The sequence below is a fragment of the Rhizobium sp. 01L419 genome, assembly GCF_056400025.1.
The window spans coordinates 1-56329 of sequence record NZ_JBFTSM010000017.1 but is presented as its reverse complement, the minus strand read 5'-3'; the positions used below and the strand labels follow the sequence as shown (position 1 = coordinate 56329).

Annotated in this window: 54 protein-coding genes, 1 tRNA gene and 1 pseudogene (1 of these 56 cut by a window edge); 34 read left to right on the top strand and 22 right to left on the bottom strand. The window is 60.9% G+C overall.

Annotated features, from left to right (window positions below; translation table 11 throughout):
- Window positions 1-229, bottom strand: the beginning of a protein-coding gene (locus AC1DUP_RS27845; RefSeq protein WP_115035045.1) for a PilZ domain-containing protein. 383 nt of this gene lie to the left of the window's left edge; only the first 229 of its 612 coding nucleotides appear in the window; it begins with the start codon at window positions 227-229; its stop codon lies off the left edge, out of view.
- Window positions 230-352: 123 nt separating this feature from the next.
- Window positions 353-970 (bottom strand): PAS domain-containing protein, encoded by a 618-nt coding sequence (locus tag AC1DUP_RS27840; protein ID WP_113295479.1) that lies wholly within the window; start codon window positions 968-970, stop codon window positions 353-355.
- A gap of 391 nt (window positions 971-1361) precedes the next feature.
- Between AC1DUP_RS27840 and AC1DUP_RS27835 the strand changes: the two genes are divergently transcribed.
- Both AC1DUP_RS27835 and AC1DUP_RS27830 read left to right on the top strand, forming a co-directional pair.
- Window positions 1362-2141: a rhomboid family intramembrane serine protease gene (locus AC1DUP_RS27835; protein WP_113309118.1), complete on the top strand. Its 780-nt coding sequence runs from the start codon at window positions 1362-1364 to the stop codon at window positions 2139-2141.
- A 99-nt stretch (window positions 2142-2240) separates the two neighbouring features.
- Window positions 2241-2675: a CBS domain-containing protein gene (locus AC1DUP_RS27830; RefSeq protein ID WP_113295480.1), complete on the top strand. Its 435-nt coding sequence runs from the start codon at window positions 2241-2243 to the stop codon at window positions 2673-2675.
- Window positions 2676-2750: 75 nt separating this feature from the next.
- Here AC1DUP_RS27830 and AC1DUP_RS27825 read toward each other — a convergent pair whose 3' ends face one another.
- From AC1DUP_RS27825 to folE, 3 genes are all read right to left on the bottom strand, one after another.
- On the bottom strand, window positions 2751-3719 hold the full coding sequence (locus tag AC1DUP_RS27825; RefSeq protein ID WP_113295481.1) for a patatin-like phospholipase family protein: 969 nt from the start codon (window positions 3717-3719) through the stop codon (window positions 2751-2753).
- Between the two features lie 116 nt (window positions 3720-3835).
- A complete protein-coding gene (gene hisI / locus AC1DUP_RS27820) occupies window positions 3836-4288 on the bottom strand; it encodes a phosphoribosyl-AMP cyclohydrolase (RefSeq protein WP_115035046.1) in 453 nt (150 codons plus the stop codon).
- A gap of 25 nt (window positions 4289-4313) precedes the next feature.
- On the bottom strand, window positions 4314-4928 hold the full coding sequence (folE, locus tag AC1DUP_RS27815) for a GTP cyclohydrolase I FolE (protein WP_113309114.1): 615 nt from the start codon (window positions 4926-4928) through the stop codon (window positions 4314-4316).
- 307 nt (window positions 4929-5235) lie between these two features.
- Here folE and AC1DUP_RS27810 point away from each other — a divergent pair, with 307 nt between their 5' ends.
- The 5 genes from AC1DUP_RS27810 (at window position 5236) to AC1DUP_RS27790 (ending at window position 9708) form a co-directional block, all read left to right on the top strand.
- A complete protein-coding gene (locus tag AC1DUP_RS27810; protein ID WP_113295484.1) occupies window positions 5236-5682 on the top strand; it encodes an iron-sulfur cluster assembly scaffold protein in 447 nt (148 codons plus the stop codon).
- A gap of 3 nt (window positions 5683-5685) precedes the next feature.
- Complete coding sequence (gene yidD / locus AC1DUP_RS27805) at window positions 5686-6087, top strand: membrane protein insertion efficiency factor YidD (RefSeq protein ID WP_477835936.1); 402 nt, start codon at window positions 5686-5688, stop codon at window positions 6085-6087.
- Window position 6088: 1 nt separating this feature from the next.
- Complete coding sequence (locus AC1DUP_RS27800) at window positions 6089-6616, top strand: DUF1697 domain-containing protein (protein WP_477835934.1); 528 nt, start codon at window positions 6089-6091, stop codon at window positions 6614-6616.
- Between the two features lie 122 nt (window positions 6617-6738).
- Window positions 6739-8745: a threonine--tRNA ligase gene (gene thrS / locus AC1DUP_RS27795; RefSeq protein WP_477835932.1), complete on the top strand. Its 2007-nt coding sequence runs from the start codon at window positions 6739-6741 to the stop codon at window positions 8743-8745.
- A 123-nt stretch (window positions 8746-8868) separates the two neighbouring features.
- A complete protein-coding gene (locus AC1DUP_RS27790) occupies window positions 8869-9708 on the top strand; it encodes a lysophospholipid acyltransferase family protein (RefSeq protein WP_113295488.1) in 840 nt (279 codons plus the stop codon).
- 33 nt (window positions 9709-9741) lie between these two features.
- Here the strand turns inward: AC1DUP_RS27790 and AC1DUP_RS27785 are convergent, their stop codons facing one another.
- Entirely contained in the window at window positions 9742-10848 is a 1107-nt protein-coding gene (locus AC1DUP_RS27785) for a hypothetical protein (RefSeq protein WP_115035049.1), read from the bottom strand.
- A gap of 113 nt (window positions 10849-10961) precedes the next feature.
- On the opposite strand from AC1DUP_RS27785, the gene AC1DUP_RS27780 reads away from it, so the two are divergent.
- From AC1DUP_RS27780 to AC1DUP_RS27770, 3 genes are all read left to right on the top strand, one after another.
- Window positions 10962-11546 (top strand): nitroreductase family protein, encoded by a 585-nt coding sequence (locus tag AC1DUP_RS27780; protein ID WP_115035050.1) that lies wholly within the window; start codon window positions 10962-10964, stop codon window positions 11544-11546.
- Window positions 11546-12148, top strand: coding sequence for a flavin reductase family protein (locus AC1DUP_RS27775; protein WP_477835929.1), 603 nt, complete (start codon window positions 11546-11548; stop codon window positions 12146-12148). The genes AC1DUP_RS27780 and AC1DUP_RS27775 overlap by 1 nt, the downstream gene beginning before the upstream one ends.
- A 124-nt stretch (window positions 12149-12272) precedes the next feature.
- Window positions 12273-13403 (top strand): DUF2336 domain-containing protein, encoded by a 1131-nt coding sequence (locus tag AC1DUP_RS27770; RefSeq protein WP_113509302.1) that lies wholly within the window; start codon window positions 12273-12275, stop codon window positions 13401-13403.
- Here the strand turns inward: AC1DUP_RS27770 and AC1DUP_RS27765 are convergent.
- Window positions 13400-13807: a hypothetical protein gene (locus AC1DUP_RS27765; RefSeq protein ID WP_477835927.1), complete on the bottom strand. Its 408-nt coding sequence runs from the start codon at window positions 13805-13807 to the stop codon at window positions 13400-13402. The two genes, AC1DUP_RS27770 and AC1DUP_RS27765, sit on opposite strands and share 4 nt — an antisense overlap.
- A gap of 129 nt (window positions 13808-13936) precedes the next feature.
- Here AC1DUP_RS27765 and AC1DUP_RS27760 point away from each other — a divergent pair, with 129 nt between their 5' ends.
- A complete protein-coding gene (locus AC1DUP_RS27760; RefSeq protein WP_477835925.1) occupies window positions 13937-14395 on the top strand; it encodes a GNAT family N-acetyltransferase in 459 nt (152 codons plus the stop codon).
- Window position 14396: 1 nt separating this feature from the next.
- Here the strand turns inward: AC1DUP_RS27760 and AC1DUP_RS27755 are convergent, their stop codons facing one another.
- From AC1DUP_RS27755 to parE, 3 genes are all read right to left on the bottom strand, one after another.
- Window positions 14397-15581 carry an AI-2E family transporter gene (locus AC1DUP_RS27755; protein WP_477835923.1) on the bottom strand — a complete coding sequence of 395 codons (1185 nt, stop codon included), beginning with the start codon at window positions 15579-15581 and terminating at the stop codon, window positions 14397-14399.
- Between the two features lie 116 nt (window positions 15582-15697).
- Window positions 15698-16834: an esterase-like activity of phytase family protein gene (locus AC1DUP_RS27750; RefSeq protein WP_477835921.1), complete on the bottom strand. Its 1137-nt coding sequence runs from the start codon at window positions 16832-16834 to the stop codon at window positions 15698-15700.
- A gap of 143 nt (window positions 16835-16977) precedes the next feature.
- A complete protein-coding gene (gene parE, locus AC1DUP_RS27745) occupies window positions 16978-19047 on the bottom strand; it encodes a DNA topoisomerase IV subunit B (RefSeq protein ID WP_113309104.1) in 2070 nt (689 codons plus the stop codon).
- A gap of 205 nt (window positions 19048-19252) precedes the next feature.
- Between parE and AC1DUP_RS27740 the strand changes: the two genes are divergently transcribed.
- From AC1DUP_RS27740 to AC1DUP_RS27725, 4 genes are all read left to right on the top strand, one after another.
- On the top strand, window positions 19253-20137 hold the full coding sequence (locus tag AC1DUP_RS27740) for an alpha/beta hydrolase (protein WP_477835918.1): 885 nt from the start codon (window positions 19253-19255) through the stop codon (window positions 20135-20137).
- Window positions 20138-20263: 126 nt separating this feature from the next.
- On the top strand, window positions 20264-21034 hold the full coding sequence (gene tpiA, locus AC1DUP_RS27735) for a triose-phosphate isomerase (protein ID WP_477835916.1): 771 nt from the start codon (window positions 20264-20266) through the stop codon (window positions 21032-21034).
- A 107-nt stretch (window positions 21035-21141) separates the two neighbouring features.
- On the top strand, window positions 21142-21684 hold the full coding sequence (secG, locus tag AC1DUP_RS27730; protein WP_477835914.1) for a preprotein translocase subunit SecG: 543 nt from the start codon (window positions 21142-21144) through the stop codon (window positions 21682-21684).
- A gap of 142 nt (window positions 21685-21826) precedes the next feature.
- Window positions 21827-23455: a CTP synthase gene (locus AC1DUP_RS27725; RefSeq protein ID WP_113309100.1), complete on the top strand. Its 1629-nt coding sequence runs from the start codon at window positions 21827-21829 to the stop codon at window positions 23453-23455.
- A 44-nt stretch (window positions 23456-23499) separates the two neighbouring features.
- Here AC1DUP_RS27725 and AC1DUP_RS27720 read toward each other — a convergent pair whose 3' ends face one another.
- Window positions 23500-24588, bottom strand: coding sequence for a citrate synthase/methylcitrate synthase (locus tag AC1DUP_RS27720; RefSeq protein WP_477835912.1), 1089 nt, complete (start codon window positions 24586-24588; stop codon window positions 23500-23502).
- 84 nt (window positions 24589-24672) lie between these two features.
- On the opposite strand from AC1DUP_RS27720, the gene AC1DUP_RS27715 reads away from it, so the two are divergent.
- The 4 genes from AC1DUP_RS27715 to AC1DUP_RS27700 all read left to right on the top strand — a co-directional run bounded on the left by AC1DUP_RS27715 (window position 24673) and on the right by AC1DUP_RS27700 (window position 30316).
- The gene (locus tag AC1DUP_RS27715) at window positions 24673-25812 is read left to right on the top strand and encodes a citrate synthase (protein WP_477835910.1); all 1140 of its coding nucleotides are present in this window, start codon (window positions 24673-24675) and stop codon (window positions 25810-25812) included.
- Window positions 25813-25950: 138 nt separating this feature from the next.
- Window positions 25951-26469 (top strand): FecR domain-containing protein, encoded by a 519-nt coding sequence (locus AC1DUP_RS27710; protein ID WP_477836042.1) that lies wholly within the window; start codon window positions 25951-25953, stop codon window positions 26467-26469.
- Window positions 26470-26477: 8 nt separating this feature from the next.
- On the top strand, window positions 26478-28334 hold the full coding sequence (locus AC1DUP_RS27705; protein ID WP_477835908.1) for a CHASE2 domain-containing protein: 1857 nt from the start codon (window positions 26478-26480) through the stop codon (window positions 28332-28334).
- 98 nt (window positions 28335-28432) lie between these two features.
- Entirely contained in the window at window positions 28433-30316 is a 1884-nt protein-coding gene (locus AC1DUP_RS27700; protein ID WP_477835906.1) for a DEAD/DEAH box helicase, read from the top strand.
- A gap of 53 nt (window positions 30317-30369) precedes the next feature.
- Here AC1DUP_RS27700 and AC1DUP_RS27695 read toward each other — a convergent pair whose 3' ends face one another.
- Entirely contained in the window at window positions 30370-31152 is a 783-nt protein-coding gene (locus AC1DUP_RS27695; RefSeq protein WP_113309096.1) for an alpha/beta hydrolase, read from the bottom strand.
- 166 nt (window positions 31153-31318) lie between these two features.
- On the opposite strand from AC1DUP_RS27695, the gene AC1DUP_RS27690 reads away from it, so the two are divergent.
- The 3 genes from AC1DUP_RS27690 to AC1DUP_RS27680 all read left to right on the top strand — a co-directional run bounded on the left by AC1DUP_RS27690 (window position 31319) and on the right by AC1DUP_RS27680 (window position 33760).
- Window positions 31319-31981 (top strand): class I SAM-dependent methyltransferase, encoded by a 663-nt coding sequence (locus AC1DUP_RS27690; RefSeq protein ID WP_477835903.1) that lies wholly within the window; start codon window positions 31319-31321, stop codon window positions 31979-31981.
- 88 nt (window positions 31982-32069) lie between these two features.
- Window positions 32070-32522: a MarR family winged helix-turn-helix transcriptional regulator gene (locus AC1DUP_RS27685; protein WP_477835901.1), complete on the top strand. Its 453-nt coding sequence runs from the start codon at window positions 32070-32072 to the stop codon at window positions 32520-32522.
- Window positions 32519-33760: a multidrug effflux MFS transporter gene (locus tag AC1DUP_RS27680; protein ID WP_477835899.1), complete on the top strand. Its 1242-nt coding sequence runs from the start codon at window positions 32519-32521 to the stop codon at window positions 33758-33760. The genes AC1DUP_RS27685 and AC1DUP_RS27680 overlap by 4 nt, the downstream gene beginning before the upstream one ends.
- Here the strand turns inward: AC1DUP_RS27680 and AC1DUP_RS27675 are convergent.
- From AC1DUP_RS27675 to AC1DUP_RS27655, 5 genes are read right to left on the bottom strand one after another with little or no spacing between them, the layout of a single operon-like run.
- A complete protein-coding gene (locus tag AC1DUP_RS27675) occupies window positions 33729-34952 on the bottom strand; it encodes a molybdopterin molybdotransferase MoeA (RefSeq protein ID WP_477835897.1) in 1224 nt (407 codons plus the stop codon). The genes AC1DUP_RS27680 and AC1DUP_RS27675 overlap by 32 nt on opposite strands.
- Window positions 34949-35446: a cyclic pyranopterin monophosphate synthase MoaC gene (moaC, locus tag AC1DUP_RS27670; protein WP_477835895.1), complete on the bottom strand. Its 498-nt coding sequence runs from the start codon at window positions 35444-35446 to the stop codon at window positions 34949-34951. Before moaC ends, AC1DUP_RS27675 begins: the two co-directional genes overlap by 4 nt.
- 1 nt (window position 35447) lies before the next feature.
- On the bottom strand, window positions 35448-36260 hold the full coding sequence (gene trpC, locus AC1DUP_RS27665; RefSeq protein ID WP_113309091.1) for an indole-3-glycerol phosphate synthase TrpC: 813 nt from the start codon (window positions 36258-36260) through the stop codon (window positions 35448-35450).
- A 9-nt stretch (window positions 36261-36269) separates the two neighbouring features.
- Complete coding sequence (trpD, locus tag AC1DUP_RS27660; RefSeq protein ID WP_477835892.1) at window positions 36270-37286, bottom strand: anthranilate phosphoribosyltransferase; 1017 nt, start codon at window positions 37284-37286, stop codon at window positions 36270-36272.
- A gap of 13 nt (window positions 37287-37299) precedes the next feature.
- The gene (locus tag AC1DUP_RS27655; protein WP_113295514.1) at window positions 37300-39192 is read right to left on the bottom strand and encodes a SurA N-terminal domain-containing protein; all 1893 of its coding nucleotides are present in this window, start codon (window positions 39190-39192) and stop codon (window positions 37300-37302) included.
- Between the two features lie 321 nt (window positions 39193-39513).
- Between AC1DUP_RS27655 and AC1DUP_RS27650 the strand changes: the two genes are divergently transcribed.
- On the top strand, window positions 39514-39795 hold the full coding sequence (locus AC1DUP_RS27650) for a hypothetical protein (protein ID WP_113309088.1): 282 nt from the start codon (window positions 39514-39516) through the stop codon (window positions 39793-39795).
- A gap of 65 nt (window positions 39796-39860) precedes the next feature.
- On the opposite strand, the gene AC1DUP_RS27645 is transcribed toward AC1DUP_RS27650, so the two are convergent.
- Complete coding sequence (locus tag AC1DUP_RS27645) at window positions 39861-40115, bottom strand: GlsB/YeaQ/YmgE family stress response membrane protein (protein ID WP_113309087.1); 255 nt, start codon at window positions 40113-40115, stop codon at window positions 39861-39863.
- A gap of 702 nt (window positions 40116-40817) precedes the next feature.
- Here AC1DUP_RS27645 and AC1DUP_RS27640 point away from each other — a divergent pair.
- On the top strand, window positions 40818-42503 hold the full coding sequence (locus AC1DUP_RS27640; protein ID WP_113309086.1) for a flagellin N-terminal helical domain-containing protein: 1686 nt from the start codon (window positions 40818-40820) through the stop codon (window positions 42501-42503).
- A 156-nt stretch (window positions 42504-42659) separates the two neighbouring features.
- Window positions 42660-43559 (top strand): DMT family transporter, encoded by a 900-nt coding sequence (locus AC1DUP_RS27635; protein WP_477835889.1) that lies wholly within the window; start codon window positions 42660-42662, stop codon window positions 43557-43559.
- 25 nt (window positions 43560-43584) lie between these two features.
- On the opposite strand, the gene AC1DUP_RS27630 is transcribed toward AC1DUP_RS27635, so the two are convergent.
- Both AC1DUP_RS27630 and AC1DUP_RS27625 read right to left on the bottom strand, forming a co-directional pair.
- On the bottom strand, window positions 43585-44721 hold the full coding sequence (locus tag AC1DUP_RS27630) for an NAD(P)/FAD-dependent oxidoreductase (RefSeq protein WP_113295519.1): 1137 nt from the start codon (window positions 44719-44721) through the stop codon (window positions 43585-43587).
- 227 nt (window positions 44722-44948) lie between these two features.
- Window positions 44949-45038: transfer RNA gene (locus AC1DUP_RS27625), tRNA-Ser, on the bottom strand.
- A gap of 508 nt (window positions 45039-45546) precedes the next feature.
- Here AC1DUP_RS27625 and AC1DUP_RS27620 point away from each other — a divergent pair.
- The 4 genes from AC1DUP_RS27620 (at window position 45547) to AC1DUP_RS27605 (ending at window position 49833) form a co-directional block, all read left to right on the top strand.
- On the top strand, window positions 45547-46725 hold the full coding sequence (locus AC1DUP_RS27620; protein ID WP_477835887.1) for a septal ring lytic transglycosylase RlpA family protein: 1179 nt from the start codon (window positions 45547-45549) through the stop codon (window positions 46723-46725).
- Between the two features lie 83 nt (window positions 46726-46808).
- The gene (locus AC1DUP_RS27615; protein WP_477835885.1) at window positions 46809-48002 is read left to right on the top strand and encodes a D-alanyl-D-alanine carboxypeptidase family protein; all 1194 of its coding nucleotides are present in this window, start codon (window positions 46809-46811) and stop codon (window positions 48000-48002) included.
- 135 nt (window positions 48003-48137) lie between these two features.
- Window positions 48138-48815: a dTMP kinase gene (gene tmk / locus AC1DUP_RS27610; RefSeq protein WP_113309083.1), complete on the top strand. Its 678-nt coding sequence runs from the start codon at window positions 48138-48140 to the stop codon at window positions 48813-48815.
- A complete protein-coding gene (locus AC1DUP_RS27605) occupies window positions 48808-49833 on the top strand; it encodes a DNA polymerase III subunit delta' (RefSeq protein WP_477835882.1) in 1026 nt (341 codons plus the stop codon). Before tmk ends, AC1DUP_RS27605 begins: the two co-directional genes overlap by 8 nt.
- Before the next feature lie 103 nt (window positions 49834-49936).
- Here the strand turns inward: AC1DUP_RS27605 and AC1DUP_RS27600 are convergent, their stop codons facing one another.
- Entirely contained in the window at window positions 49937-50725 is a 789-nt protein-coding gene (locus AC1DUP_RS27600) for a sulfite exporter TauE/SafE family protein (protein ID WP_477835880.1), read from the bottom strand.
- A gap of 225 nt (window positions 50726-50950) precedes the next feature.
- Between AC1DUP_RS27600 and metG the strand changes: the two genes are divergently transcribed.
- The 3 genes from metG to AC1DUP_RS27585 are packed head-to-tail and all read left to right on the top strand — an operon-like array spanning window position 50951 to window position 54114.
- Entirely contained in the window at window positions 50951-52510 is a 1560-nt protein-coding gene (gene metG / locus AC1DUP_RS27595) for a methionine--tRNA ligase (RefSeq protein WP_477835878.1), read from the top strand.
- A 4-nt stretch (window positions 52511-52514) separates the two neighbouring features.
- A complete protein-coding gene (locus AC1DUP_RS27590) occupies window positions 52515-53297 on the top strand; it encodes a TatD family hydrolase (RefSeq protein ID WP_113510629.1) in 783 nt (260 codons plus the stop codon).
- A gap of 4 nt (window positions 53298-53301) precedes the next feature.
- A complete protein-coding gene (locus AC1DUP_RS27585; RefSeq protein ID WP_477835875.1) occupies window positions 53302-54114 on the top strand; it encodes an MBL fold metallo-hydrolase in 813 nt (270 codons plus the stop codon).
- Here the strand turns inward: AC1DUP_RS27585 and AC1DUP_RS27580 are convergent.
- Window positions 54111-54722: a TerC family protein gene (locus tag AC1DUP_RS27580; RefSeq protein ID WP_113295528.1), complete on the bottom strand. Its 612-nt coding sequence runs from the start codon at window positions 54720-54722 to the stop codon at window positions 54111-54113. The two genes, AC1DUP_RS27585 and AC1DUP_RS27580, sit on opposite strands and share 4 nt — an antisense overlap.
- Window positions 54723-54931: 209 nt before the next feature.
- On the opposite strand from AC1DUP_RS27580, the pseudogene AC1DUP_RS27575 reads away from it, so the two are divergent.
- Window positions 54932-55483: pseudogene (locus AC1DUP_RS27575) on the top strand (DUF2161 domain-containing phosphodiesterase); the annotation flags it as partial.
- Between the two features lie 71 nt (window positions 55484-55554).
- Window positions 55555-56329, top strand: a 775-nt coding sequence (locus tag AC1DUP_RS27570; RefSeq protein WP_477835873.1) for an IS30 family transposase, incomplete at its 3' end; no start/stop codon positions are given.

The window sequence follows — 56329 nt, the reverse complement described above, 5'->3', positions numbered from 1 at the left end:
CGACGCGGCCGAGATGATCGATATAGGCAACGACACGCTCATTGGCCCGCGGGCGACCGGCACAGGTGACATACATGTCGCCGGGCGACATATCGATCACCGTGCACTCGAATTCTTCGTAATTCGCAAGCATCAGGCGGCCCTGCATATTGATGGGGACGCGCTGGAACACTCCCTGTTCAGGGCGCGGCGCAGGTCTGTGCGTCTGAGCGGACTGGAACGAGTGCATCAAAGGGCTTCTTCATGAAATTGCTAGGCCCAATCCTTACCCCCAATCCATTAACAGAAGGTTGTAGGAACTAGCTGCCATATAACCCTAAAGTACTATGGGCGGCGACCCAAAATGGGGCAGTCAGCGGGCGGTTGCCCCGTGCAGGAAATGCGACATGGCGCGCAGCATGGCCCGGCCGAAAGTGGGTTGTTTTTCGGTCGTGACTTCGACGGGGCGACGGGGCTCCATTTGTACCGCGCGGCCGAACTTGCCGTGCAGCAGACGGCTGCGGTCGAGGGCGAGAAGCTCCAGCGGCACGATTTCCAGCCAGCTTGCAACAACGGCAGGTGCGATGGCGCCCAGCAGCCGGTCGCAGCCGCCTTGCGGCGAACGTAGCGGCATCATGATGATCTCGAAGGCAGCATGGTGGCCGGCGGTGCTGTAGCCCGTTGCGTTGAAAAGTGTCGGGATGGCGTGATCCATGACGCCTTTGGCCGTCCTTTCGATATCCTCGTGCTGGCCGTTGGCCCAGAGGGCGGAGAAACGCTCGCCGCGAAGATCGCGGCCGAAAAGATCGCAGATCTTGGTGCCGGCCAGGCGGAAACGAATATGCCGGTCCGCTTCTGTCTCCAGAATGAAGAGCCTCGACAGGAGGTGAGGGATCGCGCCGGGCTCGATCTGCGATTTCAGCGGAGCATCCTCTCCAACACGCAGAGCATTCCAGTAGTCGAAGATGTCGATCGTGGTTTGAAGGCGCATGACGCTGTCTCATTTCGGTTCATTGGCGGGCGATTTTCGCCCCTTCACCTTCTACCTTGCGGATTTCATGCCAAATCCGGGGAGTTAAGGTTAAGAAAGGGTTTCGCTTGAGCGCGGAGGCCTGTCATGAGACCGTCTCTCCATCACTTCAAACAGTGAAGTTCTGCACAAGACTGCCAGGGCAGGGGTCATCCATAGAGCGTCGCTCGCCCATTCGGGCGAACAAAGGACGCTCTACTCTTTGAGTACGCATCAGGCTTTCCTAAAATCGATTTCGATTTTCGGGCCGATGGTTGGGAATGCTCAGGCAAGCCGTCCGGCCATACCGGACGGCTTTTTTTTTGAAGCCGGCTCCTGTATGGCTGAGGCCTCAAAACGAGGCGACAAAAGCATGAATGAACAGACGTCCGGGCCCGACCAGGCATTCCAGCCTTCACAGCCCGAACCGCCGGCCCGCCCGCCGCGTCAGCCGGTTTTCAATCTTCCGCCGGCATTGCTCGCCACGCTGCTGCTTCTGATCCTGATCTATGCCGTGCAATCACTTCTGCCGGTCGATTGGTTCAACTGGTTTCTGTTCAGCTTCGGCTTCATTCCGCTGCGTTATGCCGTTTCACTCGCAGAGCAGGGGCCGCAGCTCTATTGGACGCCCGTCACCTATTCGCTGCTGCATGGAAGCGTCGAGCATATCGTCTTCAACGGGCTATGGCTGATGGCCTTCGGCGCGCCGGTCGTACGCCGCATCGGCACGGCCCGATACATCATCTTCTGGATTCTTTCTTCTGTCGCCTCGGCTGCGCTGCACACGGCGCTGAACTGGGGCAGCGAAGCGCTGCTTATCGGCGCATCCGGCGTTGTCTCCGGTCTGATGGGCGCTGCCTGTCGCTTTGCCTTCCCCTCCGGGCGGCAGATGTTCGGCCCGGCGCATCTCAATCCGCGCCTGTCTATAGTGCAGGCGGTTCGGAGCCGCACCGTGGTCATGTTCATGCTTTTCTGGCTGGTCGGCAACGCGCTGATCGCAGTCGGCATTCCGCTTGTCGGCGACGGCAGCCAGGAAATCGCCTGGGATGCGCATATCGGCGGTTTCGTCTTCGGCTTTTTCCTCTTTGCTCTGTTCGACCGAAAACTGCCGCAGGAACCCGTGCCGACCCCTGACGACGAGTTGCAATCCTGAGCCAAGCAGTGCACCATTGACCAATCCGCGATGGGAGGAGAGACCACCGCGGAGCCTGTGTTCCCGACAAGTGTTTCACTTTCGCCATAGGAGGTCCAAATGGCCAGTTCCGTCAAAGCAATACTCGATCTGAAGGGTCGGGACGTCGTCACAACCGGGCCGAATACCACGGTTTCGGAAGCGGCTCAGATTCTCAGCAAGAAGAAGATCGGCGCGATCGTCGTCGTCGGCATGGAGAACAAGATTTCCGGCATGTTCACCGAGCGCGATCTCGTGCATGTCATCGCAAAGGCCGGCAAGGACGGGCTCGACCAGACGCTTTCTTCCGTCATGACCTCGAAGGTCTTCCGCTGCAACGAGCAGACCTCGGTTAACGAGCTCATGGAGTTGATGACCAGCAAGCGCTTCCGCCATATTCCAGTCGAGGCTAACGGCAAGCTCGCCGGCATCATCTCGATCGGTGACGTCGTGAAGTCGCGCATCGCCGAGGTCGAGCGCGAGGCAGAAGAGATCAAGGCCTATATTGCAAGCTAGGCTCTTTTTTCGAGCAATTCCCGACGCAAAACCGCGGCATACTTTTGCTGGAATTTCTTCGGGTAACGCTCTGCATCACGGGTGCCTGGCGTAGAGTTCCTGCATCCGCTGCAACTCGGGTAGCCTTACCCGGGCTTCCTCATAGCCACGTTCGATGGCTTCCCCTGCACGATGGAACTCCGACAGACCGATGTCCGACAGGCGCGGCTGTAGCGAAATGTCAGGCGGATCGCCGGCAAGGCGGGCGCGGGCGATGCGATCCTGAATGATGTTGAAAGCCTGCACCATGACGCCGGTCATGCCCATCCTTGCGGCGTAGGGCGCATTCCTCTGCTGCTGCACTTCGGCAGGCGAGAGGCTGGCATTGTGGCGGACGACGGCGGAGCGGCCGTAGAGATCGTAATTGAGGTTGACGGCGACGACGAGCGGCTGTTCGTAGCTGCGGCAGACGGAAACCGGCACGGGATTGACAAGCGCGCCATCGACCAATGTGCGGTTATTGCTGCGCACCGGCTCGAAAATGCCGGGTAGGGCATAGGAGGCGCGGATCGCCGTGATCAGCGAGCCATTGGCGATCCAGACTTCGTGGCCGGTATTGACCTCGGCTGCGACTGCGACAAAGGGCCGGTCGAGATCCTCGATCGTCAGGCCTTCCAGATGCTCCTGCATGCGCTTGGTCAGCCGCATACCGCCGAAGAGACCGGAGCCGCCGATCGTCAGATCGAGCAGGCTTGCAATGCGGCGCATGGTGAGCGAACGAGCGAAGTTCTCCAGTTCGTCTAGCTTCCCGGCGAGATAGCAGCCGCCGACGAGCGCGCCGATCGATGTGCCGGCGATCATGCCGATCTCGATGCCGGCCTCGTCGAGCGCACGGAGCACGCCGATATGCGCCCAGCCACGGGCGGCACCGCCGCCAAGCGCCAAAGCGAGCTTTGCTTTCTTTTCGGATAAGGATTGAACTGGGGGAATTGTCGTATCCTGAAGCGCTACCGTGCCGGAACTTCCGCCCTCGGCGCTTTGACGATGCATATTCCAGCCCAGCATGGCGTCCCTCCCTCCAGGCAGAACACTCGGGTTTCTATTAGCCGCCCCGAACCCTTTCCAAATTGTATATAGAGGCGACTTGCGTCGCAATAAGGGGCAGGTGGCCGGGATCTAGCCTATTTTGCGTAAACATCCTTCGGATCGAAATGCAGATCGTCATCGACGATGGTCAGAACAGGCTTTCCATCTTCCAGGGTGACGGTGCGGTAGAAACAGGAGCGGCGGCCGGTATGGCAAGTGGCGTCGTGGCCGGCGACCTCGACCTTCAGCCAGATGGCGTCCTGATCGCAGTCTGTGCGGATTTCCTTGACGGTTTGCAGATTGCCCGAGGTCTCGCCCTTCTTCCAGAGTTTGCCGCGCGAGCGGCTGAAATAGTGGGCGAAGCCGGTCTGGATGGTCAGCGCCAGGGCCTGCGCATTCATATGGGCGACCATCAGGAGTTCACCGTCACCGGCATCGGTGACGATGGCCGTGATCAGGCCGCGATCGTCGAAGCGTGGCGTGAAATCGCCAGCATCCTCCAGCTCGGATTTGTCTTCCGACGGCTGATTGAAAATCAGTTCACTCATCGCGGCCCTCCTGAGGGAGCCGGTATCAGCGGCCCCGCACCATTGTCATGAATCGAACCTGATCGGCCGGTTCAGTCTTGAACGTTCCTGTAAAGGTTGTCGTCAATGTGGTCGAGCCCTGCTTCTGAACGCCGCGCATGGCCATGCACATATGTTCGGCCTCGATCATGACGGCGACACCGCGCGGACGCAGCGTTTCGTCGATGGCCTTGGCGATCTGTGAGGTCATCGTTTCCTGCGTCTGCAGGCGGCGACCATAGATTTCAACGACACGGGCAATCTTGGAGAGGCCCAGAACCCGTCCGTCCGGCATATAGGCGACATGCGCCTTGCCGATGATCGGCACCATGTGGTGTTCGCAGTGAGAGAAGAAGGGAATGTCCTTCACCAGCACCATGTCGTCATAACCTGCGACCTCCTCGAAGGTACGGCCGAGCACGTCTTCCGGGCTCATCTCGTAACCCGCGAAGAGCTCGCGATAGGACTTGGCGACGCGGGCAGGCGTATCCAGCAGGCCCTCACGTGCCGGATCGTCACCAGCCCAGCGCAACAGGACACGAACGGCGTCCTCGGCCTCCTGCTGGGAGGGGCGATCGGATTCACGGGTGGTATGCGGAAAATTCTTGACGATGGCGTCCATATTCAATGGTCTCCTGGTCCGCAACGCGGACCGCAATCGGACTAGCCACTGGTATCCCAAGCGGGAATTCTTGCACCTTTGGCAGGCTCCGGGGCTTTCCAGGCTCGCTTTCTCGAACCCTTCCGGCACGGTTTCCCAATCAAACTCATTCGAGGCCATTGCATTTCGATGGCCCTCGAACGACATACATATAGTAAGACGACCCGGCTATGTAAGTACGTTGTCGTTTGACTGTGTGTTTTTTGTTTACACGACAATCACATAGGAATTAGCGTCGATTTTAGGCGTTTTTGGAGCCAAATCCGTCATGGACGACATCTATAACAGCAAAATCCTCGAATTTGCCGGCAATATTTCCCTGACCGGTATGCTTGACGATGCGGATGCGAGCGCCCAGGCGCATTCCAGGCTCTGCGGTTCGAAAGTGCGCATCTGGCTGAAAATGGACGGCGATACGATCAGCGCCTTTTCGCATGACGTCAAGGCCTGCGCGCTCGGCCAGGCTTCCTCCTCGATCATGGCCCGTCACGTCATCGGCGCGACATCAGGCGAAGTACGCAAGGCGCGCGAGGACATGCTCGCCATGCTGAAGGCGGATGGCGAGGGGCCGGATGGACGATTTGCCGACATGCGCTATCTTCTCCCCGTGAGAGAATACAAAGCGCGCCACGCCTCCACCATGCTGACCTTCGATGCCGTCGTCGACGCGATCGGCCAGGTCGAGGCCAAGCGCGCTGAAGTCGTCGAGGCCTAAGTTATGTGCGAATTCTGCCTGCTGCGCGAGGAGGAAGACGATGGCGGTGCCGCTGCGCCGCAGCCTCGCGCTCAGCAAGAGCAGAAATTTTCGCGCAATTACCGGGGGCCGTTCCGCAAGACGCCAGACCGACTTCTCGGCATGGGGCTGATCCGCCTCTATCAGCTGACACTGTCAGGCTTCGTCGGCAATGCCTGCCGGCACATTCCGACCTGTTCCGAATATGGTTATGAGGCCGTCGCCCGCCACGGGCTTTGGGCCGGCGGGTGGATGACGCTTTTCCGCGTCGGCCGATGCGGTCCGGGCGGCACGAGCGGACTCGACCTCGTGCCTGACAACCTCGAATCCCGTTTCCGCTGGTTTACGCCCTGGCGCTATTTCGTGCTTGGACGAAAGGAGGCATAAGGTGTGTACCTTCATCGCACTGCTGCATAGCATCGTCCTGACCTCCGAGCGGCGCGTGATCATGGAGGATCTGCGAAAGCTTGCTGAAGAGCTGGGTTATCGTGAACCGCGCACGCTGGTTTCCACCGGCAACCTCGTCTTCGAGGCGGACGGGATGCGGCCGCATGAAGTCGAAGAGCAGCTGGAAGAGGCCTTTGAAGAAAAGTTCGGCAAGCATGTCGATATCATCGTGCGCAGCGACTGCACCTGGATGGCGCTCTGCAGCGCCAATCCCTTCAAGGACGGCATAGGCGATCAGGTGATCGTGCGCGTCAGCCGCTTGCCGATCGATCCGGAAAAGGTGGAGGCACTGAAGTCGCTTCTTTCCGAGGGGCAGCGAATGAAGCTGGTTGGCTGCGATCTCTGGATCGATTTTCACGGTAAGCCGAGCGAGTCGAAACTGCTCTCGGCGCTTACGACCAAACGCATGGGCGTGGGAACGATGCGCAATTGGAACACCGTGCGCGGCCTCTTCGAAATGGTCGCCTAAGCAGGCTTTTCCTTTACTACCACCGTAAATATCATTATCAGGCGGCAGCGCATCCGCGGCCGGATGACGCTTCCGTTTCAACCACCCGCATTCGTTGGCGGGACTGGACAAGGAGAATTTCGATGTCCCAATCTATTTCCCTGACATTTCCCGATGGTTCGGTGCGCAGTTTCCCGGCTGGCGCAACCGGCAAGGATGTCGCCGAATCCATTTCCAAGTCGCTTGCCAAGAGCGCCGTCGCCATTGCGATCGACGGTACCGTGCAAGACCTTTCCGACACTGTCACCGATGGCAAGATCGAGATCGTCACGCGCAAGGACCCGCGCGCGCTGGAGCTTATCCGGCATGACGCCGCGCACGTGATGGCAGAAGCCGTGCAGGAACTGTGGCCCGGCACCCAGGTGACCATCGGTCCCGTGATCGAGAACGGTTTCTACTACGACTTCGCCAAGAACGAGCCCTTCACGCCCGACGATCTGCCGAAGATCGAAAAGAAGATGAAGGAGATCATTGCCCGCAATGCGCCCTTCACAAAGCAGATCTGGTCGCGAGAAAAGGCCAAGGAAGTGTTTGCCGCCAAGGGCGAACAGTACAAGGTCGAGCTCGTCGACGCGATCCCTGAAGGACAGGATCTGAAGATCTACAATCAGGGCGAATGGTTCGACCTTTGCCGCGGCCCACACATGGCCTCCACCGGCCAGATCGGCACCGCCTTCAAGCTGATGAAGGTTGCCGGTGCCTATTGGCGCGGTGACAGCAATAACGCCATGCTGTCGCGCATCTACGGCACGGCATGGGCCGATCAGGCCGATCTCGACAACTACCTGCACATGCTGGCAGAAGCCGAAAAGCGCGACCACCGCAAGCTCGGCCGCGAAATGGACCTGTTCCACTTCCAGGAAGAAGGCCCTGGTGTCGTCTTCTGGCATGGCAAGGGCTGGCGCATCTTCCAGTCGCTCGTCTCCTACATGCGCCGCCGGCTTGCCGTCGATTATGAAGAAGTCAATGCGCCGCAGGTGCTCGACACCTCGCTCTGGGAAACCTCGGGTCACTGGGGCTGGTATCAGGAAAACATGTTCGCCGTGAAATCGGCGCATGCGATGACGCATCCGGAAGACAAGGAAGCGGACAACCGCGTCTTTGCGTTGAAGCCGATGAATTGCCCCGGCCACGTGCAGATCTTCAAGCACGGCCTCAAATCCTATCGCGAACTGCCGATCCGTTTCGCCGAATTCGGTCTCGTGCATCGCTACGAGCCTTCGGGCGCGCTGCACGGACTGATGCGCGTGCGCGGCTTCACGCAGGACGACGCGCACATCTTCTGCACAGACGAGCAGATGGCGGCCGAATGCCTGAAGATCAACGACCTGATCCTCTCGGTCTACGAAGATTTCGGCTTCAAGGAAATCGTCGTCAAGCTTTCGACCCGTCCGGACAAGCGTGTCGGCTCCGATGCGCTCTGGGATCGTGCGGAAGCCGTCATGACCGATGTGCTGAAGACGATCGAGGCGCAGTCCGAGGGACGCATCAAGACCGACATCCTGCCGGGCGAGGGCGCTTTCTACGGGCCGAAGTTCGAATATACGCTGAAGGACGCCATCGGCCGCGAATGGCAGTGCGGCACGACGCAGGTCGACTTCAACCTGCCGGAACGCTTCGGCGCCTTCTACATCGACAGCAATTCGGAAAAGACGCAGCCGGTGATGATCCATCGCGCCATCTGCGGCTCGATGGAGCGCTTCCTCGGCATCCTGATCGAGAACTTCGCCGGCCATCTGCCGCTGTGGGTCTCGCCGCTGCAGGTCGTCGTTGCGACGATCACCTCGGAAGCCGATGGCTACGGCCAGGAAGTGGCTGACGCGCTGCGCGACGCCGGGCTGCATGTCCAGACCGACTTCCGTAACGAGAAGATTAATTACAAGATCCGCGAACATTCCGTTACGAAAGTTCCCGTCATCATCGTCTGCGGCAAGAAGGAAGCGGAAGAGCGCACGGTTAATATCCGCCGCCTCGGCAGCCAGGAACAGACGTCGATGTCGCTGGATTCGGCGATCGAAAGCCTTGCCCTGGAGGCGACTGCGCCCGATATCCGTCGTAAGATCGAGGCAAAGAAGGCTAAAGCCGCCTGAAATTGCCTATTGGATGATGGCAGCGCCCGGCATTGATCTGCTCGGCGCTGTCAGAAATCTGACATGCAACAGTAATATAGCCGCCATAAAACAGGGGACGGGTTCATCCCGCCAGGCATTCCAGTGCGCTTCAAAGAGCTTTCCTACGCGAACGAAAGAGATCCGCGTTTCAAGCGCTGGCTCATCCGCTCCATCGAGGGGCTTTCGGGCCGCGATCGCTATGTGCGGCTCTATGACATGTGGCGCAGCGATATCGTCGGCAAGAGCGAGCGCGTCTTCGGCAAGATGCTCGATCTCATCGATGTCGAGATCAATGTGAAGGGCAGCTGGCCGCTTGCGCCGGTGCCGGACGAGCCGATCGTCATCGTCGCCAACCATCCCTTCGGCATCGGCGACGGCATTGCGGTGCTGGCGCTTGCTGAACAGCTCGGCCGTCCGTTCCGGGTGCTGATCCACAACGATCTCCTGAAGGTGCCGGAAATGGCGCCCTATTCGCTGCCGATCTCCTTCGAGGAGACCAAGGAAGCAATGGCGATGAACATGAAGAGCCGTCACGAGGCGGTTCGCCTGCTGAAGGAAGGCACGACGATCGTGATTTTCCCGGCCGGCGGCGTGGCCACCGCCAAGAAGGGCTTCGGCCGCGCAGAAGACCTGCCGTGGAAGATGTTCCCGGCAAAGCTCATCCAGGCGACTCGCGCCAGCGTATTGCCGATCTATTTCGAGGGCCAGAATGGCCGGCTCTTCCATCTCGCCAGTAGGGTTTCGATGACGCTGCGCCTGTCGCTGCTCATCCGCGAGTTCCGCCGTCTTTCAGGCAGCACGATCACCGCGCATGTTGGCAGGGTGCTGTCCTTCGAAGAATTGAGCAGCGGCAGCGACCGCAAGGATTTGCTCGCCCGTCTCTTTGACGCCGTCTTCTCTATGGCGCCGAAGAAGAAGGCCTTCCTCAAGCGCGCAAGTTGAAAACTCAAAACTCCTGATAGTCAGGATGCAGCGTCAGTCGAGGCTGGCGCCGCCGTCGCTTTGAAGATCTTCATAGGACGGCAAAGGCGGCTGCGGTGGGATCTCACCGCCCGGCTGGGGCACGCCCTTCGGTCCGGCCGCGGTCTGTCCAGGCGGCACGGCCGTGGCAGCCGGGGCAATCGGCTGCTGGGCCTGCTGGTCCTTCATGAGCACTTCGACATCGGTATTGACGCCGGCAGCGACGGTGAAGTCGCGCTGGTAGATCTTGTCCTTGTTGCGGGCAACGGCGGTGTATTCACCTTCAGACAGGACCATGGCCGGGAAGGCGCTCACACTTTCACCGACACTGTCGCCGGCCGCCGTCAGGATCGACCATGCGGTATCGGCGATCGCTTCGCCGCCGGTATCCGAGACCAGCTTGAAATTGATCTGCGCTGCCCTGTGCTGGATCGTTGCTTCGGTCAGTTTGCCAGCTTCCACCTGGATGTCGGCGCGGATCGTGGCGTTGACACTGCCATACTCGGAAACGACGTGATAGGTGCCGGCATTAAGGCGCACGACCGTATTCGGCGGCACATCGGCCATCACGAGGCCGCGCTCGCCATCGTCGCGGATCTCAGCGGAATAGATCGAGAAGCTCAGCTGGTTGGGACGGATGCGGACATCGGAGCCGGAGACGGCATTGAGAAGCAGGCCGCCGGCATCGAGCACCATCACCTGTTTGTCGACCTTGCCTTCATCCGTCACCGTCAGCTTCTTGGTGACGCCGGCGCGACCGAAGGAGACGTTGACGAAATAATCGCCAGCGGCGAGCTGGAAGGCAGCGGTGCCGCCCCGGGAGCTGGCGATAAGCGGCAGCTTGCCATCGCTTCCGGCGACCGGGCTGAATACATACCAGGAAAGCCCGTCTTCGACAGGCGCGCCATCAGCCGTGAGTTTGGCCTCCAGAGAGACGTCGCGCAGATGCGCGCCCCCCTGTGCCGTGCCTGGCGCGATAAACGCGTTGAGCTTCGGCATTTTCGGCGTCGATTCGAGTTGCTTGAATTCCTTGAAGGCGTCCTGGGCGGCAGCGCCAAATGGCGTCAGCATCATCAGGGCAATAGCAAGGCCGATCCGTGCAAAAGGCAAAATGCCAAACATCCTGTTCGTGAACCGATTGACTTCTGAAATGGCAGAGTCCACTTCAAGACCAATGCCATGGCAAATTCAAGACCTCTGGCCATCCTCTGCATACAAATGAGAGTTTCTTCCGTATGAAATCCGACATCAAGCTGATCGATTACCTCTCCGTGCGCCGTTCCATCCCCGCATTCCAGATGTGCGAGCCGGGACCGGAAAAGCCTGAGATCGAGGAAATCCTGCGCCTTGCATCGCGCGTTCCCGATCATGGAAAGATCGCGCCCTGGCGCTTCATCGTCTATCGCGGCGAGGAACGCGTGCGGCTGGGCGAAGAATTGCTGAAGCTCGCGCTCGAAGCAAAACCCGACCTCTCGGAGGAAATGATCCAGGTGGAGCGCACGCGCTTTACCCGAGCACCCGTCGTCGTCGGGATCGTCAGCAAGGCCGGCCCGCATTTCAAGATCCCGGAATGGGAACAGATCATGTCGGCGGGCGCGCTGTGCCTCAACGTCATCCTGGCTGCCAATGCGCATGGCTATGTCGCTAACTGGCTGACGGAATGGTTCGCCTTTGACGAGCGTGCCTATCCGCTGCTCGGCGTCCAGCCGGGCGAGAAGGTCGCCGGCTTCATCCATATCGGCTCCACTACCTTCCCGCCCGTCGAGCGTCCGCGCCCCGAACTGACCGAGACGGTCACGTGGGTCGGCGGGGAAGGCTGATGTTCTATACGACGGATACCAACCGGCACGGTCTGGCGCACGATCCCTTCAAGGCGATCGTCTCACCACGCCCGATCGGCTGGATCGGCAGCAAGGGCAGGGATGGGTCGCTCAATCTCGCACCCTATTCCTTCTTCAACGCGGTTGCCGACACGCCAAAGCTGGTGATGTTTTCGTCGAGCGGACACAAGCATAGCCAGCAAAACGCCAGGGAGACTGGTGTTTTCACCTGCAATTTCGTCAGCCGCAATCTGGCTGACAAAATGAACCTTACCTCCGCTGCCTTGCCCTACGGCACGAGCGAATTCGAATTCGCAGGATTGACGCCGAGGCGGGCCGAGCTGATCGATGCGCCCTGTGTGGCCGAGGCTTTTGCCGTGCTCGAATGCAAGGTGACCGAGATCATCGAGCCGAAGACGCTGTCCGGTGAACCGACCGAGAATGTCTTCGTTTTCGGACAGGTCGTCGGCATCCATATCGATGAGGCTGTTGTCAGCAACGGGCGGCTCGACATGGCGCTGGCGCGGCCGGTCGCACGCATGGGCTATATGGATTATTGCGAGGGCAGCGACGTCTTCGAAATGTTCAGGCCGAAGGTCTGACAGTCGCCGCGCGGGTTCGGCCAGACCCTAATAAACATGGTGAACCAATCATAAACTTTTTCCGGCTACCGTCCTCGTATTGAATGAGGCGCGAAGGAATCGCGTTCAGTGCTGGGGCGTGGTCGTGATCATTGAGGCATTTCTTCGTTGGGCCGAAACGGCCAAGGCCGCTGACAGGGCGGCCGCTGCAAGTGCTCTGGGACGCGTCTATCTCAAATCCGAAATGTCGGACGAGCGGCGCGACGCCGCTGAAAAGGCGATGACCTATCTGCTCGACGATCCGTCACCACGTGTGCGTCTTGCACTGGCCGAAGCGATCGCCTGGTCACCACATGCGCCGCGCAATATCATTCTTTTGCTCGCCGAGGACCAGCCGGAAATCGCCTGTCATGCAGTGACCTGCTCGCCGATCCTGACCGATGCCGATCTCGTCGACCTCGCCGCGCGCGGCAGCGGCGCAACGCGGATGCTGATTGCAGCACGCGCCCATGTGACGCGTCCCGTTTCGGCGGCACTCGCCGAAGTCGGCGACGAGGACGAAGTACTCTGCCTGCTCGAAAATGACGGTGCGTCGATTTCCGCCCAGTCCCTGAAACGGATTGCGGAACGGCTCGGTGATATCAGCGACGTCAGAAACCTGCTTCTCGACCGCATCGACCTGCCGGCCGATGCCCGCCAGCTCCTGACCCAGCATGTCAGCAATGCGCTTGTCGGCCTGCCTCTGGCCCAGGCGGCAATCGGCCTGCAAAGGCTGCAACGCATCAGTCGCGAGGCGACGGAAGCGGCGATCGTTTCCATCGCCGGCGATATCGCGCCGATCGAAGTGCCCGACCTCGTCGAGCATCTTCGCCTGAACGAACGGCTGACGCCGTCCTTTCTCATGCATGCCCTCTGCTGCGGCAAGGTGGAATTCTTCGCCTGCGCCATTGTCAATCTGTCGGGCTGCAGCGACCGGCGCGTGCGGGCAATCCTTGCTACCGGACGGATGCATGCCGTGCGCGCGCTTTATGAATCGGCCGGTCTGCCGCGCGACATCAGCATCATTTTCGTGGAAGCGACCTTTCTCTGGCGCGAGGCTTCCCGCAAGACGTCAGGCTCGTTGCTCGGCAGCATTTGCGGACGCCTGCTTCAGAAATTCCATAGCCGGATAGGGCAGCATGACGCCGTCGGCGAGTTGCTCGACATGGTCGAGAAACTGCACGTGGCCGACCAGCGCCGGTCGGCCCGCGTATATGCTTCGCTTGCAGCTGCCTAGTCGGTAAACCGGGCCGCAGCCCAGGAATAGCTCGAAGAGACGAAATGCAACGGCTTCGCCAGGGTGTTTTTCACGTCCTGGCCGGAAGGCAGATTGGAACGCACACGCCCGGCAATCGTATCCACAAAACCACCAACGCCATCCCGTTCTTCGGCTACCTCGGCCACTGCCGGAGCAGCAGGCGCCGGCTTGGCCGGTTCGGCCGCGGCAAGCGCCTTCGGCGCCTCGCAGACAGCAATGACAGTCGGATAGCTGGCATTGGCATAAATCCTCAACCGTTGTTCGGCCTCGGCATCGCAGGCGACGACGGTTTCCCAGCGTTTATCTACCGTGGCGACGTAATTGCACTGGCTGACGGAATCGTCGCAACCGAGGATCGTCATGGCGATGAGGACGGCTTGCATATTCTGCTTCCATGGCTATTGAGCATGTCACCATCTTCGAAAGCGCAATTCCAACGGAATGAAGGCAGCGACATTAACTTTTCGTCATATCGGCGAAAAATCGCGCCCATTACCGCAAAAGGAGTGAGAATGTCCGTCACCATTGCCCTGGAGCCGCCGCGTCAGGATGGCGTGATCCGCCTTCTTAATCTTTCGGATGCCTATGCGCAGTCACTCTATCCGCCAGAGAGCAACCACCTCGTCGATATTTCGACGCTGGAAAAGCCGTCCGTCAGTTTCCTCGTGGCGCGCAACGACAGCGAGATTGTCGGCTGCTGTGCGCTGGTCGAGGCGGGCGACGGGACGGCCGAGATCAAACGCATGTTCGTCGATCCGCAGGCGCGCGGCTTGAGGGTCRCGAGCCGGCTCCTGGACCGGCTGGAGGAGATCGGAAGGGAGAAGGGTCTTCATGTAATCCGTCTGGAGACCGGCATTTACCAGCCGGAGGCGATCGGCCTTTACAGGAAATATGGATACGGGGATATCGAGCCGTTCGGCTCCTATCTGCCGGATCCGCTCAGCCTTTTCATGGAAAAGCGGTTTATCTGACTTAACCCTCGGCAGCGCGCGGCACGGGCGGCGCGTGCTCGTCGAGAATGATCTGCGGACCCACATCGGCGGTGCGGACTTCGTGTATCCATTCGCGCCAGATTGCGACCAGCAGAGCCATCAGTACCGGACCGATGAAAAGGCCGAGAAAACCCATCGTCTTCACGCCGCCGACGAGGCCGAAGAAGGTGGGCAGGAAAGGCAGCTTGATCGGTCCGCCGACAAGTTTCGGCCGCAGCGTCTTGTCGACGATGAAGAGTTCGACAGTACCCCAGACGAACAGGCCGATGCCCGCGACATGCGAGCCGCTGGCCAGCAGATAGACGGATACCAGCGTGAAGGAGAGCGGCGCCCCGCCGGGGATCAGTGCCATGACACCGGTCAGCACGCCAAGCGTGACGGGCGAGGGAACGCCGGCGATCCAATAGGCCACACCGAGCACGATGCCTTCGCCGATCGCGATCAGCGTCATGCCCATGACGGTGGAGCTGATGGTAGCAGGTACGACGCGGGAAATGCGCTCCCAGCGGTTCGGCAGGATGCGCTCGCCGAGCATGTCGATCTGCTTGGAAAAGGAGAAACCGTCGCGATAGACGAAGAAGAGCGCGATCAGCATGAAGAGCAGCGTCAGGAACAGGTGGAAGGCGCCGCCGCCAGCCGCCAGAACCGCACGGTAGATATTGCCGATATTGGCGCCGCTGACAGCCTGGATGAGCTCACCCATGGCGCCGGGGCTGCCGATATATTTCGTCCAGAGCTCGTCGAGGTAGGAACCGGCCAGAGGCAGGGCGACGATCCATTGCGGAGTTTCCGCACCGAAGCGGTTGGCGTGGATCGCCCAGGCAACCCAGGTGCGCACTTCACCGGTCGTATAGGTGACCGCGAGGCCGATCGGAATGACGAGGAAGGTGACGATGAGGATGATCGCGATCGTTGCGGCAACGGTCGTATTGCCGCCCACACGCGCCAGGAGCTTGCGGTAGAGCGGCCAGCTCGCAAAGCCGATCACGAGAGCGGCCAGCACCGGCACGACGAAGCCATAGAAGAAATAAACGCCGGCTGCGGCGACCAGTATGAGCAACCAGCGGGCTGCTGAAATGGAGGGTATCAGCGGCGTACGCGTCGTCGCCGACGGCCCTAGCCACCGCGGCTCCGTATTGCTTTTCTGACGATCAAACACACCCACGCGCGCCTCTTTTTATTGTTGCCCTATTTTATGGGCTATGAACCGGGCGGTTTCAAGGTCCGCCCTGATAAAGGGTATACAAAGCGTGGTTATCTGGTCGGTAAATCCTTGAGATATTATTGCGGGCGACGGTTGATCTTGAAGGCGTAGAACTGACTCTTCTGGCCGGTCGAGAAATTATTGTCCGAGCCGAGGATCAAAACATCGGTTCCATCCTTCGCCTTGCCGATCGCCATAGCCTCGATATTGTCTGGCGTCAGGCCGATGGCGCGCAGGTCGAGCACCTGGCTCTTGCGGGCTGGCACCACGCGCTGGTCGTTCTTGGCGAGCGAGGCGATACCGGAAACGTCGGTCGCGCCGTCGATATCCATCATGAAGAGCTTGATGTTGTTGCCGAAGCCCTGCGCATAGCTGCGTTCAACGGCGAGCAGGCGATGATCGTCAAGGGCGATCATTTCCGACATGCCGTTGTCGTTGCCGCCGTCGGGTTTGACGGCGGCCTGCGGGATCGGCGAGACCGGATAGACGTATTGAGCCTTCGGCTCGCCCGTTGCGCCGTCATAACGGATGATGCGCGAGAGGCTGCCGGTCGTCAGATTGGGGTTCGGGCCATCCTGATAGAGAGCTGCTTCGACGCCGACGAAAACGTCACCGGACGGAGACACCGCCAGATTTTCGAAAGCGAGGTTGTCGCGGATGCCGGTGGACTTGTCGGCGGTCGGCGCAAAACCGTCAGGCAGCTTGAACTCGCGCACGAAGGCGCCATCCGGAGAAGCGACGCGGACGAAAGGCGGGATGAGCACCTTCGCATCACCTTCGCTGCCCCAATAGATGCCGTCCTTACCGAAGCGGATGGATTCCGGATCGACTGTGCGCATGGCGAAGGGCTGGCCGTTCTTGTCCTGGAAGGTGGTGTGCTTGACGACGGTGACGCCCTTCAGGCCTTCAGCGCTGACATCGATATCGAGATCGAAGAAGCGGGCCGGGGCCTTTTCGGAGCGGTCATCGCTGATGGCGATATAATGGCCGGTGGCGGCATCGAAATCGAGGCCGGAAATGCCGCCGAATTCGACGCCGCTTTCCATCTGGCCGGTCGGGATAACGAATTCACCGAGATAGGAAAGAGAGATCGCTGCCGCACAATCGCCGAAGGGGCAGGCGGTCTCGACCGTCGCGCCAATATCGGTCGCGTAAACGGAAGCGGTGCTGGACAGGAGAACGAAAGCGGCAGTCGCGAGAAAACGCTTGGTCATGACAAACATCCGGCAAAAGGTTGAAACAAAACGGCCGGCGCTACGGAAACCTCGCGGGAGGACAGAGCGCCGGCCGTTCTATTGCGCCGGTAATTTGACGGACTCGTAACGGTTCTTCGTCAGTTCGATGAATTCGCAGTGCCTTAAATATCGAGGTCCTCGGCAAAGGCCGCACGCTCCTGGATGAAGCGGAAACGGGCTTCGGCCTTGGTTCCCATCAGGTCGTCGACGGCATTGCGCGTCCCCTCGAAATCCACCTCGTCGATCAGCACCCGCAGAAGCGTGCGCTTGGACGGATCCATGGTGGTTTCCTTGAGCTGGGCGGGCAGCATTTCGCCGAGACCTTTGAAGCGGCTGATCTCGATCTTGGCCTTGCCCTTGAATTCGGTTTCCATGAGTTCGGCGCGGTGATCGTCATCGCGGGCATAGGCGGACTTTGCCCCTTGCGTGATCTTGTAGAGCGGCGGCACGGCCAGGAAGAGATGACCGCCGCGGACGAGCTCCGGCATCTCCTGATAGAAGAAGGTGATGAGCAGCGAAGCAATATGCGCACCGTCGACGTCGGCATCGGTCATAACGATGACGCGCTCGTAACGCAGATCTTCTTCACGGTATTTCGAGCGGGTGCCGCAGCCGAGCGCCTGGACGAGATCGGAGATTTGCTGGTTGGCGCCGAGCTTTTCGCGGCCGGCGCTGGCAACGTTGAGGATCTTGCCGCGCAGCGGCAGGATCGCCTGGTTGGCGCGGTTGCGCGCCTGCTTGGCCGAGCCACCTGCCGAGTCACCCTCGACCAGGAAAAGTTCAGCACCTACGGCGGTGTTCTGCGAGCAATCGGCAAGCTTGCCGGGCAGGCGCAGCTTGCGCACGGCCGTCTTGCGGTTGACTTCCTTCTCCTTGCGGCGGCGCAGGCGCTCTTCGGCGCGCTCGATCACCCAGTCGAGAAGCTTCTCGGCCTCGTTCGGATTGTCGGCAAGATAATGGTCGAAGGGGTCGCGCAGCGCATTTTCGACAAGGCGCTGGGCTTCGACGCTCGCCAGTCGATCCTTGGTCTGGCCGACGAATTCCGGCTCGCGGATGAAGACCGAGAGCATGCCGACGGCCGAGATCATCACATCATCGGTGGTGATCTGTGCGGCACGCTTGTTCTGCGTCAGCTCGGCATAGCTCTTCAGGCCCTTGGTCATCGCAATGCGAAGACCGGCCTCATGCGTGCCGCCTTCGGGCGTCGGGATGGTGTTGCAGTAGGAATGGACCTGCGGATCGCCGCCATACCAGGTGATCGCCCATTCCAGTGCACCGTGGCCGGCTACCTTCTCGGTCTTGCCGGCGAAGATCTCGCGGGTGACGGTGAATTCCTTGCCCATCGTTGCCTGCAGGTAATCCTTCAGGCCGCCGGGGAAGTGGAAGACGGCCTTGTCGGGCAGGTCCGATCCTTCCGGCAGCACGCCCGGATCGCAGCTCCAGCGGATTTCGACGCCGCCGAAGAGATAGGCCTTGGAGCGGGCCATGCGGAACACGCGCGCCGCATCGAACTTCGCATGATCACCGAAAATCTGCGGGTCGGGATGAAAGCGAACCTTGGTGCCGCGACGGTTATGCACATCGCCCAGCTCTTCGAGCCCGCCCTGCGGCACGCCGCGCGAGAAGCGCTGGCGATAGAGCTTGCGGTTACGGGCGACCTCGACTTCGAGATGATCCGACAGAGCGTTGACGACAGAGACGCCGACGCCGTGCAGACCGCCCGAGGTCTCATAGGCCTTGCCGTCGAATTTACCGCCGGCATGCAGCTTGGTCATGATGACTTCGAGCGTCGATTTGCCGGGAACCTGCGGATGGTTCTCGACCGGAATGCCGCGGCCGTTGTCGGTGACCGTCAGATAGCCCTGGGTATCGAGATGAACATCGATGAAATCGGCATGGCCGGCCACCGCTTCGTCCATCGAGTTGTCGATGACTTCGGCAAAAAGGTGGTGCAGCGCCTTCTCGTCGGTGCCGCCGATATACATGCCGGGGCGCATGCGCACCGGTTCCAGGCCTTCCAGAACGCGGATCGAGGAGGCGCCGTAATCATCGCCGTTCGATGTCGCCGGGGCGGGGCGGGGGGCGGCGGGTGCGGCGGCCACTGCAGGCTTTTCGGCCGGCGCAGCAGGCTTTGCGGCCTCCTGCTTCTGTGTCAGGGGCACTCCGGAAAAGAGGTCGTTGCTGTCTTCCATGGAACCGTTCAGATCTTCATTCTCGTGAAGGGCCGCCGCTGGCCCACAATATCTGCATTCGGCATCGCGTTTGCGAATCAGGGGAATTCTGACAGAAAGCGCCCCGATACGCGACGCGCCCCGGATTTGCGGAGCTTTTCAAGATGTGATTTGCGTTGCCGGGCGGCGAATGGCAAGTCGCGGCAGCTCTCTGGGAACCATCCGCATGCCGATGTCCACAAGTCATTGCACCATAATCACCGCAATTGCGGCCTTTTTTCTGTCCGCGGCTGTCACGACCGCCGAGGCCGATGCCTTGCCGCCCTACAAGGACGATCTGTTTTCGAAGCAGACCGTGCTGCAGACGGGCGATGACGGCGCCTTCGACATGATCGATTACGACGAGATGCGCGACATCAACGGGCGCGATCAGATCCCGCAAAAGCGGGTGCAGCAGAAATATGTCTCGCTCGGCGTGAAGAAGCTGCAGGCTGATGAGACGCTGTCGCTCGACGGCATCAGGCTCGATGTCACCAGGGTGGGACCGACTGAGAACGCCGCCTTCACGGTCATCTTCATCCACGGCCGCGACGGCGACCGGCGGCTCGGCGCCAACGACTATTCCTTCGGCGGCAATTTCAACCGGCTGAAGAACCTTACGGCCGGCAATGGCGGCGTCTATTATTCGCCGACCGTCAAGACCTTCGATGCCAATGGCGTTGCGGCCATTGCGGGGCTTATCCGCTACGCGAGCGCCCAATCTCCCGGCCGGCCTGTCATCCTCAGCTGCGCCTCCATGGGCAGCCAGATCTGCTGGGGCATCACGCGCGATGCTGAAAGCGTCAAGCGGCTGAAGGGCATGCTGATCATGAGCGGCGTCTCGGACCCGGATTTCACCAAGAGCCCGTTTTACAAGGCGAAGCTGCCGCTCTGGTTTGCGCATGGCAGCCGAGACCCGGTCTATGCCGCAGCCAACCAGCAGGCGCTGTTCGAGAAGCTCTACAAGGCGAAGTACCCGACGCATTTCACCCTCTTCCAGAACGGCAATCACGGCACGCCGATCCGTATGATTGACTGGCGGAAAGTATTGAACTGGATATTGGCGTCCTGAGGGGCCGGATTTAAGGCCGCGCAGAGCTTTCAAACGATCATATTCCCCCAAGGTTAAGCGGGGCGCTTTCCTTTATTGCAGGCTTTTGCTAAGGCCGCCCGGATATGCAGATTTTGGGAGAGCAGCATGACACCTGACGTACGCCCGCTCGTGGCGGGGAACTGGAAGATGAATGGCACGCGCGCCTCATTGGACCAGATCAAGGCGATTGCCCAAGGCGTCAGCACCCCCTTGTCCGAAAAAGTCGAAGCCTTGATCTGCCCGCCGGCGACGCTGCTCTACGTGGCGACGGCGCTCGCCACCGACAGCCCGCTTGCGATCGGCGGCCAGGACTGCCACCAGGCCGAATGCGGCGCGCATACGGGCGATATTTCGGCTGACATGATCGCCGACTGCTTCGGCACTTATGTGATCGTCGGCCATTCGGAACGCCGCACCAATCATGCCGAGACCGATCATCTGGTGCGTGCCAAGGCACAGGCCGCCTATCGGGCCGATCTGACCGCGGTCGTCTGCATTGGCGAAACCGGAGACGAGCGCGACGCTTACCAGACACTCGACATCCTCAAGCGCCAGCTTTCAGGTTCGTTGCCCGAGGAGGCAACGGCGGAGAATACCGTTATCGCCTACGAACCTGTCTGGGCGATCGGCACCGGCCTGACGCCGACCGCACAGGATGTGGAGATCGTCCACGCCTTCATCCGCGACGAGCTCGTCCTGCGCTTCGGCAAAGAGGGCAGGGGCATGCGCATTCTCTATGGCGGTTCGGTCAAGCCCGGAAATGCCCTCGAGCTCTTGGCCGTCGACAATGTTGACGGCGCTCTCATTGGCGGGGCGAGCTTGAAAGCCACTGATTTCCTCGCCATCTACGGCGCATATGAAACGCTGCTTGCCTGAAGCGATTGCATATTCCTGGCCGAAGGGCTTGGAATAGCTGAAGACCTCATGTAAAGAGCCGCCAGATTTTACTTTATGTCCGTCCTCAGACGGGCAGGACTGGACCCATGCAGACCGTATTGATTGTCATCCATCTCATGATCGTGCTCGCGCTCGTCGGCGTCGTGCTTATCCAGCGCTCCGAAGGCGGTGGCCTCGGAATCGGCGGCGGATCGGGCTTCATGTCGGCCCGCGGCACGGCCAATGCGCTGACGCGTACGACAGCGATTTTGGCGACGCTATTTTTCCTGACCTCGCTTGGTCTCGGTATCCTGACCCGTTACGAAGGCCGCCCGACCGATATTCTCAACCGCATTCCGGCAACGAGCGGACAAGGCAACGGCATTCTCGATTCGCTCGGCGGTGCCAACGCACCGGCTCCGGCCCAGCCTGCCGATAACAGCGGTATTCCGAATAGCGGTGCAGCGGCGCCGGCTGCCCCAGCTCCGGCGACGACTGCTCCGGCGACGCAGACACCAGGAACTCCGGCTCCGGCTGCAAGCGCCCCTGCGGCGACTGCTCCGGCAGCTCCGACGACGGCTCCGGCTCAGCCTGAGGCACCGGCCGCCACCGCGCCGGCACAGCCTTCCGGCGTCCCCACGGGACAATGAGCCGGTCCTGAAAATAACCGCCGGCAGGCCCTCGGGTCTGCCGGTTTTCTTTTGTTCAGATTCCTGCGCCATGCACCAAAAGTTCTGGAAAAGAATTTTTGGGCTGGTGGAATCGTTTTTGAAAAGGTATCCGGTGACTCCCATGGCGCGATACGTATTCATCACTGGCGGCGTGGTTTCTTCCCTCGGAAAAGGAATTGCGGCCGCGGCTCTCGGAGCGTTGTTGCAGGCCCGTGGTTATCGGGTGCGGCTTCGCAAACTTGACCCCTATCTGAACGTGGATCCGGGCACTATGAGCCCGACCCAGCACGGCGAAGTCTTCGTCACCGATGACGGTGCCGAAACCGATCTCGATCTCGGCCACTACGAACGTTTCACGGGGCGCTCGGCGACCAAGACCGACAACATCACCACCGGCCGCATCTACAAGAACATCATCGACAAGGAACGCCGCGGCGATTATCTCGGCGCGACCGTCCAGGTCATTCCGCACGTCACCAACGAGATCAAGGATTTCGTGATCGAGGGCAATGACGACTACGACTTCGTCATCTGCGAGATCGGCGGAACGGTCGGCGATATCGAGGCCATGCCCTTCATGGAGGCGATCCGCCAGCTCGGCAACGACTTGCCGCGCGGCACGGCTGTTTACGTCCACCTGACGCTGATGCCCTATATTCCGGCAGCCGGCGAATTGAAGACCAAGCCGACGCAGCATTCCGTGAAGGAACTGCAGGCGCTCGGCATTCATCCCGATATCCTGCTGGTGCGCGCCGACCGGGAAATCCCGGAAGCCGAACGCCGCAAGCTTTCGCTGTTCTGTAACGTGCGTCCGTCCGCCGTCATTCAGGCGCTCGACGTTGCCAATATCTACGACGTGCCGATGGCTTATCACAAGGAAGGCCTCGACGACGAAGTTCTGGCCGCCTTCGGCATCGAGCCGGCTCCCAAGCCGCGTCTCGACCAGTGGGAAGAGGTCTGCAACCGCATCCGCACGCCGGAAGGCGAGGTAACGATTGCGATCGTCGGCAAGTACACGGGTCTCAAGGACGCCTACAAGTCGCTGATCGAAGCGCTGCATCACGGCGGCATCGCCAATCGCGTCAAGGTCAAGCTCGAATGGATCGAGTCGGAGGTCTTCGAAAAGGAAGATCCGGCACCCTACCTTGAGAAGGTCCACGGCATCCTGGTGCCCGGCGGCTTCGGCGAACGCGGTTCGGAAGGCAAGATCCATGCGGCGCGTTTTGCCCGCGAGCGCAAGGTGCCGTATTTCGGCATCTGCTTCGGCATGCAGATGGCCGTCATCGAGGCTGCCCGCAATCTCGCCGATGTTCCAAACGCCTCGTCGACCGAATTCGGCCCGACGCCGGAACCGGTCGTCGGTCTGATGACCGAGTGGGTCAAGGGCAATGCTTTGGAGAAGCGTGCCGCTTCCGGCGATCTCGGCGGCACGATGCGTCTCGGCGCTTACAAGGCAGCGCTGAAGAAGGGCACGAAGATTTCGGATATTTACGGCTCGACCGATATTTCCGAGCGTCACCGCCACCGCTACGAAGTCAATATCGACTACAAGGACCGGCTGGAAGATTGCGGCCTCGTCTTCTCCGGCATGTCGCCGGACGGTGTGCTGCCTGAGACGATCGAATATCCTGACCATCCGTGGTTCATTGGCGTTCAGTACCATCCGGAACTGAAGTCCCGGCCGCTTGACCCGCATCCGCTCTTTGCCAGCTTCATCGAAGCGGCAACCGAGCAGAGCCGGCTGGTTTAAAATTCAGCCGCTCCCTTAAAAAGGGAGCGGCTTTTTTCTTCAGGTCATGCGGCTTCCGGCAATGGTCCGACATAGACCGAACGCGGACGGATGAGGCGGCCTTCCAGCGCCTGCTCACGGGCATGGGCGATCCAGCCGACAGTGCGACCGATCGCGAAAACGCCGGTAAAGGCGTCGCGTGGGAAGCCAAGGCTTTCCAACAGCAGAGCGGTATAGAATTCCACATTTACATCCAGCGGCCGGTCCGGCTTGCGCTCCCTGAGAACCGCAAGTGCTGCTTGCTCCACGGCTTCGGCAAGAGCGATACGCCCTGCATTGACCTGGCCTGCGGCAACGATCGGCTTCAGCGCATTTTTCAGGGCATCGGCCCGCGGGTCGCGTACGCGATAGACGCGGTGGCCGAAACCCATCAGCCGCTCACCGCGATCGAGCGCTGAACGCAGCCAGGAGCCGGCATTGGCCTCGCTGCCGATACCGTCCAGCATATCAAGCACCGGTCCCGGCGCGCCGCCATGCAGAGGTCCCTTGAGCGCACTGATGGCCGCCAGCACCGACGAGGTGAGGCCGGCGCGGGTGGAGGCGATGATGCGCGACGCGAAGGTCGAGGCATTCAGGCCGTGATCCGAAATCGTCACGAGATAGGTGTCGAGGGCGGCTGTCTGCTCGGCACTCGGCGCGGCACCTGTGAGCATGCGCAGGATATCGGCGGACTGCGAGAGGCCTGCATTCGGCTTCACCGGCTTTTCGCCGCGTTGCAGTCGTAGGATCGCCGGCAGGAAGACAGCGGGTGCGGCAAGAAGGCGAAGCGCGGTATCGATTTCCTCGCCATCGGGCAAACGAGCGACGAGCGCGCGCATGGCATCAACCGGCGGCAGCGCCAGCAGGCGGGAATCGGCGGCCTTGACTTCGGCGAATACCTCCGTTCGTGCCTTACCGAGCCGGCGGCGTAATTCGCCAGCATCGAGATGCGGTTCGATCAGGCCGTCCAGCAGCAGGGCCGCAACGTCCTCATAGGTGCTGCGTCCCGCCAGATGATCCAGCGAGACGCCGCGGATAATCAGTCGTCCGGCTTCACCGTCGACATCCGAGAGCTGGGTTTCAGCGGCAATGACATCTTCCAAACCGTTTTTCATGGGTCTTTCTCCTTTACCGGATGAAAGATCCGCCCTAGTTTAGTTGACGTCAATCTTGATGTAATTGATCAATATGAGGCTGACATGACCTGGTTGACGGCTGAGGAAGCACTGGCCGAACTCGGCACCAAGCCACAGACGCTCTATGCCAATGTCAGCCGCGGACGGATCCACGCCAAGGCAGATCCGTCTGATCCACGCCGCAGCCTCTATCAGGAAAGCGACGTCAAGCGGCTTGCCGAGCGGCATACGGGCCGGCGCAAGAGCGAGACAGTTGCCGCCGAAGCGATCCGCTGGGGCGATCCGGTGCTGACATCCTCGATCTCGACCATCGCCGCCGGACGATTGCTTTATCGGGGGCAGGATGCGGCGGAGCTTTCAGCTCATGCGACGCTGGAGGATACGGCGCTGCTGCTCTGGAATGCGGATAGTTTCGCCTGCGTACCGGCATCGGCCTTGGAGCCGGCATCTCCCTCCATCCGGGCGGCACTTCTGGCGCTGGCTGGACGGGTGAGCGCCGATCTGCCGTCCCTCGGGCGCGCACGCCCGGCCTTGCAGATGGAAGCATGTAGCGTGCTGTCCACCGTTGCCGATGCGCTGGCGCCGGGACCGGCGGACCATCCCCTACATCACCGTCTCTCCGCATGCTGGGGCAGGCCGGAAGCGGCCGAATGCCTGCGGCGGGCGCTTGTCGTGCTGGCTGATCATGAGCTCAACGCCTCCACCTTCGCGGTCCGCGTCACTGTTTCGACGGGGGCAGCACTTTCTGCTGCCGTGCTTTCGGGCCTCGCGACGCTGACAGGACCGCTGCACGGTTCGGCATGGCGGAGCGTCGATGCCCTCGCCGAGGCTGCATCCACCTTCGGGGCAGAACAGGCGATCCGCGGCCTGTTGTTGCGGGCAAACAGGTTAGTGGCCTTCGGACATCCACTTTACCCCGACGGCGATGCGCGAGCGAGCGCGCTGCTGTCATCCTTCGAAGCGCCGCCGGTTTTTCGCGATGTTCGGCAAGCCGGCGAGGAAATAGTGGGCGAGAAGGTGAACGTCGATTTCGCGCTTGCCGCCATGACAGCAGCCTTCGATCTGCCCGAGGAGGCACCGATCATCATCTTTGCGCTGGCGCGCACGGCGGGCTGGCTGGCGCATGCGATGGAGCAGATCGAAAGCGGCCATCTGATCCGCCCGCGTGCCCGCTATGTCGGGCCTTCGCCAGCCGAGACCTGAGTTGGGCGACGAGCTCTCCGAATGGCTTGCGCAGTCTCACGTTTTTGCATAGGGAAACCGGCGAATTCAGCTAGTATGAGCCGGCCGGCGCCATTCGAGGATGTACCGGCGGGTCACGAGGGGCGGATCATGAAAGCCATGTCAGCAATCTCCCGCAGCCTGTTTTTCGCGGTGCTGATCATCAGCCTGCTGCCTGATGGCCCAGCTTATGCCCAGTCTGCCGGCTGCGCGATTTCGCGTGCGGCGAACGGCAACCAGATTTTCCGTTGCCCCGGTGGCGTCAACATCACAGCTGAGCGTGGCGCATCCTTCACGCTCACCGACCGCAATCGCGACGGCAGCCCGGATTCGCTTGCATTGCGCAGCAAGGCTGCCCTTGTCGACGTCGACAGCAGCCAGCACCGCGGCGGCTTCCAGGTGGTGACGCCGCAGGCGATCGCCGCCGTTCGCGGCACGCAATGGGCCGTCGATGTCAAAGGCGGCACGACCTCCGTACTGGTAACCCGTGGTCGCGTCGGCGTACGCCGTCCGACAGGCGCAGCCGTCGTGCTCGGACCTGGCGAGGGTGTGGATGTAACACGCGGAACCGCTGCGCTCACCGTCCGCACGTGGCCGGCGCCGCGCGTCGCGGCCCTTCTTGCACGCCTCGGTCAATAAGTGGTCTCATGAACCATCGGCGTCAGACCGTTATCGCGCTGCTGCTCGCCGGTCTGTGGGGCGCGGTACTCGGCTATTTCCATCTGCAGTCGGACTCCGGCCTCATGGAGCGCATGGAGGCCACGCTGGCCGATCTGCGCAGCACGATCGTCGGCGTCCGCGCGCCGCCCGATATCGTTTCCATTATCGCGATCGATGACAGTACCGCCGCAACACATGGCTATCCACTCAAGCGGGAGACGCTTGCGCAGCTCGTCACGTCGATCGGAGCGTTGAAACCAAAGGCTTTGGCTCTCGATATATTGCTCGTCGATCCCGACACGGAGGAGGGGGATGCGGCGCTCGCAACAGCTATCAAAGCGGCGCCCAGCATCATCGCCGGTGCTGCGACCTTCCCGCAAAGTCTCCAATCGGTGACGGTAAACGCGGAAGATCCGCTTGCGGCGGTTCCCGAGGCGCAGCAGCTCCTGCTACCGCAGCCTCGCTTCGCAGAGGCTGCAGCGCTCGGCATCGTCAATGTGGCGACGGACCAGAGCGGTGTGCCTCGATTCATTCCGCTGTTTTCTCGTGCCGCCGACCGTCTGGATGCAGCCTTTCCACTAAGGGTCGCCTCGATTGCGCTCGGCGCCGAACCATTGATCGAGGCGGACGGCATCCGGCTTGGTGCCCGCCGCATCCCAACGGATACGGGCCAGCGCCTGCCGCTGACGTTCTACGGACCTGCAGGCAGCATCCGCACTTTCAGCGCTGCCGATGCGCTCGACGGCAAGCTGCTGGCGGATGCCATCACCGGCAAGGTGGTGGTGATCGGTGCGACCGTGACCGGCGGCGGCGATGTCTTTCCCACCCCGTTCGATCCCATCCTGCCGGGTGTCGAAGTCATGTCGACGGCGATTACCCATCTGATCGCAGGCGACGGCATGGTGCGCGACAGCAGGACACGACAGGCGGATGCCGGCATTGCGACGGCCTTGCCTGTTCTCTTGGTCGCACTGATCGCATGGCGCCGCGGTGCCCTCGGCTTCGTCATCATCGGCCTGACGGTCATTGTCTGGGCGATGCTCAACCTTGCCGCTTTCGCGAACGGCTACTGGCTGAGTGCTGCATTGCCGATTGCGGCCGCCCTCCCACCCGCAGTTATTTTCGGCGCCACGGAACTCTGGCGCGACCGCAGCCGTGCGCGGCACTTCGCCGATCAGTCCGAGCGGCTGCAGCGCATCGAGGCGCCGGGCCTGGGCGAGTGGCTGGCGCGCGACCCGGCCTTCCTGGCCGAGCCGGTTCGGCAGAATGCTTCCGTCGTCTTCATCGACCTCTCGGGCTTCACCGGCCTCAGCGAAGCGGTCGGGCCGGCGGCGGTGCGGGAGATCCTCAGCAGTTTCTTCGAACTCATCGACGAGGAAGTGCGGCTGCTTGGCGGGGCGATCACCAGCTTCATGGGCGACGGCGCCATGATCCTCTTCGGGCTGCCGGAACCGACGGCGGACGATGCAGCCCGGGCAGCAGCCTGCGCCGTGCGGCTTGCCGGCCGCACGCGCAGCTTCCTTGCAGGCCATCTGGAGCTTCGTCGCAGGAAGATCGGTTTCAAGCTCGGCGCTCATTGCGGCACGATCGTCGCCTCACGGCTCGGCAGCGGCGACCGGCAGCAGATCACTGCGACGGGTGATACCGTCAATGTCGCACAGCGGCTCATGGAGGTGGCGGCGAGCCGCGGCGCTGAACTTGCGCTGAGCGCCGACCTGCTCGACGCGGCCGGTCCGGAGGCTGTTCCGTCGCAGGCAGGACGGCTGACCGGACCGTTCGAGACGAAGCTTCGTGGCCGCTCGGGCAGCATCGCCATCTACACATGGCGTGGCGAGACACTTTGACATTCGCACCCGGAGCGAGTAGGAACGGCCCAACTCTTCGGCCGGACGATTCCGGCTACGGCGCGTTATGCGTCTGACAGCTCCGAAAGATCGAACACATGACTGACTATAACGGCGTCTCTCCGGCGATCGCCAAGGCGTTGCAGAAGCGCGGCTATACCGAGCTCACCCCTGTCCAGAAGGCGATGCTCGATCCGGCGCTCGCTGCATCGGATGCACTCGTCTCCGCGCAGACCGGCTCAGGCAAGACCGTCGCATTCGGGCTTGCACTCGCGCCGACGCTTCTCGAAAGCGCCGAACGGTTCGGCCTTGCCGCTGCTCCCGTTGCCCTCGTGATCGCGCCGACGCGCGAACTGGCGCTGCAGGTGAAGCGCGAGCTGGAATGGCTTTATGAAATAACCGGTGCTGTCATCGTCAGCTGCGTTGGCGGCATGGACATTCGCAGTGAGCGCCGTGCGCTGGAGCGTGGCGCCCATATTGTCGTCGGCACGCCAGGACGCCTCTGCGACCACATCCGCCGCAACGCGCTTGACATGAGCGAGCTCAAGGCAGCGGTGCTGGACGAAGCGGACGAGATGCTCGATCTCGGCTTCCGCGAAGATCTGGAATTCATCCTTGACGCCGCACCGGCCGAACGCCGGACGCTGATGTTTTCCGCCACGGTTCCCGCAGCCATCGCCAAGCTGGCGAAAAGCTATCAGCGCGACGCAGTGCGCATCAGCACGCAGGCGGAAGAAAAGCAGCATATCGATATCGAATATCGCGCGCTCGCCGTGTCGCCGAGCGACCGCGAAAACGCGATCATCAACGTTCTGCGCTATTACGAAGCGCGCAATGCGATCGTCTTCTGTTCGACGCGCGCAGCCGTCAATCACCTGACCGCGCGGTTCCACAACCGCAATTTCCACGTCGTGGCGCTCTCGGGCGAACTGACGCAGAACGAGCGCAGCCATGCGCTGCAGGCGATGCGCGACGGGCGTGCCCGTGTCTGCATCGCAACCGATGTCGCAGCACGCGGTATCGACCTGCCTGGCCTCGATCTCGTCGTGCATGCCGATCTGCCGACCAATCCAGACACACTTCTGCATCGCAGCGGCCGTACGGGCCGCGCCGGGCGCAAGGGTGTCAGCGCGATCATCGTGCCGCTCAATGCACGCCGCAAGGCCGAGCGACTTCTTGAGAATGCCGGCATCGCCGCCACCTGGGCGCGGCCGCCCTCGGTGGAGGAAGTGACGGAGCGTGATGACGAGCGGCTGCTGGCCGACCCGATCTTCGCCGACAAGCCGTTGGAGGAAGAGCTGGGGCTGGTGCAGAAGCTCATCGCCAGCCACGGCGCCGAGACGCTTGCCGCCGCCTTCGTGCGTCTTTACCGCTCCAACCAGTCGGCGCCGGAAGACCTGATCGAAGTTTCGGTGCAGGACGATCGCGCCCGCAAGCGCCGCGAAGGCGAGCCACGCGAATTCGCACCGGCGCAAAAGGGACCGCGCGATGATTTCGGCCCGAGCGTCTGGTTCTCGGTCTCCGTCGGCCGCAAGCAGAATGCCGAACCGCGCTGGCTGATCCCGATGCTCTGCCGCGCCGGCAACGTGACCAAGCGCGAGATCGGCGCGATCAAAATGCAGCCGGACGAGACATTCGTGGAAATCGCCGCCGACAGCGCCGACAGCTTCCTCGGTGCACTTGGCCCGAACAAGACGATGGAACGCGGCATCCGCGTAGCCAGGCTGAACGGCACGCCCGACTTCAGCAAGCCGGCCAAGCCCGCCTACGCCAAGAAGCCGTTCGAAGACCGCGGCGAGGATCGTTTTCGCAGCGACAAGCCGAAGGGCAAGTTCGGGAAGGACAGGCCCGCTGGCGCTGGACGTCAGGACGACAAGCCCTGGACGAAGAAAGACCCGAAGCCGAAATTCGAAGGCGCCAAGTTCGAGGGCGGCAAGTTCGAGGGCGGCAAGGGCAAGTTCAGCAAGAAGAAAGACCGCTGAGGCGGTCGCCGGCCGCGCCGGTAAGGTGACGCGACTGGCATCCTACAGCGGCTTCAGCCCTTGTTGCTGAGGCCGGCTGCTGCGAGGATGAGATTGGCGACAGCCTGCGGCTGAGAGATCAGCGAGACATGGCTGGCGTCGAGTTCGATCGTTGTCGCGTTCATGCGCTTTGCCATGAAGCGTTCCAGATCCGGATTAATGGTCCGGTCATTCTTCGAAACCGCGTACCATGACGGTTTGGAGCGCCAGGCGGCGACCGTCGTCCTGGCAGTGAACAGCGTGTCGGAAATGCGGCCCTGCACGGCGTAAAGCGCCTTGGCGCGGGCAACCGGCAAGTCGCCGGCAAAATCCCGGACGAAGGCTTCTTCGCTCAACTGGGCGTAACCGCCGGCCTGAACGAGGCCGGCGCTGGCCGGTGGCGTCGGATATTGCTTGGCAAGCGCGGTATAATCCTCACCAGCGTCCGGCGCGCGGGCGGCGATATAGACAAGTGCGGTCACCTTCGGGTCGACACCGGCTTCGGTAACGAGCATTCCGGAATAGGAATGGCCGACGAGCACTGTCGGGCCATCCATGAGCGCCAGGATGCGCTTGGTCGCCTCGACATCATCGGCGAAGGAGGTGAGAGGGTTCTGCACGGCCATCACATTCAGGCCGGCAGCCTGGAGATGGGGGATGACATCCAGCCAGCAGGAAGCATCGGCATAGGCGCCATGAACGAGAACGACATTCTTTGCCTTGGCGATATCGGCGGCCCGGCCGGCGGCCGGAAACATGCTGAGTGCGGCCCCTGCAGCGAGCGCGGCCGAGAATGAACGTCTGGTCATCGGTTGCATAATAGTGTCCTCCGGCTTGTAGGAAATTTGGGGCGATGCCCTTTGGATCGCTGCGGAAACGTTACGCCGAGACTCGAGCTTCGATAACTATACAAAGGTCCAGCGAGGTATTATGCCGTCCAGCACGGCCAGATGGCCTGTCGTAACGAGGGGCAACCGATATCAGATGAGACCGGCTTCCGCAGATGATCGTCTCGACCTGGCGGCCTTCATCGAGGCAAACTTGCCACTTGCCAGCCTACCTTCCATACCCGAGGTAAGGCTGCATGTGGCGACACCGAGGAGCGGCCTCTATCGCCTTGCAATGGCTGATGATTCCGATTTGATGCCGCCCTATTGGGCTTATCCCTGGGCGGGCGGGGCGGTGCTTGCGCGCTATCTTTTCGACCATCCCGAAGAGGCAGCCGGCAAACGTGTCGTCGATCTCGGCACCGGCTCCGGCCTCGTCGCCATCGCAGCGATGAAATGCGGTGCGGCCCAAGTGCTCGCTATCGATATCGATGCGAAGGCGATCGCTGCGGCGCGGCTGAATGCTCATGCCAACGATGTCGAGATCGAGACGCGGCTCGGCGATATTATCGAAGACGAGCCGCCTGAAGCCGATATGATCCTGGCCGGCGATGTATTCTATGACCAGGCGCTGGCGGAGCGTGTTCTGCCTTTCCTTGGACGCTGCCGCGCAGCCGGGCTCGACGTGCTCGTCGGCGATCCGGGGAGGGCGCCTCTGCCCGCTACGTTCCTGGAGAAAATTGCGGAATATCCGGTGCCGGATTTCGGCGGGCCTGCACGGGGTACGGCCGCCAACAGTGCGGTTTTCCGCTTGAGGTGAGTGAAGGTGGATTGCGCGGGTGGCGCGTCACTTCGCCTTGCGTTAAATTAGATGATATGTCATCTATTGCTATCCCATCGATATTCCCATGACCGAAGACAAGATCACAACCTCATTCGGGAGCCTCGTCTCCCAGACCGCGCGCTACTGGCGCCGGGTCGCCAATCTGCGCCTGCAGCCTTTTGGACTGACGGAAGCGACATGGCTGCCGCTGCTGCGCATCGCCCGCTCGCCGTCGCCGATGCACCAGAAGGAGCTTGCAGCCTCGCTCTCGCTCGACAATTCCTCCGTCGTGCGCCTGATCGACAATCTGGAGAAGGCGAGGCTGGTCGAGCGGCGGGAAGGCGAAGACAGGCGGGCCAAGGAGATATTGCTGACAGAGGAGGGCAGGAAGACCGTGGAGGAGGTCGAACGCGTGGCGCAGGGCATTCGTGAGGAGGCGCTTGGTCTTCTCCCGCGTGAGGACATCGAAACCACATGGCGTGTGCTCGACCACATCAGCGACGTACTTGCCCGACAGCTCGAGGAGCCCGAACAGTGAATTCGCATCCCGGCCCGATGACCGAAGCCAGACCGCTTGGTGTAAAGCTTCACATACCAGTCTGGCTGCTCGGGCTCATCACCTTCAGCGGTACGCTTGCCATGCATATTTTCGTGCCGGCCCTGCCGGCGGCGGCGAGCGATCTCGGCGCGTCGATCGGCGAGATGCAACTGACCGTCAGCCTCTACATCTTTGGTCTTGCCGTCGGCCAGCTCATCTATGGGCCGCTTTCGGACCGCTATGGCCGCCGGCCGGTGCTGATGAGCGGGCTTGTGCTCTATACGATCGCCGGCGTGGCAGCGCTGGTCTCACCCGGCGTACATGCACTGATCGCAGCAAGGCTCTTTCAGGCTTTCGGCGGCTGTGCCGGCCTCGTCATTGCCCGCGCCATCGTGCGCGATACGTCCAGCCCCGATGAAACAGCCAAGCGGCTCGCCATCATGAACCTCATGGTGACGGTAGGACCGGGGCTTGCACCTGTCGTCGGGGGTGCGCTTGCCGCCACGCTGGGCTGGCGCTCGATCTTCGTGGCACTCTGCGGGCTTGGCATCATCAACCTGCTGCTGACCTGGCGCAAGGTGCCGGAAACAGGCACCCGCAATGTCGAGACCTCGATGAAAGCGCTTGGCCGCGACTATCTCGGCCTGCTTTCCTCGCGCTCCTTTGTCGGTTATGCCATCGGCGGCGGCTGTGCGACGACCTCCATGTATGCTTTCACCGCATCCGCGCCCTTCATCGTCATCAACGAACTCGGCCGTCCGGCAACAGAAGTCGGCATCTGCCTGGCGCTGCTGATCTTCGGCTACTGGATCGGCAGCATGATCGCCACGCGGCTGATCGGCCGGTTTGCGATGAAGCGACTGATGGTGGTGTCCAACCTCGTCAGCATCGCAGCCGCGATCGTCTTCTTCAGCTTTGCGGTGACCGACCATCTGACGCTCTTGCCCATGATGGCCTCCATCATGGTCTATACGATCGGCGCCGGCGTGGCCTCGCCCAATGCGCTCACGCTCGCAGTCAGCGTCAACCCAAAGGTCACCGGTTCTGCCTCCGGTCTCTACGGCTCGACACAGATGGCAGTCGGGGCCGTCTGCAGCGCTCTTTCCGGCATCGGTGGCGATCCGGGGCTTGCAGCGGCGACCGTCATTCTCGGCGCCAGCGTGCTGGCGCAGCTCTGCTTCTGGGTTGCTGTCGCTTCGAGAAATGTCAGGCGAGAAGATCTGGCCGCAGAAGCATGACCGGGCAGGTGGCACCGGCCGGGAGTTCCGGCGCATGCGGCGGGCGGATGATCAAGCAATCCGAATGGGCAAAGGTCTTCATCATAGACGAATCCTGCTTGTCGAAGGGTTCGACCAGCCAGTTGCCGTCGGCCGATTTCGAAAGCTTCGCGCGCATATAATCCTGTCGGTGGTCATTGGCCCGCAGCGTGACGGCTGCTTCAACCGTTGTCTCGCGCCGGACCGGCGGCAGCGAGGCGAGCTTGCGGATCAGCGGCTCAAGGAAAAGCAGAGAACAGACGAGGCTAGAGACCGGATTGCCTGGCAGGCCGAGCACATGCGTCTCGCCAAAACGGCCGACCATCAGCGGCTTCCCGGGGCGCATGGCGATGCGCCAGAAATCGAGCTGCATGCCGGCCTCAATCAGCGTAGCCTGCACCAGATCGTGGTCGCCGACCGAGGCACCCCCGAGCGTGACGATGACATCGACCTTGGCATTGCGCGCCTTGTCGATCGCCGCAGTGATCTCAGCCCTGTCATCGGGCACGATGCCAAGATCGAGCACATCAGCGCCGGCCCTGCGGGCAAGGGCTGCTACGCCAAAGGTGTTGGATGCGATGATCTGCGAAGGACCGGGCGTGCTTCCGGGGGGCAGAAGCTCGTCGCCGGTTGCAAGGATCGCGATCAGCGGACGGCGCTGGACCTCGACTGATGGCCGGTTCATGCCGGCAGCAGCCGTCAACCGCGAGAAATCGAGCACAGTGCCGGCGGCCAACACCACTTCGCCCTCGGCAAAATCCTGGCCTCGCGGGCGCACATGCTGACCCTGCCTTACCGGGAATTTGGTTCTGATGCCGCTTTCGATCTTCTCCGCATCCTCCTGCAGCAGGACGCTATCGGCCCAAGACGGCACCGGCGCACCGGTGAAGATCCTGATAGCCTCTCCCTGACCGACGCTTCCCTCGAAGCCGTGGCCAGCCGCGGACGTGCCGACGACCGTCAGAACGGCACCGGGCTCCGGCGCATCTTCACGGCGCAGCGCATAACCATCCATGGCGGAGGAATTGAAGGGCGGCTGTGTCAGGCCAGCCGTCAGATCAACGGCAAGGACGCGGCCTTCGGCCTCGGCAAGCGGCAGCGTTTCGGACGTCGTGACGGGATTTGCGCTGGAGAGCAGGCGGCTCAGGGCTTCAGCGACCGGTAGAAGGTTCATCTCGCCTCCGAATGACGGAAATCGCCGGATTTGCCGCCGGATTTTTCCAGCAGCCTGACGCCCCCGATTTCCATGGCCTTGTCGGCGGCCTTGGCCATGTCGTAGATCGTCAGGCAGGCGACCGAAACGGCGGTCAGCGCCTCCATCTCCACACCGGTCTTGCCGGTGAGTTTGGCACTCGCCGTGACGCGCAGGCCGGGCAGGGAAGCATCTTCCTCGATTTCGACCGTGACCTTCGTCAGCATCAGCGGATGGCAGAGCGGGATGAGATCGGCAGTCCGCTTGGCGGCCATGATACCGGCAAGGCGTGCGGTGCCGATGACATCGCCCTTCCTTGCATTGCCTTCACGGATAAGAGCAAGCGTTTCCGGCGCCATCTTCACATGGCCCTCGGCGGTGGCGATGCGCACGGTCTCGGCCTTGTCGGAAACATCGACCATATGCGCCTCGCCGGAGGCGCCGATATGGGTGAGGCTGGGCTTTCCGCCGCTCATATCATTCAGCCGCGATGGCGGCTTCACCAAACAGCAGCGCGCGGGTGGCGGCCGTCACGTCGTCTTTGCGCATCAGGCTTTCGCCAACGAGGAAGGTGTTGATGTCGACGGCCTGAAGGCGCTTGCAATCTGCATTGGTGAAGATGCCGCTCTCGCCGACGAGGAGCCTGTCATCAGGAACCATGGTTGCCAGCGTCTCGCTGACGGTGAGGCTGACTTCGAAGGTGCGCAGGTTGCGGTTGTTGATGCCGACGAGCGGCGAGGAAAGCTTCAGCGCTCGCTCCATTTCCTCGATATCATGAACTTCGACCAGCACATCCATGCCAAGCGAGAAGGCTTCGTCCTGCAGACGCTCGGCATCATCATCCGTCAGCGAAGCCATGATGAGCAGGATGCAGTCCCCACCCCAGGCGCGGGCTTCATGGACCTGATAGGTCTCAAACATGAAATCCTTGCGCAGCGCGGGCAGGGCGCAGGCGGCACGTGCTGCCGTCAGGAATTCCGGCGCGCCCTGGAAGCTCGGCGTATCCGTCAGTACGGAAAGGCAGGCGGCGCCACCGGCTTCGTACGCCTTGGCAAGTGCAGGCGGATCAAAATCCGGACGGATCAGGCCTTTGGACGGGCTTGCCTTCTTGATCTCGGCAATCAGGCCGATCTCTCCCGCATCACGCTTGGCGACCAGCGCCTTATGGAAGCCGCGCGGCGCGGACTGGCCGGCCTGCATGGCCTTCAGATCAGCAAGCGAGGTCTTCGCCTTGGCGGCAGCGATTTCCTCACGCTTGTAGGCTTCGATCTTCTTCAGGATATCGGTCATGCGGCAATCCTAGTCGATATCGTTGGACACGGCGATCAGTTTGTCGAGCGCAGACGCCGTGGCGCCGCTATCGAGCGATTCCGTTGCGAGCTTCATGCCGTCGCGGATCGTCCCGACCTTGCCTGCGATGACGAGCGAGGCGGCGGCATTGGCGAGCGCGATATCGCGATAAGCGTTCCTTGCGCCCGCAAGCACATCACGCAGGGCTGCAGCATTGACGGCGCCGTCCCCGCCCTTGATGTCGGCGAGCACGCAGGGCGCTATGCCGAAATCATCAGGCGAAAGCTCGAAGGTTCGGATCTGACCGTTTTCGAGCGCGGCAACGCTGGTCTTGCCGGTCGTGGTGATTTCATCGAGGCCATCGCCATGGACGACCCAGACGCTTTCTGAGCCGAGATCGCGCATGACTTCGGCAAGCGGCACGACCCATTGCGGCGCGAAGACGCCGAGAAGCTGGCGCTTGACGCCGGCCGGATTGGAAAGCGGGCCGAGCAGGTTGAAGATGGTGCGCGTACCGAGTTCGACGCGGGAAGCGCCAACGTGGCGCATGGCCGAGTGATGCTGTTGCGCGAACATGAAGCCGACACCGGCCTCGGCAATGCAGCGCGAGATCATTTCGGGGGTGACCTCAAGATTGACACCGAGCGCAGCAAGGCTGTCGGCGGCCCCCGATTTCGAGCTCAGCGCCCGGTTGCCGTGCTTGGCGACCGGAACGCCGGCGCCGGCAACGATCAGCGCCGCCAACGTCGAGATGTTATAGGTGCCGCTGGCATCGCCGCCGGTGCCGACAATATCGATCGCATCGGCCGGCGCTTCCACCCGCAGCATCTTGGAGCGCATCGTGGTAACGGCGCCGACGATCTCATCGACCGTCTCGCCGCGAACACGGAGCGCCATCAGGAAGCCGCCGATCTGCGAAGGCGTTGCCTGGCCGGACATCAGGATATCGAAGGCCTGGCGGGCCTCGTCACGGGTCAAGGGCTCGCGGCTTGCTGCCTTGGCCAGGAGCGGCTTCAGATCGGACATGCGGCGCTTCCCCCTAGCGGACGGTTGCCTGTTCGGCGAGGTTCTGGTTGACCTGTGCACCGTACCGGGTCTGCAGCAGGTTGACCATCTGATCGAGAATGTCGTCACCGGCGCCATTTGCAATGGCGGCGATCTGCTGATCGCGATTATCGAGCGCATCGGTCGTCGGCTCGTCGTTGACCTCAGTCACCTTGAGCAGGATCTGCGTGCTCGGATCGGCGCCTACAGCCGTTGCCACGGTATCGGCGGGACCGGAGAAGGCGGCGTTGATACCGGCACGGCCGAGAACCGGATCATCGGTCGAACGGGTAAAGCCGCTCTTGCTTTCGACGGCGATGCCGAGCGGGGTGGCGATATCGGCCAGCGAGGTGCCCTTCTGCGCCTCGGCCTTCAGCTCGTCGGCCTTTTTGGCGAGCTCGGCCTTCTGCTGCTCGGCGGTCCAGTCCTGAACCGCCCTGTCACGCACTTCAGCAAGCGGACGATCGCGATCAGGCATGACGTCGCGCACGTCGAACCAGACATAACCGTCATTGCCGACGGCAATGGCGGAGGCATCGGCGCCGACATCGGTCTTGAAGGCTTCCGGCAGCAACTGCTGCTGGGCCGGAATATCCTTGACCGGATTTCCGTCCTTGTCCGCACCCGTCATGTCGATGGCGTCGATGGTGACGGCCTTCAGCTTCAGCTGATTGGCGATCTCTTCGAGGGACGTGCCGCCGGCGCGCATTTCCTCGATGCGGTCGTGAACGTTGATGACTTCCTGCGAGGCATTGGCGACCGAAAGCTGCTTGCGGATCTCTTCCTTGACCTCATCGAAGCTCTTGGTGGTCTCCGGCTTGATATTGGTCACGCGCAGGATCACCGGACCGAAGCTGCCGTCGACGACAGCCGTGGTTCCACCATCCGTCTTCACCCCGAAGGCAGCTTCGGCAACGGCCTGGTCCGGAACCTTGTCCTTGGTGAATTCGCCGAGCAGCACGTCGCTTGCGGTCTTGCCCTGATCGGTGACGAGCTGATCGAAGCTCGTGCCGCTCTTCAGCGCGGTTTCGGCCGCATTGGCGAGATCCTTGCTGGCGAAGGTCAGCTGCTCAAGCGTGCGGCTTTCCGGCGTCGTATAGGCCGCCTTGGCCTTGTCGAAGGCTTCCTTGATCTGGTCGTCGGTGACCGTCGTGGGATCGGCGATATCGCCAGGCTGGAGCTTCAGATAGCCGATCTTGCGGTACTCCGGCGCACGGTAGCGCTGCTTGGCGTCTTCGAACCACTTGGACAGAACATCATCGGCGGGCGCCTTGATCGGCTCGATATTGGCGTTGGTGAGCAGCAGGTAATCGACGCTGCGGCTCTCATTGCCATAGAGTTTCAGCGCGTTGACGAGAGTCGCAGGCGCCTGGAAGCCGTTGGAGACGGCTTCGATGATCTGGCTGCGCACAGCCTGCTTGCTGCGATCCTTGATATAATCGTCTTCCCGGATGCCGGCATTGCGCAGACGAGAGGTGAAGAGCGAGCGGTCGAACTGGCCGTTGACCGCCTTGAAGGCCGGATCCTCGCCGATCAGCTGGGCGAGCCGGTCTTCGGAAAGGCCGAGGCCCATGTCATCGGCAAGCTGGTCCAGCGAGGCACCGGCCAGAAGCTGGGCAAGCACCTGCTGCTCGACGCCGAAAGCACGGGCCTGCTCCGGCGTCAGGCGCACACCGTATTGCTGACCGAGCGCTGCGACCTGACGCTGATAGGCGAGACGGAATTCATTGACGTCCACATGCTGGTCGCCGACGGTGACCACCGTCGTGCTGTTGCCGCCGCTTATCAGCTCACGCGACACGCCCCAGATGCCGAAAGAGGCGACGAGCAGGAGCAGGAGCAGCTTGGCAACCCAGGTCTGAGCAGCTCTTCTCAGAATATGGAACATGGAAACGCAAACCTCGCATTATCATTGGCCCAAAAGGGCAGACATTCGTCGTTCCATAAAACAAAGCTGCGAGGAAATGAAGGCTTGTCACACGAAAAGCTTGCGGGGGCGTGCACACGCTCTCGCTACGGCACCCGCCCGAAAATCGGAATTGATTTTCGGAAACCCTGATGCGCAGATTCAAAAGCGTTAGAGCATCCCTGATGCATCCGAATGCATGCACGCTTCTCGAGGTGCCTTGAGCGACAAAAGATGCCTGGTTGCGGAACCTTTCCAGTCTTCATTTCGTTGAAGCGGCATTCCACTAAACAGGAGCAGACCATGGCCGAATTGAAAACCGCTTCCGTCGAATCCACCGCTGCGCGCGTCAAGGCCGAAGTTGCCGCCGAAGATCTGTCCGCGCAGGTTGCTGCGTTGCGTGAGGATCTGAGTCGCCTTTCGGACAGTGTGATCGCGCTGGGGCAGGGCGCCAGGACCGCAGTGGCCGACGAAGCCTCCGTGATGACCGAGCGTGTCCGCGACAAGGTGCGTGAAGAGCCGCTGACGGCAATCGCCATTACGGCCGGTGTTGCCTATCTCTTCGGTCTCCTCAGCCGTCGCTAAATGAAAAAAAGCCGGACGCATGACGTCCGGCCTTTAATCTTTCTGGCGATCTTTTCCCTGTCAGCTCAGCGGCGGATGAGGCGTCCGATCGCGATCAGTATGCATGCGCCGACAAAGCCAGTGACCAGGTAGCCTAGCCAGCCGCTGAGTGGCTGGATGTGAAGGATACCGAGAATCCAGTTGGCGACAATCGCTCCTATGATGCCGAGCAATATGTTCATGAACACGCCCATATTGCTGTTCATGAACTTTTCCGCCAGCCATCCGGCGAAGCCGCCGATAATGATAGCTGCAATCCAACCTACACTTTCGTTTTCCATGGCAATCTCCCTCCTGGCAAAACGTGAGATACAACGCGCACAATCGAAAAAAGTTCCGCTGGGGCAGCGGCTTAGCACTGTCAGGGATGAAGCAACGTCACCGGCGCAGAAAGCGCGTGAACCGCAATCTGAAACATCAAGCCTGAAAAGGCCAGCGCGGCAAAGCCGGCCGGCATCAGCAAACTCTTGGTGAACATCAAATCCCCCTTTATCGGGAGCAAGCATAGTTCATCGCCTCAACTGCGCAAGCTGCTTATTAATAAGTAGTTAAGCATGAAATTTAAGTAAAATACTCACGACACTACATGCGCTTCGACTAATATTAAATTATTCGGATATCACATTATCTGGAACAGGCGCTTTTCGATTTTCATGAACAAGCAGTCATTCAACGCCACCTGGAGGAGATCGATATGCGTCCCTCCCTTTTCATCGAGAATGAGAAACAGCCCGCCAGACTGGCGCCGGATGGCCAAAATCGCGCGGAATACTGTCCTTTAGGCAGCACGGAAAGATTGCATCTCAATTGAAGTGAGCCGGCCCGAGAAAGACCCAATAAAGGTACAGCAAGAGTAAAAACAATTCGAGATTTCACGCTTCCTTTTACGCAGGATTAACCCAACCTGACGTCAATTCATAGCTAACAGAATCTCAAGAAGATCGATTCATCGACCCTGCTGTTTCTCGTATTTCAGGCCGCGTATGTCTTCTATTAATACAAATTATTCCAGCATGGCGGCGTTACAAACCCTCCGGTCTGTGACGGCAGATCTCTATGCGACGCAGAATAGAGTTTCGACCGGCCTGCGGGTCGAGAAGGCATCCGACAATGCAGCCTACTGGTCCGTTGCAACGACGATGCGCACGGACAACAGGGCGCTTTCAGCGGTTTCCGATGCCTTGGGCCTCGGCGAAGCGATGACGGATACCAGTTCTTCCGCGCTTGCCTCGATCGTCGATATCATCGGCGACATGAAAGCCAAGCTGATAGCGGCGACCGAGAAGAGTGTCGACAAGGCAAAAATCCAGGATGAGCTCGATGCGCTGAACGGCAGACTGGTGGCGACCGCCAGTTCTGCCTCCTTTTCCGGCGAGAACTGGCTAAATACCGACATTCCCGGCCTCGACCTGATGACGCAATATAACAAGAGTATCGTTTCGGCCTTCATTCGCGGAGGCGACGGCAGTGTCAGCGTCGACACGACCGATGTCGATCTCACACGGTTGGCGCTTTTCAATTCGAGCGGCGGAGGGCTGCTGCAAGCGGATGAAAAATCGCTTGGGCTGATCGGCGGATTGCGGAATGCCGATTTTACCGGCGTCGGGCAAAGGGGTTACAGTGTCTACTGGTTCTTCGGCCCCGCCACTCTTCCCAATCCAAGCACCGGCGTCTTCACCGCAACGGACAAGATGACCTTCGACCTCACCGTCGACGGCGCGGAAACGCGCACGGTGACGATCGACAGGAATACGATCGACGCTGCATTGGGAACGACCAATGGTTATATCGCCAACGCCAATGATTTTGCCACCGTTATACGCCTGGCAATGTCCAACATGGGCTGGTCACCTGGCAGCGTCACATCCCCGGGAGGCCTGCTTTATTTTACCAGCGGCGAAATTCCGGGTAGCAGTGCATCGAGCATGGTCATTTCAAACGTGACCTCGACGCTTGCCGGCGGTTATGCTTTCGCGCTCAATGTACCCGCTTTACAACGGCAGGACGGCACCGTCGCGAGCTACCAGTTCGGATTTGCAGGTCCATTCGCCGTGCAGCGTGATGTCGCGTTTTCTTTCAGCGTGAATGTCAACAACGGCGCCACGAAAACCGTGACCATCAACCGCAGCCTTGTCGACAGCGTTCTCGGCACGAATGACGGAAAGATCAATACTGCCGGCGATTATGCGCGCATCCTTGGCGCCGTGCTGGCCGGAAGCGGAATGCAGGCCACTGCGGCAGGCTCGAATATATTGCTTCAGGCGGATTCGGCCATGCATCCGCAAGCGGGCGCGACGCGATCAACTATCCGGCTTTTCGGCGTTACCGACAATATCGGCTATGCGCCCAATTTCGATATTACCGATATCGACATCACCAATCCCGCCAATGACCTGCAAAACTATATCGGCGGTATCAACATGATGGAGCAGAAAGTTATCCAGGCTGCAAGCTATCTGGGCGATGTCAGCAAGCGGCTCAACATGCAGGACAATTTCGTCAATACGCTGCAGGATTCCGTCGCAAGCGGCATCGGGCGGCTCATCGATGCCAACATGGAGGAAGAATCCTCACGGCTGACGGCCCTGCAGAGCCAGCAGCAACTCGCCCTGCAATCTCTCTGGATCGCCAACAGCGCACCGCAGAACGTGCTCCAGCTCTTCCAGTAAGATGCCCCGCAATGGGCGCCGATATGCCTCATCGGGGTGCGTCATGACCTCGCATCGATGGCAGTAGCTTTGCTGCCTGCCAGCGGATAAGAGACATTCTGCGGCGAGCCTCGCGACGGAGACTCCTATCGCAAAGTCGGGTGCGGCGAGGTTTGCATGAAGTCCGAAACAGTAGAAGTACGGCCGCTGGCAGGCATCGCGCTTGCTTGCGCCGGTTACGCTTGCTTTGCCCTGCAGGACGCCTTGGTCAAATGGCTCGTGGCCGACTACGAGGTTCCGGAAATCCTGTTCATGCGCAGCATGGTCATCGTGATCATCACCGGCGTTCTCGTGCGCTACCGCCGCCATCCTTCGATCTTCAAGAGCCCCTATAGAGGCACGGTCGCGCTTCGCTCGGCGCTGATGCTGATCGCCTGGCTGCTGTTTTACAACGCCGCCCGGTATCTGGGACTTGCCGAGCTGACGACGCTCTATTTCTCGGCGCCGATCATTGTCATGTTCCTGTCGATCCTGGTTCTCAAGGAAACAATCGGAAAGGGGCGCTGGATCGCCTGCGTCGGCGGCTTCATCGGCGTCACCATCGCCGCAAACCCCACGCATTCGCCCAACCTGCTGCCGGCCGCCATGTGCCTCACCGCGGGTTTCTGCTGGGCCTGGAGCACGATCCTCATCCGGCTCGTCAGCCGCAGCGAGACGACACTCACTCAGATGTTCGCGACAAGCTTGCTGTTCGCGATTGCCTGCGCCCTGTCGTTCCCCTGGATCTGGAAAACACCCGATGCCACAGGCTGGGCTTTGATGCTGGGTCTCGGCCTCGTCGCCACACTCGGGCAATTCCTTCTCTATGAAGGGTTCCGATACGCGCCGGCCTCGGCGCTCGCACCCGTCGAATATAGCGGGCTCTTGTGGGCCTTCGTTTACGGCTATCTCATCTGGGCGGAAATTCCGGCGGTAAACGTCTTCGTGGGCGCGCTCATCATCGTCGCCTCAAGCCTGGTATTGATTGCCTGGGAGCGCCATGGCGAGCCCGGCCGGAAGAAGCGCGCGGCTTGCTGAGAGAAACGTATCGAAATGGCTGACGTCAGTGAGGATTTCCAGCGAACGCCTTGCCGGCAAGCCGCGCCACGCTCTGCCCGATAGCCAGTGAGGCAGTCAGGCCGGGGCTTTCGATCCCATACAGCGCTATATAGGCGGGATGTCCCGTTTTCTCCGGCCCTTGAAGCACGAAGTCGCCACCACCGCCCGAAACCGGGCCGGCGATTTTCGGACGTATGCCTGAATAGGCCGGCTGCAGGGCACCATTCTCCAGATCGGGCCAATAGCGGCGGATTGCGGAATAAAATTTATCCGCGCGACGCGGGTCGACATCATAGTCGATCGTCTCAACCCACTCGACATCAGGACCGAAGCGCGCCTGGCCTGCAAGATCGAGCGTCAGGTGCACACCGAGACCACCGGGTTCGGGGACCGGGTAGATCAGCTGCGTCGCCGGCGCGCGGCCGGTCAGTGCGAAGTAGCATCCCTTGGCGTAGTGACGTGGCGGGATTGTGCTGACGTCCAGGCCCAACAGTTTTTCGGACAGCGCCCAGGCATTCAAGCCTGCAGCATTCACCACGAGGCCTGCTTCAATTTTGACCGGATCGCGGCCGCCGACTGACAGACGGATCTTGTCCGCAGCCAACTCGCCTTCGATGACAGGAGAATTGCAGACGATTGCTCCCCCGTTTGCCTCGATATCCGTGATGTATGCCTGCATGAGACTGTGACTGTCGATGATGCCTGTTGACGGGGAGACAAGCGCCGCGAAGCCCCTGATCCGGGGTTGCCTGCGGGTAAGCTCCGCTGCGTCGATCAGGTAGCAGTCCTCCACTCCATTTGCTTCAGCCTGCCTGGACAGCTTTTCGAGGTAACCGAGTTCCTCCTCGCTCGACGCAACGACGAGCTTGCCGCAAGCCTTGTGAGGGACGCTCCGCTCACGGCAATATTCGTAGAGCTTGTGTTTTCCGGCAACGCAGAGCTCTGCCTTCAAACTGCCAGTTGCATAGTAGAGCCCGGCGTGGATGACCTCGCTGTTGCGGGCAGACGTAATGCTGCCGGTCATTGGCTCCGCTTCGAGAAGCACGACCTCGCGGCCGGACATGGCAAGTTCGCGCGCTACCGCCAACCCCACGACCCCTCCACCCACGACGACACAGTCGAGGTCCAGTACCTCCGTCATGCAGCTCCCTCTCATCCTCCAACTGCGGGGAGGGGCCTCTCCGGTCGAATTTTGGGAGCCCCTGACAACGCAACCCGGCGCCAAATATCATCTGTCGAACCTATCCCAAAATCAGGACGATGGGGAAATACGATTCCGCGGGTGAGATCTGAGCCGTCACCCCAGAGAGGGAACGATTCCGGAACCTAGCCTGACAAGGCGAAAATACCTGTGTTTTCAGAGATTTATGGCGGAAGAGGTGGGATTCGAACCCACGGTACGGTTTCCCGCACGCCGGTTTTCAAGACCGGTTCCTTAAACCACTCGGACACTCTTCCATCCAGTTGATCTGGCTGATCTTTGCCGGAAGAATTCGTTTTTGACGAAGACTGCTTCCGTCGACAACCAAATCGCGGTTTGGCAGGCTTTATAGCGGTTCGGACTTCAGCGTCAACTTGCTCTCTCACATATCGAGCGGCAATTGCGCAGATAAACTGCTTCGATCGTCCGGCTCCCCAGGCGTTACCCAATCTACTCAACTGTTTATAACATCGGGAAGAAATGCCCCATTGTGGGCATCGCGACGGCTTCCAACCGAATAGTCCTGTCACGAAGCGAAACCGTCCGATGCGGGGATAATGCCCCTATTCCATTCCCGGACAGGTTAAAATCAACCAGACATTAACCATAGTCATTAGAATTCGAGCTATCGTCGGGAAATCGTTCGCAAATTTGCCACGATATTCACAAGATTAAAGTCTCGTTAGGCAGGCAGGTAATAAGGCAACTCCAACTCATTCACGAGTGAGTTCCTTAACCATAACGGTCTTGAGTGGCGTGGGGCATATGAAACTGAATTACGGGGCGGCGTCTTTCGCAACGACAGCTCGATGGCTGGCATTGTCGGCCATGTGCGCAACAGTAGCGGCCTGCGGCACGACACAAGCCGTTCCCAAGAAGAAATCCCACGGCAAGGAATATTTCTCCGAGAGCGAATACGGCGTCAAAGCCAGCCCGCGCGTTGCCAACGGCAACAACATCCCGAAGGGCGGCGGCCGCTACATCGTCGGCGATCCCTATGTGGTGAAGGGCAAGATGTATTACCCTAGGGAGGATTACTCCTATAACAAGGTAGGCATCGCTTCCTGGTACGGTTCCGCCTTCCATGGCCGGTTGACCGCAAATGGCGAAGTCTACGACCAGATGCACCTTTCCGCTGCGCATCCGACCTTTCCGCTGCCGAGCTATGCGCGCGTAACTAATACGGAGAACGGTTCGTCTGTGATCGTGCGGGTCAACGACCGCGGGCCATACCATGAAGGCCGCATCATCGACCTTTCCAACAAGACGGCCTCCATGCTCGACCTGCAGCACAGCGGCACGGGCAATGTTCGCGTTCAATATGTCGGGAAGGCGCCGCTTGACGGCCACGACATGCCGTATCTGATGGCATCCTATGTTCCGAAGGGCAGCCGTATTCCGGGCGCCTATCCGGGCGGGGGCCAGATCGCGACCGGCGTGATGGTTGCCTCCAACAGCAAGAAGATCACCGGCGACCAACTGCAGAGCCTTGGCGACTATTCCAGTCCTTCGCCTGCCAACGTACCGGTACCATTCTCCTCGACAGCCTATGCGGGCTCGACGCCGAATGCCAAGTATCCCGGCGCCAAGTATCAGGGCTCTACGCAGAGCGCCAAGTATACAGCGGCTCCGGCTGTGCAGATGGCCCCTGTGCCGATGCAGGCGCCGGCAGGCGGTCATTTCCTGGCCCCGCCGCCCGCCTTCGCCAATGGCGGACAGGCTATGGAGCAGACGGTGGTTCTGCCGGAAATCGGTCCCATTCCCTATGAACGCCCGAATGGCTGGTCGAAGGGCACGTCGCTTGCCATGAACTACCAGGAAGCAGTCGTCGTCAACGTTCCGATCGCCTTCGACGCCGTGATGGTGCGCAATGACGGGCTGACGCAGGACTCGATCCTCGCTTCCTTCAAGCGGCAGAATGGCGGCGCTGCACAGGCGCGATAAAAACCCACGATAAAGTGTAATTGCATCGGCTTCCGGCTCGCTTTACCCTCTTGAATCAGCCCGCACGATCAATGGGATTAGCGATGTTGAAGCCGCTGCTTCGCCTCTTTGCATGTCTGCTTTTACCTGCTTCTGCAGCCGTTGCCGCAGAAGGCACCGATGCCGGCTTCGTCACCAAGGCCACGCAGGCCTATATGATCGAAGCTTCGACCGGAACGGTGCTTCTCTCCAAGAACGAAAGCCAGGTCTTTGCGCCTGCTTCGCTTGCCAAGCTGATGACGATGGATCTCGTTTTCAGTGCCGTCAGCAAGGGTCAGATTTCTCTCGATACGGAATATCCCGTCTCCGAATATGCCTGGCGCACCGGCGGCGCGCCTTCACGTGCGGCCACGATGTTTGCAGCGCTGAAATCGAAGGTCCGCGTCGAGGATCTGATCAAGGGCGTTGCGATCCAGGGCGCCAATGACGGCTGCATCATCCTTGCCGAGGGCATGGCCGGCAGCGAGGACCAGTTTGCGGCATCGATGACCCGGCGCGCTCGCGAGCTCGGCATGGAAAAGGCTGTCTTCGGCAATTCAACCGGGATTCCCGATGGCAAGAGCAAGGTGACGGCCAAGGAGCTGGTGACGCTCGCCGTCGATCTGCAGAAATCCTATCCCGATCTATATCCCTATTTTGCCCAAGCGGATTTCGAGTGGAACAAGATCTTCCAGCGTAACCGCAATCCGCTGCTCGGCATGGATCTTGGCGCCGACGGGCTGGCGACGGGCTTTACGGAAGGCGAGGGCTATTCGATCGTCGCCTCGGTGCAGCGCGACGGACGGCGGCTCTTCGTGGCACTTGCCGGCATCGCCTCCGACAAGGAGCGCACGGAAGAAGCCAAACGCGTACTGGAATGGGGGCTGACGGCCTTCGAAAGCCATCAGGTTTTTGCAGACACGGAAGTCATCGGCGCTGCAAGCGTCTATGGCGGCACGGCGCGAACCGTCGATCTCGTCGCCAAGGCGCCGGTCAGCGTCTATGTTCCGATCAATAATCCCGACCGGCTTGCAGCCCGCATCGTCTATCGCTGGCCGCTGACGGCGCCCGTGAAGGCCGACACGGAGGTCGGTACATTGCGCATTGTTTCCGGCAACAGGATGCTGCGCGAAGTGCCGCTCTATACGGTGCAATCCGTCGAGGTGGGGTCGCTCACCAGCCGGGCGGTCGATGCGCTGCTGGAGCTTGGCGAATCGCTGTTCTTCTCCTGGCTGTGGGACACGTCCGAGCAGAGCTGAGACCGTTTTTGCGAGCGAATTTTCCGGCGATTAGCCGGGGAAGGTGAATATGTCGCCGCGGCAATAGGTTTCGTTCCGCACTATCTTCGGATAGATAGAGGAAGAGCGCGGCGCTCAGAATGCGGGAAAGTATCATTGTCGTCCGGTACAGGATTGTTCGTTACGTTTGAAGGCGGAGAGGGCGCTGGGAAGTCCACGCAGATCCGCCGCCTTGCCGAGGCCCTGAAGGTCGACGGCCATGACGTGTTGTTGACCCGGGAGCCGGGAGGCTCGCCGGGAGCCGAAGCGGTGCGCCATGTGCTGCTTTCCGGTGCGGCAGAAGCTTACGGCACCCGCATGGAGGCGATCCTCTTTGCCGCCGCCCGCAACGATCACGTTGAAGAGGTCATCCGGCCAGCACTCGCCAAGGGCAAGATCGTGCTCTGCGACCGCTTCATGGATTCCTCGCGCGTCTATCAGGGTGTCACCGGCAATCTGGAAGCGGAGTTCATCGAGACGCTGCAGCGCATCGCCATCAACGGTGTGATGCCTGATTGCACACTGATCCTTGATATTCCTGCCAAGCTGGGACTGCAGCGCGTCAGCCAGCGAAACGCCGGCGGCCCTGACCGTTTCGAGAAGGAAACGCTCGAAACCCACGAGAAACGTCGCGAAGCCTATCTGGATATCGCCGCGCGCGAGCCGGAGCGCTGCCACGTCGTCAATGCCACGCAGCCCGAAGAGGCGATCGCCGCAGAGATCCTCACCATCATCAGGCAGTTGCTGAAACCATCAGTCGAAGAGCGGATGCCGGAAGCGGCGCATCATGAGTGAGGACAGGCCCGGACTGCTCGACGGCGCCATCTGGCCGGCCGAGAATACGAAGCTCTTCGGTCATGAAGAGGCTGAGGATTTCCTGGCGCAGTTCTACCGCTCAGGCAAGGGCCATCATGCGATCCTGATCGAAGGCCCCGAAGGCGTCGGCAAGGCGACGCTTGCCTTCCGCTTCGCCAATCATGTGCTGTCGCATCCCGACCCGACTGGCGCACCCGAACGAATTGGCGATCCGGACCTCAACTCCGCGGTCAGCCGCCAGATCGTCTCTGGTGCCTCGCACAATCTGCTGCATCTTGCGCGGCCTGTAGATGAAAAGACCGGGAAAGTGAAATCGGCGATCACCGTCGACGAGGTGCGCCGGGCCGGCAAATTCTTCTCGCAGACCTCGGGCACCGGCAATTGGCGGATCGTCATCATCGATCCTGCGGACGACATGAATCGGAACGCTGCAAACGCCATCCTGAAGATCCTCGAAGAGCCGCCGAAGCGGGCGATGTTCCTCGTCCTATCGGATGCGCCGGGAAAGCTGCTGCCGACGATCCGGTCGCGCTGCCTGCCGTTGAAGCTTGCGCCGCTCGACGATCAAGCGCTGGTTGCGGCACTAACTCATCTCGGTATTCAGGGAGAGGGACAGGCCCTGCTTTCCACCGCCAAGGGCAGCGTGGGCGAGGCACTGAAATTGCTGAACTATGGCGGCGGGGATATTATCGAAGCCTATAACGCGGTTCTGTCCTCAGAAGGGCCTGCGGCGCGCAAGGCCATGCACCGGCTTGCCGATGCGCTTTCGGGCAAGGAAAGCGACACGATCTTCGATTTCTTCGTTAGTCATGTGGGTGATGATGTGATGAACCGCGCGCGCAACGCGGCAGGCGAGGGGCAGATTGCGACGGCGGAGCGCCTGGCGCGGCTCTATTCCGCGATCACCGAGAAGCTGACCATTTCCGACGCCTATAATCTCGACCGCAAGCAGACGATCATGGAAGTGCTTTCCGACATCAAACAGCCGGGTGCTTAGAACGTCCTGCGTTCATTCCGACGCACCAAGGATACTCTACCTCTTTATTTTTATTCGGTCCCGGACGCAAAACCGCTGCACACTTTTGCTGGAATTGTTCTGGTCAGCCGGCCAGCAATTTCCAGGCGACGATGGCAAGCGTAACGGCCAGCACGATACGGATTGTCCGCTCGTGCAGTTTCGGTGCGAGAAGGCTGCCGACGATGATGCCGGGAATGGAGCCGACGAGCAGGGCAAGCAGCATCGACCAATCGATCTCTCCAATGAGCCAGTAACCCGTGCCGCCGATCAGCGTCAGGGGCACCGCATGGACGATGTCGGAGCCGACGATCTCACGCACATCGAGCCGTGGGTAGAGGACGAGTAGGATCGTGACGCCGAGAGCGCCGGCGCCGACCGATGTCAGGGTGACGAGCACGCCAAGCACAAAACCGAGAACGACCGTGAAGGCTGCGATGGTCGCCGGCTGCGGCGGCATCCGATCACCGATGGCGCGGCGGGCAAATTCGAGGATCTGGCTGCGGAAAACGAGCATGATCGCGGTCATGACCAGAAGCCAGCCGAGCGCCGTGGTGATGGTGTTGGTCACGCCGATGCTCTTGCGGTCGACGCCGGCCATCAGCCAGAGCATTAGCAGCGCGGCCGGAACGCTGCCGGCTGCAAGACTGCCGACGATCTTCCAGTTGACGCGCCCATGCATGCCGTGAACGGCGGTGCCGGCGGTCTTGGTGATCGCCGCATAGAGAAGATCGGTCCCGACTGCCGTTGCCGGATGGACGCCGAAGAGGAGAACGAGCAGGGGCGTCATCAGCGAACCGCCGCCCACGCCGGTGATGCCGACAAGCGCTCCCACTACGAGACCGGACAGGGAATAGAGAGGCTCGAACGTCAAATACGCGCCTCCGACGGCGTGCGGCCATGACCATTCCGATCGATGAAAAATAGCACTTCGCTTCCGTCCCGCCCTCTTGTGAGAGAAGGGGTAGATTGCGCCAGAACGTGAGTCAAGTTCACCGCCGCGCGTCTCCGAAATCGTAGGCGGCTGCCAAACTTGATGTTTCGCTCGTGCGAGACATGCGCTAATAGCGGCTGACGATTTTTATACAGTAAGCCGGAATTGGCCGCCATGACAGACAAGACCCCGTTCTACATCACGACCGCGATTTCCTACCCCAACGGCAAGCCGCATATCGGCCATGCCTACGAGCTGATTGCGACCGACGCGATGGCGCGCTACCAGCGCCTCGACGGCAAGGATGTCTTCTTTCTGACGGGGACCGACGAACACGGCCAGAAGATGCAGCAGACGGCGCGTGCGGAGGGCATCACGGCGCAGGCGCTTGCTGACCGCAACTCCGGCGAATTCCAGGCAATGGCGAAGCTGCTCAATGCTTCGAACGACGACTTCATCCGCACCACGCAGGAGCGTCACCACGAGACCTCGCGGAACATCTGGAACCTGATGGCCGACAACGGCGATGTCTACAAGGATTCCTATGCTGGCTGGTACTCGGTGCGAGACGAAGCCTATTACCAGGAAAATGAGACGGAGCTGCGCGCCGACGGCGTGCGCTATGGGCCGCAGGGCACCCCTGTCGAATGGGTGGAAGAGGCAAGCTACTTCTTCAAGCTCTCCGAATACCAGGACCGGCTGCTGAAGCATTACGAGGAGAACCCCGATTTCATCGGTCCGGCCGAACGCCGCAACGAGGTGATCTCCTTCGTCAAGTCGGGCCTGAAGGATTTGTCGATCTCGCGCACGACCTTCGACTGGGGCATCCAGGTGCCGAACGATCCCTCGCATGTCATGTATGTGTGGGTCGATGCGCTGACGAACTACATCACGGCGACCGGCTATATCGAAGACCGCAACGGACCGCGGGCGAAATATTGGCCGGCTGATGTGCACATCATCGGCAAGGACATCATCCGCTTCCACGCCGTCTACTGGCCGGCCTTCCTGATGTCGGCCAAGCTGCCGCTGCCGAAGCGCGTCTTTGCCCACGGCTTCCTGCTCAACAAGGGCGAGAAGATGTCGAAGTCGTTGGGCAACGTCGTCGATCCCGTCAATCTGGTGAACCATTTCGGCCTCGACCAGGTACGCTATTTCTTCCTGCGCGAAGTCTCCTTCGGACAGGACGGCAGCTATAGCGAAGAGGCGATCGGCACGCGCATCAATTCCGACCTCGCCAACGGCATCGGCAACCTTGCCAGCCGTTCGCTGTCGATGATCGTGAAGAATTGCGATGGCCAGATTCCGGAATGCGGCCCGCTGACCGACGAGGACAAGGCCCTGCTGGCGCAGGCCGATGCTCTGTACGCCTCGACACGCGAGGACATGGGCAAGCAGCTGATCCACCGCGCGCTCGCCTCCATCATCGCCGTCGTCTCCGAGACCGACCGCTATTTCGCCGGCCAGCAGCCGTGGGCGCTGAAGAAGACGGATCCGGCGCGCATGGGCACGGTGCTTTATGTGACAGCAGAGGTCGTCCGTCAGATCGCCATCCTGCTGCAGCCGTTCGTACCGGACTCCGCCGACAAGCTGCTCGACCGCGTGGCCGCCCCTGCAGACAAGCGCGATTTCGCAGCGCTTGGCGAAGCGGGCCGCCTGGTGCCGGGAACGCCGCTCGAAGCACCGACGCCGGTCTTCCCGCGCTATGTAGCTCCGGAGGCTTAAGGCCGTGCTGGTCGATACGCATTGCCATCTGGACTTCGCCGACTTCGAGGCGGAGCGCGACGAGATCGTTGCACGCGCCCATCAGGTCGGAGTTGCGCAGATGGTGACGATCTGCACCCGCGTGCGCAAGCTCGACGGGCTGCTTGCCATCACCGAGAAATATCCCTCCGTCTTCTGTTCGGTCGGAACGCATCCCAACAATGCGGGTGACGAACTGGATATCCAGACGGAAGATCTGGTGCGGCTCGCCAATGCTCATCAGAAGGTTGTCGCGATCGGCGAAGCGGGTCTCGACTATTTCTACGACACGCAGAAGCCCGAGGACCAGCAGACCGGCTTTCGTCGCCATATCGCTGCAGCGCGCGAAACGCAGCTTCCGCTCGTCATTCATAGCCGCAGCGCAGATGCCGACATGGCTGCAATCCTGACGGAGGAGACAGGGAAGGGGGCTTTCCCCTTCATCCTGCATTGCTTCTCTGCCGGTCCGGAGCTGGCGAAGACCGGTGTCGAGCTCGGCGGCTATATCTCCTTTTCGGGCATCCTGACCTTTCCGAAATCGGAGGAACTGCGCGAGATCGCCAAGACAATCCCGCACGACCGGCTGCTCGTCGAAACGGATGCCCCGTATCTGGCGCCGAAGCGCTGGCGCGGCAAGCGCAATGAGCCGTCCTATGTGGTGAACACGGCCGAGGTGCTGGCCGATACGATCGGCCTCCCTTACGAGGAGGTCGCGCGGATCACCACCGATAACGCCTTCCGCCTGTTTTCGAAGATGCCGAGGATCTAGCGGCGTGTCACGGCGGCAGCGGTTCACCATTCTCGGCTGTTCGTCGTCACCGGGCGTGCCGCGCATCACCGGTGACTGGGGCGCCTGCAATCCGGACAATCCAAAAAACAAAAGAACGCGCGCGGCCTTTATGGTGCAGCAGTTTTCGGCAGATGGGGCTGCGACGACCGTCGTGGTCGATACCGGCCCGGATTTTCGCGAACAGATGATCAGGGCAGGGGTCGACCACGTGGATGCGGTTCTCTACACCCATCCGCATGCCGACCATATTCACGGCATCGACGATCTGCGTGGTTATTTCCACAATACCCGCCGGCGCGTACCGATCTTTGCCGAACCGTTCACCATGGGCAGGCTGCAGGAGGCCTTCGGCTACTGCCTGGAGACGCCGCCGGGCAGCAATTATCCGCCTATTGCGCTGCCGAACGTGATCGAGGACATGGAAAAGCCCGTTGAGATCCATGGGCCAGGCGGAACGATCGCCTTCATGCCGCATCTGCAGCAGCACGGCGACATCCATTCGCTCGGCTTCCGGATCGGGAATGTTGCCTATTGCAGCGATGTCAGCGATTTTCCGCCGCAAACGGTAGCGAAGCTGCAGAACCTCGACATTCTCATCATCGACGCTCTGCAATATGCCTATCATCCCAGCCATCTCTCGCTGGAACAGTCGCTCGACTGGATAGAGCGGCTAGGACCGAAGCGGGCGATCCTCACGCACATGCATACGCCGCTCGACTATGATGTGGTCATGGCGCAAACGCCGGACCATGTGGTACCGGCGTTCGACCAGATGAGCTTCGAAGTCGAAGTTTAGCTGCCGATGTAAGGCGCAACCTCGAGGTATCCGCGATGGATCATGTCCAGCGAGACATAGAGGATGATCAGCAGGCCGACGTAGGCGATCCAGCGATGTTTGTTGAGCAGGCGGGCGATGAAGTTCGCTGCAATGCCCATCAGCGCAATCGAAAGGCAGAGACCGAGGACGAGCACGCTCGGGTGCTCGCGAGCGGCACCCGCAACCGCCAGCACGTTGTCGAGCGACATGGAAACATCGGCGATGACGATCTGCGTCGCAGCCTGGAGAAATGTCTTCCTCGGCGCAGCTGCGCCGGCTTCAGCCGCATGTTCCTCACCATGACCGGCGCGCAGCTCACGCCACATCTTCCAGCATACCCAGAGAAGCAGCAGGCCGCCAGCGAGCAGCAATCCGACGATTGCCAGAAGATAGACGGCGACGGAAGCAAACAGGATGCGGAGCACCGTTGCCGCCAGAATGCCGACAATGATCGCCTTGCGGCGCTGCGTAGCTTCCAGGCCGGCAGCAGCAAGGCCGATGACGACGGCGTTGTCGCCGGCGAGAACGAGGTCGATAGCAATGACCTGCAGCAGAGCCGTCAAACCGGCCGCTGTGAAAATATCCATATTGAAGTACCCCCAGGATATGCTTCGAGCGTGCTAGCGTCTTGAGGGTTTTCCGTCAACCGGCGAAGGGATGCGTTGTCGGCCGCGTCCACGGATATGCCCATTGCAATCTGAGCCGTGTAATTCGGTCGGTTGCGCTCGATGTGGTGTCCCGCGCGAACGGATCGATGTAGATTATGGAACGATTCTTTTCTTCGATCCGCAGGCCCATGGAAACTTTGCTTTATCTCCCCGTCAAAGGCTTCCTCGAAAAGGCAGGTTACGTCGTCAAGGGTGAAGTCGGCGGCTGTGATCTCGTCGGCTTGAGCGATGACGATCCGCCTGTGGTGGTGGTTTGCGAGCTGAAGCTCAGCTTCAATCTCGAGCTCATCCTTCAGGCGGTCGATCGCGCTGCCGTCTCCGACGAAGTCTGGATCGCGGCGCGGATTTCCGCCAAAGGCAAAGGGCGGGAGGCCGACAAGCGCTACCGCGACCTCTGCCGCAGGCTCGGCATCGGCATGCTCGGCATTTCGGATGCGGGTGACGTCAGCATCATCGTCGGCTCCGTATCGCCAATGCCACGGACCAATCCGAAGCGACGCTCGAGGCTCATGCGCGAGCACCAGAAACGGCGCGGCGACCCGGCGCTCGGCGGCAGTACGCGCACGCCGCTCATGACGGCATATCGCCAGCAGGCGCTCGGCTGTGCAGCAGCGCTGGCGTCAGGACCGCTTCGCGTGCGCGACATCAGGGCCAGTGTGCCGGAGGCAGGCAAGATCCTGTAAGGGGGTACATTCTATTTCCAAGTGCGACATGCCAATGATTTCAATGGCTTCACTTTGGAGATTTTGGCATGTCCCGATGCTATCAGCAACTATCCCTCGCCGATCGACGGCGGCTTCACCACCTCGTCGCACGCAAGGTGCCGATCAACGAGATGGCCCGGCAACTCGGGCGCCATCGTTCGACCATCTATCGTGAGATCAGGCGAAATACGTTCCAAGATCACGAGTTTCCCGAATACAGCGGCTATTTCTCCACCGTTGCGGATGACATTGCCAAGGAACGACGCCGGCGCTTGAGAAAGCTGCGGCGCCATCCGCATCTGCGTCGTATGATCATTGAGAAACTGGAGGCCTACTGGTCGCCGGAGCAAATTGCCGGCCGTCTTCTGGCCGATGGGATCAGCTTGGTTCGGATCTGTGCCGAGACGATCTATCGGTTCATCTATGGCAAGGAAGACTACGGGCTTGGCCTTTATCGTTATCTGCCCGAGGCGCGCCGCAAGCGTCGCCGGCGTGGCTCGAGGAAGCCGCGCGACAGCGTGTTTCCAGCCAGCCACAGGATATCGCAACGTCCTGATTCTATTGGCGATCGATCGGTGTTTGGACACTGGGAAGGTGATCTTTTGATCTTCGAGCGTGAGCTCGGCCATGCGAATGTCACCTCCCTCGTTGAACGCAAAAGCCGCTACACCGTGATGATCAAGAACCCAAGCCGGCACTCGCGCCCAATCATGGACAAGATCATCAAAACCTTCTCGCCCTTGCCATCCTCGGCACGCCAGAGCTTCACCTTCGATCGCGGAACGGAGTTTGCCGGCTTCCGGGCTTTGGAAGATGGCATCG

Excerpts from the sequence above, each read along its gene's own strand:
- AC1DUP_RS27840 (WP_113295479.1), bottom strand. The coding sequence starts at position 970 with ATGCGCCTTCAAACCACGATCGACATCTTCGACTACTGGAATGCTCTG.
- AC1DUP_RS27835 (WP_113309118.1), top strand. The coding sequence starts at position 1,362 with ATGAATGAACAGACGTCCGGGCCCGACCAGGCATTCCAGCCTTCACAG.
- AC1DUP_RS27830 (WP_113295480.1), top strand. The coding sequence starts at position 2,241 with ATGGCCAGTTCCGTCAAAGCAATACTCGATCTGAAGGGTCGGGACGTC.
- AC1DUP_RS27825 (WP_113295481.1), bottom strand. The coding sequence starts at position 3,719 with ATGCTGGGCTGGAATATGCATCGTCAAAGCGCCGAGGGCGGAAGTTCC.
- hisI (WP_115035046.1), bottom strand. The coding sequence starts at position 4,288 with ATGAGTGAACTGATTTTCAATCAGCCGTCGGAAGACAAATCCGAGCTG.
- folE (WP_113309114.1), bottom strand. The coding sequence starts at position 4,928 with ATGGACGCCATCGTCAAGAATTTTCCGCATACCACCCGTGAATCCGAT.
- AC1DUP_RS27810 (WP_113295484.1), top strand. The coding sequence starts at position 5,236 with ATGGACGACATCTATAACAGCAAAATCCTCGAATTTGCCGGCAATATT.
- yidD (WP_477835936.1), top strand. The coding sequence starts at position 5,686 with ATGTGCGAATTCTGCCTGCTGCGCGAGGAGGAAGACGATGGCGGTGCC.
- thrS (WP_477835932.1), top strand. The coding sequence starts at position 6,739 with ATGTCCCAATCTATTTCCCTGACATTTCCCGATGGTTCGGTGCGCAGT.
- AC1DUP_RS27785 (WP_115035049.1), bottom strand. The coding sequence starts at position 10,848 with ATGTTTGGCATTTTGCCTTTTGCACGGATCGGCCTTGCTATTGCCCTG.
- AC1DUP_RS27780 (WP_115035050.1), top strand. The coding sequence starts at position 10,962 with ATGAAATCCGACATCAAGCTGATCGATTACCTCTCCGTGCGCCGTTCC.
- AC1DUP_RS27775 (WP_477835929.1), top strand. The coding sequence starts at position 11,546 with ATGTTCTATACGACGGATACCAACCGGCACGGTCTGGCGCACGATCCC.
- AC1DUP_RS27765 (WP_477835927.1), bottom strand. The coding sequence starts at position 13,807 with ATGCAAGCCGTCCTCATCGCCATGACGATCCTCGGTTGCGACGATTCC.
- AC1DUP_RS27750 (WP_477835921.1), bottom strand. The coding sequence starts at position 16,834 with ATGACCAAGCGTTTTCTCGCGACTGCCGCTTTCGTTCTCCTGTCCAGC.
- parE (WP_113309104.1), bottom strand. The coding sequence starts at position 19,047 with ATGGAAGACAGCAACGACCTCTTTTCCGGAGTGCCCCTGACACAGAAG.
- AC1DUP_RS27740 (WP_477835918.1), top strand. The coding sequence starts at position 19,253 with ATGCCGATGTCCACAAGTCATTGCACCATAATCACCGCAATTGCGGCC.
- tpiA (WP_477835916.1), top strand. The coding sequence starts at position 20,264 with ATGACACCTGACGTACGCCCGCTCGTGGCGGGGAACTGGAAGATGAAT.
- secG (WP_477835914.1), top strand. The coding sequence starts at position 21,142 with ATGCAGACCGTATTGATTGTCATCCATCTCATGATCGTGCTCGCGCTC.
- AC1DUP_RS27725 (WP_113309100.1), top strand. The coding sequence starts at position 21,827 with ATGGCGCGATACGTATTCATCACTGGCGGCGTGGTTTCTTCCCTCGGA.
- AC1DUP_RS27720 (WP_477835912.1), bottom strand. The coding sequence starts at position 24,588 with ATGAAAAACGGTTTGGAAGATGTCATTGCCGCTGAAACCCAGCTCTCG.
- AC1DUP_RS27715 (WP_477835910.1), top strand. The coding sequence starts at position 24,673 with ATGACCTGGTTGACGGCTGAGGAAGCACTGGCCGAACTCGGCACCAAG.
- AC1DUP_RS27710 (WP_477836042.1), top strand. The coding sequence starts at position 25,951 with ATGTCAGCAATCTCCCGCAGCCTGTTTTTCGCGGTGCTGATCATCAGC.
- AC1DUP_RS27705 (WP_477835908.1), top strand. The coding sequence starts at position 26,478 with ATGAACCATCGGCGTCAGACCGTTATCGCGCTGCTGCTCGCCGGTCTG.
- AC1DUP_RS27700 (WP_477835906.1), top strand. The coding sequence starts at position 28,433 with ATGACTGACTATAACGGCGTCTCTCCGGCGATCGCCAAGGCGTTGCAG.
- AC1DUP_RS27695 (WP_113309096.1), bottom strand. The coding sequence starts at position 31,152 with ATGCAACCGATGACCAGACGTTCATTCTCGGCCGCGCTCGCTGCAGGG.
- AC1DUP_RS27690 (WP_477835903.1), top strand. The coding sequence starts at position 31,319 with ATGAGACCGGCTTCCGCAGATGATCGTCTCGACCTGGCGGCCTTCATC.
- AC1DUP_RS27685 (WP_477835901.1), top strand. The coding sequence starts at position 32,070 with ATGACCGAAGACAAGATCACAACCTCATTCGGGAGCCTCGTCTCCCAG.
- AC1DUP_RS27675 (WP_477835897.1), bottom strand. The coding sequence starts at position 34,952 with ATGAACCTTCTACCGGTCGCTGAAGCCCTGAGCCGCCTGCTCTCCAGC.
- moaC (WP_477835895.1), bottom strand. The coding sequence starts at position 35,446 with ATGAGCGGCGGAAAGCCCAGCCTCACCCATATCGGCGCCTCCGGCGAG.
- trpC (WP_113309091.1), bottom strand. The coding sequence starts at position 36,260 with ATGACCGATATCCTGAAGAAGATCGAAGCCTACAAGCGTGAGGAAATC.
- trpD (WP_477835892.1), bottom strand. The coding sequence starts at position 37,286 with ATGTCCGATCTGAAGCCGCTCCTGGCCAAGGCAGCAAGCCGCGAGCCC.
- AC1DUP_RS27655 (WP_113295514.1), bottom strand. The coding sequence starts at position 39,192 with ATGTTCCATATTCTGAGAAGAGCTGCTCAGACCTGGGTTGCCAAGCTG.
- AC1DUP_RS27650 (WP_113309088.1), top strand. The coding sequence starts at position 39,514 with ATGGCCGAATTGAAAACCGCTTCCGTCGAATCCACCGCTGCGCGCGTC.
- AC1DUP_RS27645 (WP_113309087.1), bottom strand. The coding sequence starts at position 40,115 with ATGGAAAACGAAAGTGTAGGTTGGATTGCAGCTATCATTATCGGCGGC.
- AC1DUP_RS27640 (WP_113309086.1), top strand. The coding sequence starts at position 40,818 with ATGTCTTCTATTAATACAAATTATTCCAGCATGGCGGCGTTACAAACC.
- AC1DUP_RS27635 (WP_477835889.1), top strand. The coding sequence starts at position 42,660 with ATGAAGTCCGAAACAGTAGAAGTACGGCCGCTGGCAGGCATCGCGCTT.
- AC1DUP_RS27630 (WP_113295519.1), bottom strand. The coding sequence starts at position 44,721 with ATGACGGAGGTACTGGACCTCGACTGTGTCGTCGTGGGTGGAGGGGTC.
- AC1DUP_RS27620 (WP_477835887.1), top strand. The coding sequence starts at position 45,547 with ATGAAACTGAATTACGGGGCGGCGTCTTTCGCAACGACAGCTCGATGG.
- AC1DUP_RS27615 (WP_477835885.1), top strand. The coding sequence starts at position 46,809 with ATGTTGAAGCCGCTGCTTCGCCTCTTTGCATGTCTGCTTTTACCTGCT.
- AC1DUP_RS27605 (WP_477835882.1), top strand. The coding sequence starts at position 48,808 with ATGAGTGAGGACAGGCCCGGACTGCTCGACGGCGCCATCTGGCCGGCC.
- AC1DUP_RS27580 (WP_113295528.1), bottom strand. The coding sequence starts at position 54,722 with ATGGATATTTTCACAGCGGCCGGTTTGACGGCTCTGCTGCAGGTCATT.